Below are 41,027 nucleotides of genomic sequence, written 5' to 3'. Positions count from 1 at the left end.
AAAAGTCGTCGCCAAGGCAGCAGCCAAGCCAGCAGCGAAAAAAGCAGCCGCCAAACCAGCAGCAAAAAAAGCAGCCGCTAAACCAGCAGCCAAGCCAGCAGCTAAAGCTGCCGCCAAGCCAGCAGCTAAAAAAGCTGTCGCCAAAAAACCAGCGGTAAAAGCAGCAGCCAAACCGGCTGCAAAGGCAGCGGCTAAGCCAGCAGCAAAAAAGCCGGTTAAAGCAGCCGCCAAGCCAGCTGCTAAAAAGCCAGTCGCTAAGAAAGCCGCCGCTAAACCGGCAGCCGCTCCAGCCGCTGCACCAGCCGCAGCGCCAGTCGTGGCAGCCGCCGCGAAACCAGCTGTGAAAAAAGCTGCGCCGAAGAAGGCCGCTGCTCCGAAGAAGGAAGCTGTCGCCAAGCCAGCCGCTCCAGCTCCGGCCGCCGCTCCTGCAGCAAAAACCGTGTTGGCACCGGCCGCAGCATGGCCGTTCCCAACCAGCACCCGTCCAAGCTAAATAAATAGCTTGGCTGCCTGCTGAGGCAACCGGCCGCTGTGTGAGACAATCACACAGCGGCTTTTTTTTTGGAGGGGACTCGTGCTTAGTATTCTCGTGTTGATTGTCGACGCCATCGCCACCCTGTTGGGCGGGGCTTTGCTGTTGCGTTTCTGGATGCAGGCGATCCGCGTCCGTCCACCGGCATCGGTGGCCCAATTCACGTTCCAGCTGTCGGACTGGCTGGTGCGCCCGCTGCGCCGCATCGTGCCCGGCGTGGGCGGCTACGACTGGGCCAGCCTGATCGGCGCCTTCCTGATCGTGCTGCTGGCCACCTCGGTGATGTACCTGGCCGGCTGGACCACGCCGCTGGTGCTGCTGATGGCATGCCAGCGTTTCCTGCAGTGGATTTTGTACGGCTTCATGGCCCTGCTGGTGGTCGAGGCCATCTTCAGCTGGGTGAACCCGCATGCGCCGCTGGCGCCGTTCGTGCGCGCGCTCAACGAGCCGCTGCTGCGGCCCATCCGCCGCGTGGTGCCGCTGGTCGGCAACCTGGACCTGTCGCTGCTGGTGGCGCTGATCCTGCTGCAGATCGCGCTGCTGGTGCTGGGCATGCTGTTCAGCGGACGCTGATCCAGCTCCTGAGATAAAAAAACCCCGTCGGCCTGAACGCGCTCAAGATCGCGCTCAGTGCAGACGGGGTTTTTTTGCGCCGTGCGGCTTAGTAGCGGTAGCCGAACGCGGCCTCGAAGCGGTCGGCGATCTCGGCTGCGGTCGGATTGTGGTTCTGCGCGCCCTTGCTGGCGATCTTGATCGCGCCCAGCAGGCTGGCCAGGCGGCCGGTGGTCTCCCACTTCCAGCCGTTGGTGATGCCGAACAGCAGGCCGGCGCGGTAGGCGTCGCCGCAGCCGGTCGGGTCCACCGCCTCGGCCACCGGCACGGCCGGGATCTCGATGCGCTGGCCGCCGGTGTAAATCTCCGAGCCGTTCTCGCCGCGCGTGACGATCAGCGCTTCCAGGCGGCTGGCGATGTCCGGCACGGTCAGGCCGGTGCGGTCCATCAGCAGTTCGATCTCGTAGTCGTTGGTGGTGACGTAGGTGGCCTTGTCGATGAAGGCGATCAGCTCGTCGCCGTTGAACATCGGCAGCTGCTGGCCCGGATCGAAGATGAACGGGATCTGCAGCCTGGCCAGGTCGGCCGCGTGCTTCTGCATGCCCAGGTGGCCGTCCGGCGAGATGATGGCGATCGCGGCCGGGCCGGCCTTGGCGATGTCGTTCTCGTGCGCGTACGACATGGCGCCCGGGTGGAAGGCGTTGATCTGGTTGTTGTCCTCGTCGGCGGTGACGAAGCACTGGGCGTTGTAGGCTTCCGGCTTGATCAGGATGTTGTCGGTGGACAGGCCCAGCTTGCGGAAGCGCTCCATGTAGGCGGCGTTGTCCTGGCCCATGACGCCGACGATGCGCGGGTCGCCGCCCAGCAGCTTGAGGTTGTAGGCGATGTTGGGCGCGCAGCCGCCGAACTCGGTGCGCATGGTCGGCGCCAGGAAGGAGACGTTGACCTTGTGCAGCTGGTCGGCCAGCAGGATGCTGTCGAAGCGGCCGGGGAATTGCAGGATGGTGTCGATCGCGATCGAACCGCAAATCAGGGAAGTGTGGGTCATGATAGGTCTTTAAGGATAGAAGACTGCGATGTGATAGCCGGATGCTTTCAGCTGGCTTAGTTCGAAATACAGTTTGACCGATTGTTCGGTGTGCGGCGCGAAGCCCTTGTCCAGCGCCACGTCCGGGCCCAGGTATTCGCGCGGCGTGAACACGCGGCGCAGCACGGCCTTGTCGCTGGCGTCGTCCAGCACCAGTTCGATGTGCGGCCACGCTTGCGCGGTGCTGCCCTGGTTGCGCAGCTGGGTGGTGAACGAGAAGGTGGTGTCGCTCAGGGTTTGCAGCTCGCCCTGCTCGATGCCGAGGTCGTCGATCTGCGCCGGCAGCTCGATCTTGCAGCCGAGCGCGTTGCAGGCGGCCGTCAGCGCCGGCTTGAGCGGCGGCAGCGCGGCGGCGATCTGGTTGCGGAAGGTGGTCAGGCCCTGCGCGGCCAGGCCCGCCACCAGCAGTAGCGAGCCCAGGCTCATGGCCACGGTCGCGGCCTTGCCGAACTTCTGGCGGCGGCGCTCGCGCTTGATGAAGCCGGGTTCTTCGGCTTCGGTCGTGTCGTCGGTTTCGCTTGCCCCGTCGGCCGCCGGCTCGCCCAGCAGGTGCGCGTGGGCGCGGGCGGACTGCGCTTCGGCCAGGCCGGCCGACGACAGCTGCACCAGCGCCTCTTCGTCGACCTCCTCGAGTTCATTGAAGCGTTCGGCCAGGCTGGGGGCCGGGGCGATGGCGGCGGCCGGCGTGTCGTCCAGCGTCGGCTCGCGGCGCGCGTCGGCGGCGATGGACGTGAAGGTGTCGTCGCCGGGCGCCGGCTCGGCTTCGCTCGGCGCGGCGATGCTCTGTTCCATCACGGCCAGCTCGGCGGCCAGCGCGGCTTCCAGTTCCTCGTCCGACATCGCTTCGATGCTGAGCGCGTCTTCGAACGGCTCGGCGTCGGTTTCCGGTTCGGCGGCCGATGATGTGTCGATGGCGTCGACCTTCCACTGCGGTTCGGCGGCGGTGGCCGGTTCGGGCTCGGTTACGGGCTCGGGTTCGAATGCGGATGTGAGCTCAGGTGCGGGCTCTGGTTCCAGCTCGGGGGCAGGCTCGGGCTCAACGTCGACATCGAGGTCGAGATCCAGCGCTTCCTCCACGGCGGGCGGCAGGCTGGCAGGCTCGGCTGGCAGCGCGAGCGCGGTGGCAGCGATCGGCTCGTCGTCAAAGCGTTGGCCGTCGGGCTCGGATTCGTCGCCGTTGTGCTGGCCGTCGGGCTCGGGTCCGTCGCCGTTGCGCTGGTCATCCGGCTCGGGTTCGACGCTGTAGCGCCGGCCATCAGGCTCGGGCTCGGCCGCGTGCGCCTCGGCCTCGGCCGTGTCGAGCGCGGCGTCCAGTTCCAGCGTGTAGATCGGTTCGGCGGTGTCGCCGCCCAGCACTTCGGCGGCGCGGGTATCGAGCGCGGCCATCTTCTGGTCGAAGGGCGTGGGTTCAGGCAGCGGGGCGGGGGAGGGGACAGGCGCGGCGGCTGGTGCGGCAAGCGGCTCCAGCAGGGCCGCGTTGCCATCGAAGACTTCGTTGCAGGAGCCACAGCGCACTATGCCCCCACGTAATTTCAACTGGTCATGGGCGACCCGAAATATCGTGTTGCAATGGGGGCATTTGGTGGCGAGCGCCATTGCTGTGGTTAGCGCGCCGCTGGAACCACGTCGCTGCCGAGGCGGCCATGCAGGGCCACCCAGCCGTCCTGCTCGGCCCAGACGCCCAGCTTGATGAACGGCGCGTACGCGGCCGCCACTTCCTCGGCCTGGCGCGCCAGCACGCCCGACAGGATCAGCGCGCCGCCGTCGGCCACGCGGCCCGACAGCATCGGCGCCATCAGCTTGAGCGGGCTCGACAGGATGTTGGCGACCACGATGTCGAAACGCTGGGTCGCGTGCTTGGACTGCGCGAAGCTGTCCGGCAGGAAGTACTCGATCTCGCACTTGTTGCGCTGCGCGTTGTCGGCCGCCGACTCGATCGCCTGCGGATCGATGTCCACGCCGACCACTTCGCCCGCGCCGACCTTCTTGGCCACCATGGCCAGGATGCCGGAGCCGCAGCCGTAGTCGAGCACGGTCTTGCCCGGCGCCGGGTTCGCCTCCAGCCACTCCATGCACAGCCGGGTGGTCGGATGCGAGCCGGTGCCGAAGGCCAGGCCCGGATCCAGTTCCAGGATCAGGCCGTTGGCGTCCGGCGCCTCGTGCCAGCTCGGCACGACCCAGATGTTCTTGCCGATGTGGATGGGCGCGAACTGCGACTGCGTCAGACGCACCCAGTCCTGCTCCTCCACCTTGCGGGTGGTGAACTTGGGCAGCGTCTCCAGACCGATCTGGCCGGCCGCGGCCGCCACGATCACGGCCTGGTCGTCATCTTCGTTGGTCAGGGCCACCACGCGGCTGTGTTCCCATGCCGCCTCGGCAGGCTCCATGCCCGGCTCGCCGAACAGCGGTTTTTCCGCGTCGGTGCCTTCGTCCGCGTCTTCCACGGACACCGACAGCGCGCCCACGTCCATCAGGGCTTCCGACAGTGCTTCCGCGTGGTCGCGGGCGATTTCGATGACGATTTCAGTCCAGCTCATTATTGTGGCGCCTTGTTACTCAAACTCAGTTTATGCAGGTCCGGCATGTCCGCCAGTTTCTGCTCCAGATAGTGGATGTTGGTGCCGCCCTCGATGAAGCGGGCGTCGACCATCAGCTCGCGGTGCAGCGGGATGTTGGTCGAAATCCCCTCGACCACCATTTCCGACAGCGCGATCTGCATGCGGCGGATCGCCTGCTCGCGGGTGGCGCCGTAGGAGATCACCTTGCCGATCATCGAATCGTAGTGCGGCGGTACATAATAACCCGCGTAGGCGTGCGAGTCGACGCGCACGCCGGGGCCGCCCGGCACGTGCCAGGAGGTGATGCGCCCTGGCGACGGCGTGAACTTGAACGGGTCCTCGGCGTTGATGCGGCACTCGATGGCGTGGCCGGACAGCATCACGTCGCGCTGGCGGAAGCGCAGCTTCTCGCCGGCGGCGATGCGGATCTGCTCCTGCACGATGTCGATGCCGGTGATCATTTCGGTGACCGGGTGTTCCACCTGCACGCGGGTGTTCATCTCGATGAAGTAGAACTCGCCGTTCTCGTACAGGAACTCGAAGGTGCCGGCGCCACGGTAGCCGATCTTGCGGCAGGCCTCGGCGCAACGGTCGCCGATCTTCTCGATCAGCTTGCGCGGGATGCCCGGCGCCGGCGCCTCTTCGATGACCTTCTGGTGGCGGCGCTGCATCGAGCAGTCGCGTTCGCCCAGCCAGACGGCGTTCTTGTGTTCGTCGGCCAGGATCTGGATTTCCACGTGGCGCGGATTTTCCAGATACTTCTCCATATAGACTTCCGGGTTGCCGAAGGCGGTGCCCGCCTCGGTCTTGGTCATGGCCACGGCGTTGATCAGCGCCGCTTCGGTGTGCACCACGCGCATGCCGCGCCCGCCGCCGCCGCCGGCCGCCTTGATGATGACCGGATAGCCGACCTTGCGCGCGATCTGCACGATGGCCTTCGGATCGTCCGGCAGCGCGCCGTCCGAACCGGGCACGCAGGGCACGCCGGCCTTGATCATGGTCTGCTTGGCCGAGACCTTGTCGCCCATCAGGCGGATCGAGTCGGAGCGGGGGCCGATGAAGACGAAGCCGGATTTTTCCACGCGCTCGGCGAAGTCGGCGTTTTCCGACAGGAAGCCGTAGCCGGGGTGGATCGCTTCGGCGTCCGTCACTTCGGCGGCGCTGATGATGGCGGGCATGTTCAGGTAGCTGAGCGTCGAAGGCGCGGGACCGATGCACACCGATTCATCCGCCAACTTCACGTATTTGGCGTCTTTGTCTGCTTCCGAGTGGACCACAACCGTTTTGATGCCCATTTCGCGGCAAGCGCGCTGGATACGGAGGGCAATTTCGCCGCGGTTGGCGATGAGGATTTTTTCAAACATGATAGGTTCGCGTATGTCTGTGAGCACCGGCGGGCCGGTAACGTCAGGTAGAGGAGGGAATGCGGACCAAGCCGGCGCGCCCGTCACCGATGGGGAGGGCGCAGGCCGGTCTTAGCCTATCACAAACAGCGGCTGGCCGAACTCGACCGGTTGGCCGTTCTCGACCAGGATCTGGGTGATCGTGCCGGACTTGTCGGCGTCGATTTCATTGAGCAGCTTCATCGCTTCGATGATGCACAGGGTGTCGCCTTCCTTGACGGTGGCGCCCACTTCGACATACGCAGGCGAGCCGGGCGCGGACGAACGGTAGAAGGTGCCGACCATCGGCGACTTGACCACGTGGCCGGTCGGCTCGGCGGCCACTGCTGCGACCGGAGCGGCGGCCGCGGCCGGTGCGGGAGCATGGGCGCCCGGCGCATGCGCCGGGCCGGCGTAGTACTGCGGCATGCCTTGCGGCTGCATCATCACCATCTGGTTTTGCGGCATGGCGGACGACTTGACGATGCGTACTTTGCTCTCGCCTTCGGTCACTTCGAGTTCGGCGATGTCCGATTCTGCGACCAGATCAATCAAGGTCTTCAGCTTGCGTAAATCCATGTAACCCCCAGGAATGTGTCTTTGTTATGTAAGTGTGAGCGGTGCGCCTTGTGGGCGGAACCGCGCGAAATTGCGCGCAGATCGCGTAGATTATCGCCTTTTAAGGACGAAGTCGATGGCAAACCGATATCCTTCGATACCCAGTCCGCAAATAGTACCTATGGCGATCGCGCTAAGAAATGAGTGGTGGCGAAACGTCTCGCGCTGGTAAATATTCGAAATATGCACTTCAACAAACGGTATCGCCACCCCCGCCAAAGCGTCGCGCAAGGCCACGCTGGTGTGGGTCAGGCCGCCCGGGTTGATGACGATGGCGTCCACGCCTTCCGCGCGGGCGGCATGGATGCGGTCGATCAGCGCCCCTTCGTGGTTGCTCTGAAAGCAGGACAAGCTCGCGCCCGCCGCCTGGGCTTGCGCCTGGGCTGCGTGTTCGATGTCGGCCAAAGTGCTAGCGCCGTAGACCTCAGGCTCGCGGCTACCCAGCAAATTCAGGTTGGGGCCGTTGAGCAGTAGGAGGTTTTTTGCCATGGGTTCAGGACCGTTTTCCGCGAAAGTTCCGCATTTTGCCGCCAACTGCCGGCATTGGCAAGAGAAAAAAACTTGTAAAACTATTTACAGAGTTGCCAGGTCCTTGCGCAGCTCGTCAAACTTCAGGCGGCCCAGATAGGTCTTCTTGACCTGGCCGTCGGCGCCGATCAGCACCGTGTACGGAAGCCCGCCGGCGCCGTTGCCGAAGGCGCGCGAGAGGTCGGTGCCGGCCATGCCGGCCACGAAGACTGGATAGGTGATTTTGAACTTGTCGTTAAATTCGGCGATATTTGTTGCCGAATCAATACCAATTCCGATAACTTGCAGCTTCTTACCCTCTTCTCCGGCGGCCAGCGCCGACAGCTCCGGCATCTCCTGCACGCAGGGGCCGCACCACGGGGCCCAGAAATTGACCAGCATGGCCTTGCCTTTATATTGGGCCAGCGGCTGCGCGACGCCTTTCGCGTCCGGCAGGGTCTGCTTATATAAGTCGTTCACCGGGCCGGTGATGCCGGCCGGCTGGGTGGTGGCGATGGGCGATGCCTGGTCTTTTTTATGCGTGCCAACATAGGCGCCGGAGGCGGCGAATAGCAAAGCGACAACGACGTAGGCGGCGAGATGTTTTTGATTCATGATATGGATGGGTCTGGTTTTTCGTGGGTGCTGTTAACTAGTAGGGCGCGCACGGTGGCGAGATCGGCGCGCAGCAATTTGCCGTCGGCGCGGGTCTTGACGGCGCCGCGCAGGTCGTCCAGCTCATATAAAGCAGCGTGCACGCCTTCCTTGTGCCACATGAAGCTCACCGTCTCGACCGAGCCGTGGCGCGGGCCCTTGAAGTGCGGGGTTTCGGAGATGTCGATCTGCAGGTTGCGGTTCAGCAGGAAGATTTCCACCTCCTTGGCGCTGTCGGCGAACAATTGCAGGTGGATGTCGTCGTGCGGGCCGGCCGTGCCGTTCAGCACGGCGCCGGTCAGGTAGGGCTGGAAGGCGGACAGGCCCTCCATGATGTCGACCGCCAGCGTGCGCAGCCGGAACAGGCGCGCCGGCTGGGTGTCGGCATGGAACAGCGACTGGTAGATCCGCACTTCCGCCTCGATCTGGGCGTTGTCCGGCAACAGGTTGAGCGGCGGCTGGGTGTCGCCGAGGATCTGCTTGGCGGCCTTGCGCTTGGCGCTGTTGTAGTCGTGGCCGTCCTGGGCGATCAGGCGCGCGGCGGCCGCGGCGATCTCCGCGCGCAGCAGCAGGACTTCTTCGGTGGCATTGGACGTCATGGACGAGATAATACTCCGAACCGGGAAAAGGGCGTCAGGTCGGGTAAAATCCCGTATTCAATCGTCGTCTTGATCACCATGCATATTCATATACTCGGCATTTGCGGCACCTTCATGGGCGGCCTGGCCGTCCTGGCAAAAGAAGCCGGCCACCGCGTCACCGGCTGCGATGCCAACGTCTATCCCCCGATGAGCACCCAGCTGGAAGCCCAGGGCATAGCACTGATACAGGGCTTCGGCCCGGAGCAGGTGCAGCTCAACCCCGACCTGTACGTGATCGGCAACGTGGTTTCGCGCGGCAATCCGCTGATCGAGGAGATCATGAACCGCGGCCTGCCCTTCGTCTCCGGCCCGCAGTGGATCGGCGACCACATATTAAAAGACAAATGGGTGCTGGCCGTGGCCGGCACGCATGGCAAGACCACCACCTCGGCCATGCTGACCTGGATACTGGAGGACGCCGGCTACGCGCCCGGCTTCCTGATCGGCGGCGTGCCGATGAACTTTGGCGTCTCGGCCCGCATGCAAGGCGACAAGGACTCGATCTTCTTCGTCATCGAGGCCGACGAGTACGACACCGCCTTCTTTGACAAGCGCAGCAAGTTCGTGCACTACCACGCCAAGACCGCCATCCTGAACAACCTTGAATACGATCACGCCGACATCTTCCCCGATCTGGGCGCGATCGAAACCCAATTCCATCACCTGGTGCGCACCGTGCCGGGCATCGGCCGGGTCATCTACAACGCCGACGAAGCCTCGCTGCAGCGCGTGCTCAAGCGCGGCTGCTGGAGCGAGAAGGAAGGCTTCGGCGGCGCCGAGGGCGCCGATTGGGCGATGAAGGAATACGATGACGGCAGCTTCGACGTGATCTTCGGCGGCGAAACGGCCGGCCATGTGCAGTGGTCGCTCACGGGCAAGCACAACCGCGCCAACGCGCTGGCCGCGATCGCCGCCGCCCGCCACGTCGGCGTGCCGGTGGCGCAGGCGGCCAAGTCGCTGGCCACCTTCGAGAACGTCAAGCGCCGTATGGAAGTGCGCGGCGTGGTAAACGATATTACTGTTTATGACGATTTCGCCCACCATCCGACCGCCATCGCCACCACCGTCGGCGGCCTGAGGCAAAAACTCAATAGTGCCGGCCCCGCCAAGGCGGAGACCCGCATCCTGGCCGTGCTGGAGCCGCGCTCCAACACCATGAAGCTGGGCGCCATGAAGGATGCGCTGCCGGGCAGCCTGTCCGACGCCGACCTGGTGTTCGGCTACGGCAGCCAGAAGTCGCTGGGCTGGAGCCTGGGCGACGCGCTGGCGCCGCTGGGCCAGCTCGCCAGCGCCTATGAAGACATCGACGCGCTGGTGGCCGCCATCGTCCAGGCCGCGCGGCCGGGCGACCAGATCCTGGTGATGAGCAACGGCGGCTTCGGCGGCGTGCACAACAAGATACTGGAAGCGCTGGCGCGATGATTCTCTATCTGCACGGATTCCGCTCGTCGCCGAAATCGATGAAGGCGCGCGTGATGGGCGAGCGCATGGCGGCGCTGGGCCTGTCGGACCAGTTCATCTGCCCGCAGCTGCCGGCCTCGCCGAAACTGGCGATGGAATTGGCGCTCTCCTTAATAGAAGGCGTGCCGGCCGCCGAGCTGGCCATCGTCGGTTCCTCGCTGGGCGGCTACTACGCCACCTGGCTGGCCGAGCGCATCGGCTGCCCAGTTCGAGCTGTGCTGCTCAATCCGGCCATCGTGCCGCTCAAGGACCTGGACCAGCACGTCGGCGTGACCACGCAATTCCATTCCGACGAGCCGTTCGAGTTCAAGCGGGAATACATCGACGAGTTGCGCGCCCTGGCCGTCAACCCGGTCACGCGCCAGGAGCGCTACTTGCTGATCGCCGCCACCGGCGACGAAGTGCTGGACTATCGCGACATGGTGGCGCACTATGCGGGCGCGCGCCAGATCGTGATCGAGGGCAGCGACCACGGCATTTCCGAGTTCCCCGACTATGTGGAGTCTGTGCTGGAGTTTTGCGGTATCGAGGCGCATCGGTGACGGCGGCAATTCGCGGCGCATCGTTGCGGCAGACGCAATGGCAGCCGCACGTGCTGGCGCTGAACGCGCCGCCGGGCTACCGCCAGTGGCTGACCGCCGACGGTTCGCTGACCGCCAAGCTCAAGGCGCACAGCCGCGCCTTCCGCGTGCAGTGCCTGCACCAGAGCACGGCGCGCTGCCTGAGCGACGAGGCGGCCGCGATCGGCATGCACCGGCCGGGCCGCGTCTGGGAGAGGGAAGTGCTGCTGCGGTGTGATAATACGCCTGCGGTGTTCGCGCACACGGTGGTGCCGATGTCGGCCACGGCGGCGGACTGGCCCTTGTTCAGCGCGCTGGGCGAGCGCTCGCTGGGCACGACCCTGTTCGGCGACCCGCAAGTGCGGCGCGGTGTTTTGGAATTTGCAAGATTGCGGGAAGGGCATCCCCTGGCGCTGCGCGCGCGCCGGGCGCTGGGGCTGGATTGCCCGCAAGAGCACATACTCTACGCGCGGCGCTGTCTATATCGGCGCCGTCAAGGTACCCTGCTGGTGACGGAAGTGTTTTTGCCCTCCGTACTGGAATTGAAACTAATAACAACGAACAGAAGCTAGCAATGAATCTATTTTTCGAAGAATCCGGCGATTTCAAGGTCGGCTCCATGATGTCGCAAGCCGGCGAGGCCTACCAGGTTGAAATGGCCAGCGGCAAGCGCACCAAGGTCAAGATCAAGGACGTGCTGCTGCAGTACGAGAAGCCGTCGCCGACGGATTTGATGGAGCAGGCCAAGGCGGTCGCGGCCGACATCGACCTCGACTTCCTGTGGGAAGTGGCGGGCGAGGAGGAGTTCGGATTCGCCGAGCTCGGCGCCGAGTACTTCGGCCACGCGCCGCTGCCGGCCGAAGCCGCCGGCCTGATCCTGAGCCTGCACTCGGCGCCGATCTACTTCTACAAGAAGGGCCGTGGCCGCTACAAGGCCGCGCCCGAGCAATCGCTGCGCGCGGCCCAGGCCGGCATCGAGAAGAAGAAACAGCAGGCGCTGGTGCAGGCCGCGTACGTCGAGGAGCTCAAGGCCAACAAGCTGCCGGCCTCGATGCAGAACATCGTCACGCAGCTGCTGTTCAAGCCGGACAAGAATTCCATCGAATACAAGGCGCTGGAGGCGGCCTGCAACGAGCTGCACACCAATCCGCAGCGCTTGATGCTGGCGGCCGGCGGCATCGCCTCGCCCAAGGCGCTGCACATGGCCAAGTTCCTGTTCGAGAACTTCCCGCGCGGCGCCGGCTTCCCGGACGTGCCGGTGCCGGTGCCGCCGACCAATCTGCCGCTGGCCAACGTGCAAGCGTTCTCCATCGACGACGTCACCACCACCGAGATCGACGACGCCTTCTCCGTCACCAAACTCGATGACGGCAACGTCAGGATCGGCATCCACATCGCCGCGCCGGGCCTGGGCATACAGCCGGACGACGCGGTCGACAAGATGGCGCGCGCGCGCATGTCCACCGTCTACATGCCCGGCGATAAGATCACCATGCTGCCGGATTCCATCGTCGAAGCGTTCACGCTGGCCGAGGGCAAGACCTGCCCGGCGCTGTCGCTATACGCCACCCTGAACCCGGCCGACTGGTCGGTGCTGGCCACCGAGACCCGCGCCGAGATGGTGCCGATCGCAAACAACCTGCGCCACAACGACCTCGACGACCTGGTCAACGAGGAAACGCTGGCTAGCGGCGCGGGCGACTATCCGCACAAGGAATCGCTGGGCCTGATCTGGAAATGGGCGCAGGTGCTGGAGGCGGCGCGCATGGTCAAGCGCGAAGGCTTCGGCCTGAAGCCGGAACAGAACAACCGCGTGGACTTCAACTTCTACGTCGAGGACGACGTGGTCACGGTCAGCCGCCGCAAGCGCGGCGCGCCGCTGGACAAGATCGTGGCCGAGCTGATGATCTTCGCCAACAGCACCTGGGGCAAGCTGATGCACGACCACGGCGTGCCGGGCATCTACCGCAGCCAGGGCCAGGGCGTGGGCGGCTGGGCCGCCAAGATGCAGGTGCGCATGTTGACCCATGCGGCGCCGCACCAGGGCCTGGGCGTGGACCAGTATGCGTGGAGCACCTCGCCGCTGCGCCGCTATACCGACCTGGTCAACCAGTGGCAGATCCTGGCCTGCGCCGAGCACGGCGTGACCGCGCCGCTGGTGGCGCACTTCAAGCACAAGGACGCCAACCTGTTCGCCATCGTGTCGCAGTTCGACGCGGCGTACGCGGCGTATGGCGACCACCAGTCGAACATGGAACGCTACTGGTGCTTGCGCTGGCTGGGCCAGCAGGAGGCGCGCCAGGTCGAGGCCGTGGTGCTCAAGGACGAGGTGCTGCGCCTGGTCGACATTCCGCTGATCATCCGCCTGCCGGGCATGCCGCAGGTGGCGCGCGGCGCGCAGGTCAAGCTCGACATCCTGCGCTGGGACGAGGTGGACCTGACCATCGAAGCGCGCATCCTGGAAATCCCGACCACCGACACGGTGGCCGCCGATGCCGAGCTGGACTACGAGGACGAGGAAGCGCCGGAGGAGGCGGTCGATGCGCCGGAAGTGGCGGTAGAGGCCGCCGCGGAGGCGCCGGCGGCGGAATAAAACCCGCAGCCCCGCGCTTGCTTTGACGTAAAATCAGCCCTAACTTTTCTACCCCGGCCCCGCGTGAAGTCTTTCCAAGAAAATCGCCTGCTGTACCTCGCCATCGGCTTGTCGCTGATGGCGCATGGCGCCTTGCTCGCGGTGCACTTTGTCGCGCCCAGGCCGGCGCCGGTGCAGGCCACCGATCCGGGGCTGGAAGTCATCCTGGTCAACGCCAAGCACAGCAAGGCGCCGCTGAAGGCCGACGCGCTGGCCCAGGCCAACCTGGACGGCGGCGGCACCGTCGACAAGGGCCGCTCCAAGTCGCCCATGCCCGACATGCGCAAGATGGAAACGGGCGACAGCATCAAGGCCGCCAAGCGCCGCATCGCCGAGCTGGAGGAGCAGCAAAGAAACCTGCTGACGCAGGCGTCCAAGCTGACGCCGTTCACCGCGCCGCCGGTGACGGAAAAGACCAAGCCCGATCCGCTGTCGACCGGCGCCGATCTGATGGAGTCGAGCAAGGCCATCGCCCGCCGCGCCGCCGAGATCAGCGAGACCATCGAGGACCAGAACAAGCGTCCGAAGAAGACCTTCATCACGCCGAGCACGCGCGGGGTGGGCTACGCGATGTACTACAAAGCGATCCAGAAGCGCATCGAAGACATCGGCACGCTGAACTTCCCGCAGCAGAACGGCCGCAAGCTGTACGGCCAGCTGGTGCTGTCGATCCCGGTGTTCCAGGACGGGACGATCTACGAGAAGGATGGCGGCATCAAGGTCGACCGCAGCTCCGGCAACCCGGCGCTGGACGACGCGGCCATGAACATCGTGCGGCGCGCCGCGCCGTTCGGCAAGTTCCCGCCCAACATGCTGTCGAGCGACAAGGACGATCTGTGGGTGATCGTCACGACATTCAAATTCACCCGCGAAGACAAACTACAAGCCGACCTGAGCGGCGGAGGACGTTGATGGACCGCTACTGCGTATTCGGCAATCCGATTGCCCATAGCAAATCGCCCGAGATCCACGCCGCGTTCGCGGCCCAGACGGGGCAGCAACTGATCTATGAAAAACGGCTGGCGCCGGTGGACGGCTTCGCCGCCGCCGTGCACGCCTTCATTGCCGAGGGCGGCCTTGGGGCCAACGTCACCGTTCCCTTCAAGCTGGACGCGGTGAAGGTGGCGCAGGCGCTGACCATCCGCGCGCGCGCGGCCGGCGCCGTCAACACGCTGCACTTCACCGAGGACGGCATCGTTGGCGACAACACCGACGGCGCGGGACTGGTGGCCGACATCGTCAACAACGCCGGCGTGCCCATCACCGGCAAGCGCGTATTGCTGCTGGGCGCGGGCGGCGCGGCGCGCGGCGTGGTGCTGCCAATACTGGAGCATCGCCCGGCGCAGCTGGTCATCGCCAACCGCACCGTGGCCACGGCCGAGGCGCTGGCGGAACAGTTCGCCGCGCTGGGCGGCGAGGGTGTGGTGTCGGCCTGCGGTTACAGCGACATCGAGGGCGCGTTCGACATCGTCATCAACGCCACCTCGGCCAGCCTGAGCGCGGAGCTGCCGCCGGTGTCGCCATCGGTGTTCGCGCCGGGCGCGCTTGCTTTGGACATGATGTACGGAGCCTCCCCCACGGTATTCTTGCAGTTCGCCGGCCAGCACGGCGCACGTTTGCGTGACGGCCTGGGCATGCTGGTCGAGCAGGCCGCCGAGGCGTTCAGCCTGTGGCGCGGCGTGCAGCCGGCCACGGCCGACGTGCTGCAAACGCTGCGGGCCAAACTGTGAGCGCGGCCAAAGCGGGCAAATGGCGCTGGGTGAAGTGGGTCTTCATCCTGCCGGTGCTGCTGTTCCTGGTGGTGCAGCTGTACTTCTTCCTGCAGATCTGGTGGTGGGTCGACCATAACCCGTCGATGACCAGCTTCATGCGCGAGCAGCAGTCGGCGCTGCGCGAGAAGAACCCCAACGCCAACATCCAGCAGGTGTGGGTACCGTACAACCGCATCTCGACCAACCTCAAGCGCGCCATCATCGCCTCCGAGGACGCCAACTTCTCCGAGCACGAGGGCGTCGACTGGGACGCGCTGCAAAAGGCCTACGAGAAGAACAACAAGAAACACAAGGTGGTGTCGGGCGGATCGACCATCACCCAGCAGCTGGCCAAGAATCTGTTCCTGTCGGGCTCGCGCAGCTATGTGCGCAAGGGCCAGGAACTGATCATCACCTACATGCTGGAAACCTTGATGGACAAGGAACGCATCTTCGAGATCTACCTGAACGTGGTGGAGTTCGGCACCGGCACCTTTGGCGCCGAGGCGGCAGCGCGGCATTATTATGGCGTCAGCGCGGCCAACCTGGGCGCGGCCCAGGCGGCCAAGCTGGCGGTGATGCTGCCCAATCCGCGCTTCTTCGATAAGCACCGCGATTCGGGCTATCTGGCGCGGCGCACCGGCGTGATCCTGCGCCGCATGGGATCGGCGGAACTACCCTAGGAGGCAGCGATGTTGCACAAGCAGCGTGGACTCGGTTTGATACAGGTGGCCATCATCATGGCTTCGTTGGCGGCGATCGCGATGGCGTTGCTGATGTCGGCCCGCCACGAGCGCAACTTCTTCGCCGAAGGGCTGGGCAAGCTGACCGACAAGGCGCCGGCTTCGGCCTCCGCCTCGGCTTCGGCGGTGCTTGCCGTGCCGGCGGCGCCGGCCGGCGTGCTGCGCAAGTGCGTCATCGACGGCAAGACCGTGCTGTCGGACGTCGACTGCAAGGACGGCAAAGTGGTCAAGGCCATCGACACGCGCGGCATCGAAGCGCCCAAAGTGCCCAAGCCGGACCCGGTGGACGCGGCCCCGCAGTCGGCCACCGACAAAATGATAGAAAAAGCGACCCGCTAGGCTGAAATAGCGCATGGCAGGCTGGCCTCGGCGGGGGCTTTGCGGGTACACTTGCGCTGTTTCCAGAAGGCTCACGTACCCATGATTAATGTTTTCGTTCTCCAGAATGGCCGGCTCAACCAGGTTCCCATCGACAGTCGCGAAGACCTGGAAAAGGTCGAGCCTGTTTGGGTCGATCTGACCGACCCGACGGACGACGAACGCGCATGGGTCAAGGCCATCTACGGCGTGACCTTGCCGGGCGAGGACGAGGTCAAGGACATCGAGGCGTCGGCCCGCTACTACGAGGCGGAGAACGGCGACCTGCACCTGCGCACCGACTTCTTGCTGGAGGAAGAGGACGGCCCGTCGCGCATCGTTACGGTGGCCTTCATCCTGGCGCGCAAGATGCTGTTCTCGGTGCACACCGACGACCTGCCGGTGTTCCGCCTGGTGCGCATGCGCGCGCGCTCGCGGCCGGGCTCGATCGCCGACTACATGGACGTGCTGCTGGACCTGTACGCGACCGACGCCGAATACTCGGCCGACGCGCTGGAGGGCATCTATCAGAAGCTGGAAGAGGTGAGTGGACGGGTGCTGCAGGAAGAGTTCACCGACCAGGACGCGGCCGCCGCGCTGAACGCCATCGCGCACGAGGAGGACTTGAACGGCCGCATCCGCCGCAACATGATGGACACGCGGCGCGCGGTCAGCTTCCTGATGCGCGGGCGGCTGTTGAATTCGGAGCAGTTCGAGGAAGCGCGCCAGATTCTGCGGGATATCGAATCGCTGGACGGCCACACGTCCTTCTTGTTCGACAAGATCAACTTCCTGATGGACGCCACGGTCGGCTTCATCAACATCAACCAGAACAAGATCATCAAGATCTTCTCGGTGGCCAGCGTGGCCTTCCTGCCGCCGACCCTGATCGCCTCGATCTACGGCATGAACTTCAAGTGGCTGCCGGAGCTGGAATGGCAGCTGGGCTACCCGTTTGCCATCGTGCTGATGATCACCAGCGCCATCGCCCCGTTCTGGTACTTCCGCCGCCGTGGGTGGTTGAAGTAAGCGCGCTGAATTGCAAAATCCCCTATCCCGGAGTTGACATTATAGATATTAAATAATAAATATCTATATAATAAGATTTCGAATGATCCAAGCCTGGATCATTGGTTCAATCTCTGGAGAATACTCATGCAAAAAGTTCTTGCCGCGCTCGCCTTGGCGACGCCGCTCCTGTCGTATGCAGCAATCCCTGATGTTCACACGAGTACGCTCGATCTCACCTCGATCTATGACGTTCCCGACTCGAGCTGGCCCAACAACCCGGTCACGTTGCACGTCTTGAGCAACCAAGGCGGTGCTGTCACGGTGACGACGGATAAATGGCAAACGGTGCACAATGATGAGGCGGGTGATACCTTGCCAACCGTGAGCGAATATCGGCTCTCGATGATGCTCACGCCCGCCGCAGGCTATGTCATTACCGGTTACTCCATCTCGGCATCCGTGTCGGGCATCCTGAAAGTCCCGGTAAAGCCGCCTGAAGCGAACAGTAGCTGGGTGCCAGGCAGCGCTAATAATAGGGCCACCATTTATCTGCCGGATGGAAAAGGCGGCACGGTCGTCAAAGAAATCAACGATGTCACCGCTTCCACCTTGTTTGAGTCGAGCGTCCAGGGCCTGTCGATCGACCATGCCACCAGGCTCGATTTCGGCACCTTCGCCGGGGCGTATGCAACCTACGGGCGCTGGTGGGACTGGGGGGAAATGGGTGACGAACACAGGATTGCAGGGTATTCCAAGATCATTATGAGTAATCCGTCGCTGACCATTTACACCGCGCTGGCCCCTGTGCCGGAACCGGAGACCTGGGGCATGCTGCTCGCTGGTATCGCCTTGCTGGGCGTTGCGAAGCGTCGCAGCAAACGCTGAGGACGCCAAGGGGTTGGCGATTGCGCAACCCCCCTTATGGATTACACCGGCTGCGGGCTGAATTCCAGCGAGAGGGTGCTGAAGTAGGGCGCGGTGATCCATTTCTCGTTCAGCGACAGCGCGCGGTCGTACAGCGCCGCCTTGATGTCGATGCCGACCTTGCTGAAGTCGAACGGCTGCTTGTCGCGCGCCGTGCAGGCCGAGGCGGCGCCGGCCAGGAAGGCTGCCTCGTCGAACGCGCCCGACCACAGCTGCGCCTGCAGCCCTTCGACGATCGCTTCCGCCTGCACCGCCTCGGTCTCCACATCCTTGTTGGCCGCGTCATGCACCGACTCCAGCACGAACTGCGCGTCGGCGCCGCGCGCCAGCAGGCTGAGGAAACCGTGCCGCAGCGGCAGCGCCGATTCCACCACGTAGTGCAGCAGATCGTGCGGCAAGATGCCCTGGCGCGGCATCACCGTGTCCGTGCAGCTGCCGTTGTTGCGCACGAAACGCAGCACGTCGTATTTGTCGGTCTTGGAACGTTTTTCAGCGATCAATTTCATAACGCGTAATGTTATTTCGATAGTCACATTATTATGCCCGTAACAAAGGGCACAAATAGTCACCAACTTTCACGCTTGTAATATATTCACTTCCGTTATCCTTTAGAATGGCGGCCTGTGTCACTCTCCGGTCACTCGCCTCGGTTATTCTGGCCGAAGAAAGCCCCAAATAATGAGCAAAAAACGGCAATTTTTCCCCCGCCAGGTGGTCGAAGCCGGCGGTAACCGCTGGGACTGGGCACTGCTGCCCATCGTACTGTCGATCTTTGTCCTGATCGCCTACGGCAGCCAGCAAATGGTGCGCCCGTACGAGGTCGGCCAGGCGTTGCCGTTGTCGCTGGACCCGAGCTACCTGCCTTACTACCTGCTGCGCACCACGCTGCGCATGTTCATCGCGCTGGGCGCGTCGGTGGTGTTCGCCTGCGTGTTCGCCGCGCTCACCACCAAATACCGGCTGGCCGAAAAAATCCTGGTGCCGATGCTCGACATCCTGCAGTCCATCCCCATCCTCGGCTTCCTGTCGATCACCGTCACCGCCTTCATCGCGCTGTTCCCCGGCAGCCTGCTGGGCGTGGAGTGCGCGGCCATCTTCGCCATCTTCACCTCGCAGGCCTGGAACATGGCCTTCTCCGCCTACCAGGGCTTCCGCACCGTGCCGGCCGAACTGTCGGAGGCCGCGCGCGTGTTCCAGCTCTCGGGCTGGCAGCGCTTCTGGCGCCTGGAGCTGCCGTTCGCCATGCCCGGCCTGTTGTGGAACATGATGATGTCGATGTCCGGCGGCTGGTTCTTCGTGGTGGCGTCGGAGGCGATCTCGGTCTCTGGCCAGGACATCAAGCTGCCCGGCATCGGCTCCTACATCGCCATGGCCATCGCCCAGAGCGACATGGGCGCCATCGGCTGGGCCATCGGCGCCATGCTGGTCGGGGTACTGATGTACGACCAGCTGTTCTTCCGCCCCCTGCTGGCCTGGGCCGACAAGTTCCGCTTCGAGGAGACCGGCAGCGACACCGCCCAGCAATCGTGGCTGCTCACCTGGCTGCGCCGCACCGAGCGCACGCAGGCCATCGTCGAATGGTTCGGCAATATGCTGTCGCGCTCCATCGCGCTGTTCCGCCTCGGGCACGACGGCACCTCGATCCGCGCCCGCCGCGACCAGCCGTCGCTGGTGCCGCAGCGCGTGTGGGACGCGGTGATCGCCGCCGTGGTGTTCTACGCCTTGTGGAGCCTGGGCCACTTCATCCGCACGGAAGTCGGCTGGGCCGAGGTGGGGCATGTGTTCGTGCTCGGCCTGTACACGCTGGCGCGCGTGGTCCTGCTGCTGGCATTGGCCTCGCTGGTGTGGGTGCCGGTCGGCGTGTGGATCGGCATGAACCCGCGCTGGGCCTCGCGCACGCAGGCGGTGGCGCAGTTCCTGGCGGCCTTCCCGACCAATCTGGTGTTCCCGGTGGCGGTGGTGCTGATCGTGCGCTACCATCTGAACCCGGACATCTGGCTGTCGCCGCTGATGATCCTGGGGACGCAGTGGTATCTGCTGTTCAACGTGATCGCCGGCGCCTCCACCATCCCCACCGAGCTGCGGCACGCCGCCAAGAACTTCGGCCTGACCGGCTGGCTCAAATGGCGGCGCTACCTGCTGCCGGCGATCTTCCCCAGCTTCGTCACCGGCGCCATCACCGCCACCGGCGGCTCGTGGAACGCCGCCATCGTGGCCGAATGCGTCAGCTGGGGTTCGACCACGCTGCGGGCGCACGGCATCGGCAGCTACATCCAGGAGATGACCACCGCCGGCGACTTCCCGCGCATCGCGCTGGGCATCGGCATCATGTGCATCTTCGTCATGGGCTTCAACCATTTCGTGTGGCGCCGCCTGTACACCATGGCCGAGAGCCGGCTGCATTTCTAGTATTGAGATCGAATTATGAGCACTCCTATCGTCGAATTGAAATCGGTCGGCAAGCACTTCCGCGGCGCCGACGGCTCCGCGCGCGCGGTGCTGGAAGGCGTGGACTTCACGCTGCACGAGGGCGAGATCGTCGCGCTGCTGGGCCAATCGGGCTCCGGCAAGTCGACCATGCTGCGCATCATGGCGGGGCTGATCCAGGCCGACGACGGCCAGGTGCTGTATCGCGGCATGCCGCTGTACGGCACGGCGCGCGGTATCCGCATGGTGTTCCAGTCGTTCGCGCTGTTCCCGTGGCTGACGGTGCAGAAGAACGTGGAGCTGGGGCTGGAGGCGCAGGGCATGCCGGCCGAGGAACGCGCCGAGCGCGCCGAGAAGGTGATCGACCTGATAGGCCTGTCCGGCTTCGAGGGCGCGCTGCCGCGCGAGCTGTCGGGCGGCATGCGCCAGCGCGTCGGCATCGCCCGCGCGCTGGTGATGGAGCCGGAAGTGCTGCTGATGGACGAGGCGTTTTCCGCGCTGGACGTGCTGACCGGTGAGCGCCTGCGCGAAGAGATTTTGGAGTTGTGGCAGTCCGGCCGGATTCCGACCAAGGCGATCCTGGTGGTGTCGCACAACATCGAGGAAGCGGTGATGATGGCCGACCGCGTGCTGATCTTCGCCAGCGATCCTGGCCGGGTGCGCGCCGAGCTGCCGATATCGCTGCCGCAGCCGCGCAAGGCCGAGGGGCCGGAGGTGCGCCAGCTGATCGACAAGGTGTACGAGCTGATGACCGCCGGCGCCGGCCGCCGTGGTTTGATCAGCGAGAAGGAGGTCAAGCTGCAGCTGGGCGACCGCCTGCCGCAGGCCGACATCGCGCACATGGAGGGTATCGTGGAGCTGCTGTCGGAGGAGCCGTTCTCCGGCCGCGCCGACCTGCCGCAGCTGGCCGAAGAGACGGAGCTGACCGACGCCGAGCTGCTGGAGGTGTTGAACGGTTTGATCCTGCTGGGCTTTGCCTACCTGACCAACGGCGACATCCTGCTGACCGACTTGGGCGGCCGCTACGCGGCGGCCAACAACACCGAGCGGCAGGAGATCTTCGGCAGGCAGCTGCTGGAGCATGTGCCGCTGATCGCCTACATCTGCCATGGCTTGGAGCAGGACAAGTCGGGCGACCTGCCGGAGGACCTGTTCCTCAAGCTGCTGCGCTTCACGCTCAGCGAAGAGGAGGCCGAGCGCGCGCTGCGGGTGGCCATCGAGTGGGGCCGCTACGGCGACCTGTTCGAGTACAACTTCAACACCGGCGTGATCCAGTCCTCCGAAGAGGACGAGGAAGACGAAGCTTAGGCCGCGAGTTTCTTGAACACGCGCGCGGCGGCGGCGATGGTTTCGTCGATCACCGCGTCGCTGTGCTGCGCCGACACGAAGCCCGCCTCGAACGCGGCCGGCGCGAAGTACACGCCTTCGTCCAGCATCGCGTGGAAGAACACATTGAAGCGCGCGCGGTCGCCGGCCATCATCTCGGCGTAGTTGTTCGGCGGCGTCTCGCTGAAATACAGGCCGAACATGCCGCCGATCGAATCGGCGCAGAACACGATGCCCGCGTCCTGCGCCGCCTTGGTCAGACCCGCCGCCAGGCGCGCCGCCGTCGCGCTCAGCTTCTCGTAGAAGCCCGGCTCCTGGATGATCTTCAGCGTGGTCATGCCCGCCGCCACCGCCACCGGATTGCCCGACAGCGTGCCGGCCTGGTAGACCGCGCCCAACGGCGCCATCTTGCTCATCAACTCGGCGCTGCCGCCGAAGGCCGCCACCGGCAGGCCGCCGCCGATCACCTTGCCCAGCGCCGTCAGGTCCGGCTTGATGCCGTACAGCTGCTGCGCGCCGCCCAGCGCCACGCGGAAGCCGCACATCACCTCGTCGAAGATCAGCACCGCGCCGTGCTTGGTGCACAGCGCGCGCATCGCCTGCAGGAAGGCCTCGGAAGCCTTGATCAGGTTCATATTGCCGGCCACCGGCTCGACGATCACACAGGCGATGTCGTCGCCGTATTCGGCGAAGGCCTGCTCCAGCTGCGCCACGTTGTTATAGTCCAGCACCAGCGTGTGCTTGACGAAGTCCTCCGGCACGCCGGCCGACGTCGGATTGCCGAAGGTGAGCAGGCCGCTGCCGGCCTTCACCAGCAGCGAATCGGCGTGGCCGTGGTAGCAGCCTTCGAACTTGATGATCTTGTCGCGGCCTGTGGCGCCGCGCGCCAGGCGCAGCGCGCTCATGGTCGCCTCGGTGCCCGACGAGACCAGGCGCACCTGTTCGATCGACGGCACCAGGCGGCAGATTTCCTCGGCCATCAGGATCTCGCCCTCGGTCGGCGCGCCGAACGACAGGCCGCGCGCGGCCGCCTCCTGCACCGCCTTCACCACCACCGGATGCGCGTGGCCGACGATGGCCGGACCCCAGGAGCCGATGTAGTCGATGTAGCGCTTGTCGTCCGCGTCCCAGAAGTACGGGCCTTCGGCGCGGGTGATGAAGCGCGGCGTGCCGCCCACCGAGCGGAAGGCGCGCACCGGCGAGTTGACGCCGCCGGGCGTGGTTTTCTGGGCGCGTTCGAACAGCTGGTCGTTTTTTGAGATCGTGGTCATGATGGCATCTTCAGTATCAAGTTGGTAAAGCCTGGTGCAGCTGGAAAAAACGGTTCGGGATGAACTTGCCCATGCCGTAGCGCTGCGCGTGGGCCAGCGCGCCGACGGTGTACTCCTGCGCCGACGCCGTCGCCTCGGGCACGTCGGCGCCGCGCGCCATGAAGGCGGTGATCGCCGCCGACAGCGTGCCGCCGGCACCCAGGAAGGGGCCCGGCATGTGCTGCCAGGCGTCGTGGCTGATCATGCCGTCGGCGCCGAACAGGGTGTTGGCCAGCGTGTTCGGCGCGGCCGTCTCGCCCTGCGGCGTGCCGGCCTGGGTGCCGGTGACGAGCACGAATTCGCAGCCCAAAGCCAGCAGGTGCTCGACGTCCGATTCCATGGTGTCGTCGGCGCCTTCGCGCCAGGTCTCGGCCAGCCGGCCCAGCTCCACCTGCGACAGCATCAGCAGCGTGGCCTGCGGCACCAGCAGCTGGCGCAGGGCGGTCAGCAGCTCCTCGGCCTCGTCGGCGTCGGCCGGATCGGGCAGGCGGGAGCTGAACGGATCGAGGATCAGCGGCGCGTCCGGATAGTCTGACAGGATCTCGGCGATGGCCGCCACCTGCTCGACGTTGGTCAGCGCGCCGACCTTGAAGGCGGCCATGGTCATGTCCTCCAGGACCACGCGGGCCTGGTCCGAGACCCAGTCGGGATCGATGTCCTGCGCGTCTTCGACGCGGGCGCTGTCGCCGATCAGCAACGCGGTGGTCACCGCCAGCCCGGTGCAGGAGAGGGCGGAAAATACCGCGAGGTCGGCCTGGACGCCGATCGCTCCGGCCGGATCGGCAGCGCCGAAGCTTAATATGAGAGGAGAAGTTTGGTTTTGCACGGCGGGTAGATTAAGATACCTAATTCAGCATTTTACTTGATTGAAGGGTGGCAGAACGTGAGTAGCAATGAAACAACGCAGGAGTTCCAGACCTGGATGTGCCTGATCTGTGGCTGGATCTATGACGAACAAGCCGGTTTGCCGGACGAGGGCATCGCCCCCGGCACCCGCTGGGCCGACGTGCCGATGAACTGGAGCTGCCCGGAATGCGGCGCCCGCAAGGACGATTTCGAGATGGTAGCCATCTGATTCCCCGCGCCGGACGCCTGGCGCGGAGCTAGTATCGCGCCAACCGCCGCCGGCCTATGCTATGGTGTAGCCACCACTCCAGCGAACCGATTATGACGACGACCACGCCGCATGCTAATGCCCTGAAAATCATGGTGATCGACGACAGCAGCACGATCCGTCGTTCGGCCGAGATCTTCCTGACCCAGGCCGGCTACCAGGTGGTGCTGGCCGAGGATGGATTCGACGCGCTGGCCAAGATCAGCGACCACCATCCGGCGCTGATCTTCTGCGACATCCTCATGCCGCGCCTGGACGGCTACCAGACCTGCGCGCTGATCAAGAAGAGCGCCAAATTCCACGCCACGCCGGTGCTGATGCTGTCGTCCAAGGACGGCCTGTTCGACCGCGCGCGCGGCGCCATGGTCGGCTCGGCGGCCTATCTCACCAAACCTTTTACCAAAGACAGCCTGCTGGCCGCGGTGCGCGAGCACACCGGCGGCGCGGGCGTCTCTACACAAGAATAAGCAAGCTTCAGGGGAATACCATGGCCATACACAAAGTTCTGATCGTCGACGATTCGCCCACGGAGCGCTACTACCTGACCGATATCCTGGTCAAGAACGGCTTTTCCGTCTCCACCGCCGAAAGCGGCGAGGAGGCGCTGGCCAAGATCAAGGCGGACAAGCCCGAGTTGATCCTGATGGACGTGGTCATGCCGGGTGCGAACGGCTTCCAGGTGACCCGCGCGATCTCGCGCGATCCCGATCTGGCGGACGTTCCCGTGATTATCTGCTCCAGCAAGGACCAGGAGACCGACCGGATCTGGGGCATGCGCCAGGGCGCGCGCGAATACCTGGTCAAGCCGGTCGACGCGGCCGAACTGCTGGCCAAGATCGCCGCCATCGCCAGCGGCCACAAATAAGCGATGAGCAGCCAGACGCCCGATACTTCCACCCCGGCCGGCCCGGAACGCCGCAGCCGCCTGCGCCAGTATCAGGTGCAGCTGCTGGAGCGCATGCAGGCCGCCAAAACCGGCGCCGCGGCGGGCGGCCGTGAGCTCGGCGTGCTGATAGGCGGGCGTCTGTGCCTGCTGGACTTGACCCAGATCAGTGAAATCGTGCCGCTGCAGCCGGTTACGCCGGTGCCGCTGGCGCAGGACTGGTACCAGGGACTGGCCAATATCCGCGGCAACCTGACCGGCGTGATCGACCTGGCGCGCTACCAGGGCCAGGCCGCCGGCGACGCGGCGGCGGCGGAACGGCGCCTGATCACCTTCGCCCCCACATTGGGTTTCAACTGCGCGCTGCTGGCCGAGCGCGTTCTGGGCCTGCGCAAGCTGGCCGACATGCAGGTGCTGGAAACGCCGGCCGATGCCGGACCTGAATGGAGCCGTCAGCGCTACACCGACGGCGAGGGCCAGCAATGGACCCGCATCGATCTGGCGCAGCTGGTGCGCGAAGCGCGTTTTCTGCAGGTTGGTTTGTAAGGACGGCATACTGGGGTAGATCGCAACTAATCCGAAGAGGGTGTAATGGCTTTCAAGATGGGGTTTTTCTCGCGTGGCGAGCGCAAGGCCGCGCAGGACATGGCAGCGAATTCGGAATTTGGCGAAGCAGGCGATTCGCAGTTTTTGCACACCGGCGTCGTGGCGGCGCCGATGCCGATGCCGTCGCCCGCGCCCGCAGGCGCCGCCGGTAGCGACAGCACCGCCGCCGTCGCGGACAGCGCCGCGCCGCTGCGCCTGCGCGACGCGCTGGGCCGCCGTGGCGGAGCGCCGGTGGCGGCGCCCGAGCCGGGCGCCGGCTTCAAGCTGCCGCTGATCGGCCACCTGCCGGCGCAGCGCCAGCTGAGCATCCTGTCGACCGCGCTGGCGGTCAGCCTGGCGCTGAGCGCCTTGTTCGTCGCCCTCAACACCATCCACAGCGCCAACCGCTCCACCCAGACCCAGGTCGCCAGCGACGCGCTGATGCACTCGCAGCGCATCGGCAAGGCGGCGCCGAACGCGGTGCAGGGCAGCGCGGAAGGCTTCCGCCAGCTGGAGGAAAGCCGCAAGGATCTGAACAACGACTTCGCGCTGATGACGCGCGGCGGCCGCTATCAGGGCCGCGAGATCGGCGAGCCGATCGCCGCGCTGGCGCCCGTCGTGGCGGCGGCCCGCAAGCAATGGGGGCCGTCCGATATCGCGGCCGGCACCATCCTGCTGCTGAAGGCGGACCTGAGCGGCGTCGATAAGACGCTCAAGAAGATCAACGACATGTCGCCGGCGCTGCTCAACCGCACCGAGGACATCACCGCGCTGAAGGTGCAGCGCGGCGGCTCGGCGCGCGAGATCGCGGCGCTGGGCAAGCTGACCATGCTCACGCAGCGTATGAGCCGCAGCGCCGGCGAGTTCCTCACCGCCGGCGGCATCACGTCGGAAACGGCGTTCCAGCTGGGCCGCGACACCACCGTGTTCCGCAACACCATCGACGGCTTCCTCAACGGCAGCGCGCCGCTCGGACTGGCGGCCGTGCGCGAACCGGACCTGCGCGACAAGTTCACCGCGCTGAAATCCGATTTCGAGGAATACCAGAAGCTGGTGACGGCCATCCTCGACAAGCTGGATAAGTTCAACGCCGCCAAGAGCGCCGAACAGCTGATCTTCAACGACAACGAAGCCCTGCGCCAGCGCCTGTCGGTGCTGCAGCAGGCCTACCGCGAGGACCAGGATTCGCTGGGCATGACCTTCTGGCTGATGGTGGCCGGCGGCATGCTCACGCTGGTCTCGGCGGCGGCCATCGGCCGCGTGCTGCTGGTCGATTCCTACAACCGCACGCGTGGCGCCGACCGCCGCCGCCAGGAAGCGGAATCCATGCGCCAGCAGTCGCAGCGCAAGGAGGAAGAGGCGAAGGCCATGAATGACCAGAACCAGGCGGCGATTCTGCGCCTGATGAACGAGCTGCAGGAAGTGGCGGACGGCGACTTGACGGTGCAGGCCACGGTGTCCGAGGACATCACCGGCGCCATCGCCGACTCGGTCAACTACACGGTGGAAGAGCTGCGCGGCCTGGTGGGCCGCGTGACCGCCACCGCCGAGCAGGTGACCAAGGCGTCCACCCACGCGCAGAGCATCTCCAGCGACCTGCTGCTGGCGTCGCAGCAGCAGTCGCGCGAGATCCAGGACGCGTCGGCCACGGTGGTCAAGATGGCCAACGAGATCACCGACGTCTCGCGTTCGGCCAGCGAATCGGCCGACGTGGCGCGCCAGTCGGTGGCGGCGGCGCAGCAGGGCGCGACGGCGGTGGAGAACGCCATCAAGGGCATGCACGAGATCCGCGAGCAGATCCAGGACACGTCCAAGCGCATCAAGCGCCTGGGCGAATCGTCGCAGGAGATCGGCGAGATCACCGAGCTGATTTCCGACATCACCGAGCAGACCAACGTGCTGGCGCTGAACGCGGCGATCCAGGCCGCGTCGGCCGGCGAGGCGGGGCGCGGCTTCTCGGTGGTGGCGGAGGAGGTGCAGCGCCTGGCCGAACGCTCGGCGGAGGCGGCCAAGCAGATCGGCGCGCTGGTGCGTACCATCCAGACCGACACACACGACGCCGTGGCCGCGATGGAAAAGTCGACCCAGGGCGTGGTCGAAGGCGCGCGCCTGTCCGACGCGGCCGGCGCGGCGCTGAACGACATCTCGCAGGTGTCGAACCGCCTGGCCGAGCTGATCTCCGGCATCTCGATGGCGACCGGCCAGCAGGCCACGTCGGCGTCCGGCGTGGCGCAGAACATCCAACACATTTTGACGGTGACCGAGCAGACGCAGGACGGTACCCAGCAAACCGCACAATCGATTCATAAGCTGTCAGTGCTGGCGCAGGAATTGAAAAACTCGGTGGCGCGATTCCGTATCGCGTCCTGAACCGCCCAACATTGAAAGGCCGAGGCAAGCATGACCACAACTGATTTTCCGAATCCGCCGCAACCGCAGTTCGATACCGGCCCTCTGTCCTGGGTGATGGTGGAAATCCGCGAGTCGCTGGCACGCTCGAAGACCGCCCTGTTCGAGGCGGGCGGCCGGGCGCCGGAGGATCAGGCGACCCAGCTGCAGCATGCCCGCTCGCACCTGCACCAGGCGCACGGCGCGCTGATGATGGTGGACGTGGACGGCGTCGGCCTGATGACGCAGGTGGCCGAGGAGGCGCTGGACCGCTTCAAGGCCGGCACGCTCAAATGCAGCACCGACCATGCGCAGACGCTGGCGGAGCTGTATCAGGCGCTGGTGGAGTATCTGCAGGAACTGCTGGAAGGCGCGCCGTCGCAACCGGTCAAGCTGTTCCCCTACTACCGCGCGGTGCAGGAGATGATGGGCGCGGAGCGCATCCATCCGGCGGACCTGTTCTATCCCGATTTGTCGCGGGCTGTGACGCCGCCGCCGGCCGGCGAGGCCGCGGCGGCGGACTACACGGCGTTCCGCCAGCGCTTCGAGAAATCGCTGCTGCCCTACCTGAAGAGCACCGAGGCGGCGCAGCAGCAGGAGCATGCGGCCGCGCTGCTGGAGGCCGTGAAGCTGGTCGCCGCCGCCCAGCAGGACGCCAGGGCGCGCACCTTCTGGCTGGCGATGCAGGGCTTCGCAGAACTGGTGGCCAACGGCGAGCTGGCGGGCGGCTTGTACGTCAAGCAGCTGTTCGGTTTGATCAATCTGCAGATCCGCCGCTTGAGCCAGGGCGCAGCCGCGCAGCCGGATGCGATGCTGCGCGACGCGCTGTTCTTCATCGCCGCAGTTCCGGCATCGGCATCGGAGACGGTGCTGGAACTGCGCCGCGTGTTCGCGCTCGACGGCCAGGTGCCGGCCGATTATGAGCGCCGCCGCTACGGCCAGATCGACCTCGATGCGCTGGAGCGCTCCAAGGCTGGCATGGCGCGGGCCAAGGCGAGCTGGGACCGGCTCGCGGGCGCGGAGATCGATCCGGCGCTGGACGCGGCCTTCGGCAGCGCGCTGGCCGAGGTGGCGGAGGCTTGCGACCAGCTGGATCTGCCGGCGTTGAGCATCCTGCTGCGGCAGCTGGCCGGCGTGGCGCACACCGCCATCTCGGCCGGCCGCAGCGAGGAGCTGGCGCTGGAGATGGCGACCGCGCTGCTGTTTGCGGAACATGGACTGGAACAGATCCGCCATCTGCCCGGCGACTTCGCTGCGCACGCGGACACGATAGGCGCGCGCCTGCTGGCGCTGGTGACCGGCGACACGCCGCCGGAACCGGCGCAGTGGCAGAACGGCCTGGCGCAGCAGATGCGGCAGGACGACACGGTCGTCGCGCTGGCGATGGAAATGAAGGCCGGCCTGCGCCAGGTGGAGAAGGTGCTCGACGAGTATTACGTCGATCCGTCGAAGCGGCCGTCGCTGACGGAGCTGGACCCGGTGCTGCATCAGCTGGCGGGCGCGCTTTCCATCCTCGACCAGGAGGACGCGACGCGGGCGGCGCAGCATGTGAAGGCCGCCGTGCAGGCGCTGGCGGCCGGCGAGGGCGATCCGTCGCTGGAGCCGAAGGCGCTGGACGACATCGCGCAGAACGTCGGCGCGCTGGGCTTCTTTGTCGACATGCTGGCGCAGAATGCTGCCGGTGCGCGCGAGCGTTTCGCGTTCGACGCGGCGCATGGCACCTTCCGTTCGGTGCCGTTCAAGAAGATGGCCGGCTCCGAGTCGATACCGGTGCTGGAGGAGCAGGTACCCGCGCCGGCGCCGGTGGCGATGCCGGAGCAACCGCCGGCGCCTGCCAGCAGCGATGCGGCGGTGGAGGCCGAGCTGCTGGACATCTTCATCACCGAGGCCAGCGAAGTGCTGCAGTTTGTCGACGCCACGCTGGCCAAGCCACGCGCGGAGTCGGGCAATGAGGAAAACCTGACCATGCTGCGGCGCTCCTTCCATACGCTCAAGGGCAGCGGCAGGATGGTGGGTCTGAGCCAGTTCGCCGACGCGGCGCACGCCATTGAGCGTGTGATGAATGTGTGGCTGGCGGAGGCGCGGCCTGCCACGGACGCGCTGTTCGACTTGCTGAACGAGGCGGCGCGCCAGATGGGCGCGTGGGTGGCGGAATTGGCGGCGGCCGGTGTCTCGGCGCGCAACGCGGATGCGCTGGCCGCAGCGGCGGCGCGCGTGCAGGATGGCGGCGAGTTCGCGATCGACGACGCGGTGCCGCTAATGCCGTCGCCGCCGCCATCGCCGGTGCCGGAAGCCGAGGCGGAGGAGCCTGCGGTCGAAGCGGCTGAAGAGCTGCAGGCGAAGGCGCCGCCGCCGCCGCCGGCGATTGTCTCCAACGGCAATGTCATCGACTTCCCGACCATCACGCCGGCGGTGCCGCGCGACGACAACGTCAAGCATATCGGCGGGCTGGAGATCCCTCTGCCGCTGTACAACATCTACCTGCACGAGACGGACGAACTGGTTCGCCTGCTCACGCAGGACTTCGGCGAATGGCGGCACGAGCCGCGCCGTCCGGTGCATGCGGAGGCGCTGCAGGCGTCGCACACGCTGGCCGGGACGTCGGGCACGGTGGGCTTCAAGGCCTTGCGGGAACTGGCGCTGGCGCTGGAGTCCACGCTGCAGGCGCTGCTGCCGCCGGCGCCGCATCTCGACCAGGTGCAGCATGATTTGCTGGACTTTACGATGGAGCGCATCCGCCAGATGCTGCAGAGTTTTGCGGCCGGCGACATGCCGGCGGCGCAACCGGAGCTGATCGCCGCGCTGCACGAGCTGCGGTCGGAGCTGGAGGCCACGCCGCCAGCGGCCAGCAACGATATTGAGGCCCGCCTGGACGATCTGGTTGCGGAGACGATGCACGACATCACGTCCGCGCCGGTGGAGTCGGCGATGGAGAGCTTGTTCCGCGAGACGTTCGAAGCACTCAGCGGCAGCGTGCCGGAATCCGATGCGCCGGCGCCGGAAGCCGCGCCGAAGAAGATGGAAGCGCGGGCCGACGACAGCATCGACGATCTGTTCAACGCCGCGTTTGACGATGCCTTCGCCGAACCGCCGCTCAAGATCGCGGAGCCGCTGGCCTCCGAGCCGGAACCGGAACCGGCGCCCGAGCCGATGGCGCTCGCGCCAGAACCGGAGCCCGAGCTGCCGGCCCCCGCGTCCGAGTCGCCGGCCGTCGCGCCGGAGCCAGAGCCGGCACCGGAGCCGGAACTCATCTCCGACGACGAACCTGTTCTGGAAGCCGAAGTTCTCGAACTTCCGCCGGCCGAACCCGAAATCCTGACCGCCGCACCGGCGATCTTCCACGACGAGTTGGACGCCGACCTGCTGCCGGTCTTCCTGGAAGAAGGCGCGGACCTGCTGCCGCAAGTTGGCGAGGCATTGCGCGCCTGGCACCACAACCCCGCCGACACCGCGCAAGCCCAAAGCCTGCTGCGCCTTCTGCACACCGTGAAGGGCAGCGCCCGCATGGCCGGCGCGATGCGATTGGGCCAGCACGCCCACGAAATCGAAACGCACATTGAAAACATGGTGCACGCCGGTTCCGCCACGCCGCAAGCGTTCGACGAGCTGCTGGCGCACTACGACCACGCGCTGCTGCTGTTCGAGCAGCTCCAGCACCCGGACGCATTGCAGCAAGCCGCCGGCCTCGCCGCCGACGTCTCCAGCCTGGACGCAGGCCAGCCGGCCATCGCCGGCACCGGCGGCATCACGACGGACGCCGTGGAGGGCGCCGAAGCCCCCGCCGCCACAGTGCCCGCGCCAGGCCCGCAGACGCCGGCAGACGACCTGCAATCGAGCGCAAAATCGCCGCTGGTCCGCGTCCGCGCCGACATCCTGGACCGCCTGGTGAACCAGGCCGGTGAAGTATCGATCTCCCGCTCCAAGTTGGAGAACGAAGTCGAAACCCTGCGCGCCTCGCTGTTCGACTTCTCCGAAAACCTCACCCGCCTGCGCCGCCAGTTGCGCGAAGTCGAAATGCAGGCCGAATCGCAGATCGCCTCCCGCATGTCGATCTCCAGCGATCGTGAATTCGACCCGCTTGAATTCGACCGCTTCACGCGCCTGCAGGAGCTGACCCGCATGATGGCGGAAAGCGTCAACGACGTCGCCTCCTTCCACGAAAGCCTGACCCGCAGCGTCGACAACGCCGGCGACGACCTGGTGCTGCAAGCGCGCCTCACGCGCGACCTGCAGCGCGACCTGATGCGCGTGCGGATGGTGCCCTTCGCCAGCGTCTCCGAGCGCCTGTTCCGCGTCGCCCGGCAGAGCGCCAAGGAAGTCGACAAGCGCGTCAACCTGGACATCCGCGGCGGCACGGTGGAAGTCGACCGCAGCGTGCTGGAACGGATGGCCGCGCCGTTCGAACACCTGCTGCGCAACGCCATCGCGCATGGCGTGGAGAGCCGCGCCGCCCGCAGCGCAGCGGGCAAGAACGAAACCGGCGAGTTGCTGGTGCAGGTCACGCAGCAGGGCAATGAAGTCGTCATCGAATTCACCGACGACGGCGCCGGCCTCGATCTGGAGCGCATCCGCGCCAAGGCGATCAGCAACGGCCTGCTGCAGGAAGACGAGGAAGTCACCGACGCCCAGGTCGCCGATCTGATTTTCGAACCCGGCTTCTCCACCGCCGAAGCGCTGACCGAGTTGTCCGGGCGCGGCGTCGGCATGGACGTCGTGCAGTCCGAAGCGCAAGCGCTGGGCGGGCGCGTCGACACCTTCTCCGAACGCGGCAAGGGTACGCGCTTCACCATTCACCTGCCGCTCACGCTGGCCGTCACGCAGGTGGTGCTGCTGGCCGCCGGCGGCAAGACCTACGCGCTGCCGGCCATCCTGGTCGAGCAGGTGCTGCAGATGAAGGATGCCGCGCTGGCCGAAGCGCACCACAACGGCTATGTGCCGCTCCACGGCCAGCACGCCGCGCTGCACTATCTGCCCGCCTTGCTGGGCGACGGAGCGGCGCAACCGCCGGCGCAGCGTTCGGCCCCGGTGATGATGCTCAAGAACGGCAACGAGCGGCTGGCCGTGCGCGTCGATGAGGTGCTGGGCAACCGCGAGGTCGTCATCAAGAACATCGGGCCGCAGCTGGCGCGCATGGTGGGCATCGCCGGCGCGACGGTGCTCGGTTCGGGCGACATCGTCCTGATTTTGAATCCGGTGGCGCTGGCGCAGCATCTGGCGCATCACCCCGAGATGACGCAGCACTACGCGCAGGCGGCGGGCGACAGCCCGGCGTCGCGGCGGCAGGGGCGTTCCATCATGGTGGTCGACGATTCGCTGACAGTACGCCGTGTGACCCAACGGCTGCTGGAGCGCGAAGGCTACAACGTCGTGCTGGCCAAGGACGGCGTCGACGCGCTGGAGCAGCTGCAGGGGGCCAAGCCGGACCTGATGCTGGTCGATATCGAGATGCCGCGCATGGACGGCTTCGACCTGACCCGCAACGTGCGCGGCGACGAGCGCACCAAGGACATCCCCATCATCATGATCACCTCGCGCAGCGCCGACAAGCACCGCAACTACGCGCTGCAACTGGGCGTGAACGCCTATTTCGGAAAACCGTTCCAGGAGCCGGTGCTGCTGGACGCCATCGAGGGACTTTTGAAGCAGTAACCCTGGGGTCGGACTTGACCCCCACCGTGTGAACCGGCATGAAGATCGTACTGGCATCTGCATTGATATTTTTGGGCTGTTTTCTGAATGGGGCGCAGGCCGCCGAGGTGCTCACCGCCTGGACCTATTACGCGGCGCCGCCGTTCTTGACGGACGCCAGGTCCAACGCCGGCCTGGATAAGGACCTGGTGGCGTACCTGAATCATAAGCTGGCCGGAAAATATGAAATCCGGCTGATGTTTGTGCCGCGCGCCCGGCTGGCCTCCATGCTGGACAAGGGCGAAAAGGGCATGGTCTTGTTTGCGCCGTCGGTCGTCTTCGGTGGTCCAGCCGGCGCACAATACCTCTGGACCTCGGCATTGTTCGACGATCGGCAGGATCTGCTGTCGCGTTCCTCGCAGCCGTTCGAATACGATGGCCCGGAATCGCTGTACCAGGTGCGTTTCGGCGCCATGCTGGGCCACGTCTACCCCGCGCTGGCGGATGGCATGGACAGTGGGCGTATCCACGCACATCGCAACAATAACGAGGGGGCGCTGCTAAGCATGCTTTTGATGCGGCGTCTCGACGTGATTACGCTTGCCGATTCCTCCATCCGCTATCTGGTCAAAAACGACGCCAGCATAGACGGGAATATCCATGTCTCAAAACAGAACCTGGGCAGCTATACCCGCCACTTGATGCTCCAGCAAGGCATGGCCAGGGAGCGCAACGACATCGAGGAAGTCGTCGCCAGGATGGACAGCGATCCGGCCTGGCGCGCCGTCCTCAGGGAGTACGGCCTGGACTCGCCTCGAAGACGATAGCGGCGGTATCTTGCCGGCATTTGCAAGTCATTTGTGGGTCCGACAAGATTAACTTTCTCCCTGCGGTTATCGATATCCCATCGATGACGCACCATCTACAGGAAGAAAGCATCATGTCAGTCACCAGCACATATTCATTCATACAAGGGTACTTCAACGGCCTGTTCGTTGGACAGAACGCCGTCAGTGCGATCGATCAACCGTTCACCGAGTCGCCTCCGGGCAGCGCCCACTTCGTGGTCCACCGTCCCAACGGCGAAAACCTGGTCGATCTCGGCCCGCTGATTAACACCAACGCCAACGTCGGCATGGTGGCCCAGCAGCTGATCGCCGCCGGCGCCTCGCTCACCAGCGGCCTGCGCGTGCAGGGCACGCCCTGGATCAGCGTTCCCTATTTTCTGCAGTCGCCGCTCGCGCACAAGCCTTTTGACATGCTAGCCAAGGTCAATTTCGATTTCCATATCGAGACGCCCTGGCCTTGCACCGATATCGACGGCACCATCTCGGTGTTCCTGTTCGTGTTCCTCGACAGCCAGAAGCACCTGCGTGTGACGGTCGACGGCACCTGGTTCTCGTTCGAGGGCGGTTTGTTCTGCGCCGGCCCTGCTTCCAACGCGCTGAAGGCCGCGATGCCGGCGGTGCGCGACCAGGTGAAGAAGCTGCTGCCGCAACTGACGGCGGCCATTGCCAACGTCAAGTTCTCGAATATCTACTTCTTGCCAGGCGACGGAAAAAAAGCCGCCGGCGCCTTCGTACAAAACGCCAGCAGCGATGCGTCGCTCGGCCTGCTCTTAGCTTAAAAGGAAAATGAAAATGGATAAGGATCAAAAACTGGTCAGCGATATCAGCGCACTGCTGCGTGACGCAGGTTACTCCGGTCTGAATGTGCGCAACGGCCCCAATGGCACGCAGCTCAACGCCACCCATGAACGCGGCGGCGTGGTGCTGTACCTGTCGCCGGACATGCAGAAGGCCGGGCGCCGCACCGAAGGCGGCGCGGCGGAAGTGCACACCGAGCGGCTGGACGTGCATCAGGTGCCCGCGATGGAGGGTGTGGATCAGCAGATCCGCGCCAACCCCGAACTGGCCAAGGCCATGGGCATCCCGTCCGCGAATCTGAAGTACATCATGTAGCTCGCTTTGGTCCGGCCTTGCCCGCGTAGTGGGCGGGGCTGGATTGCGCGGCGCCGGCCATCAGCTGCTGCGCCAGCGCTTCGATTTCCGGCGCCACCGGTGCGCCCAGCGCGCTCAATGCCATGCGCTGGTAGCGCCGGTAGACCGCCAGGCCTTCCTCGAAACTGGCGTCGTCCAGGTGGATGCGCATCAGGTCCGTGCTCAAGGCCTTGCAGTACGGGTCCGCCTCCAGCGCGCGTTCCAGCAGCTGCGCGGCGGCTGACGTGTTGCCGGCGCGGGCCAGCAGGCGGCCGGCGTCGCCCAGCGCGCGCGCCAGTTTGCCGCGCCAAAGTTCGCGCCGCGCCAGCAGCCACGGCGCGCTTTCCCCGTGCAGCAATTCTCCCCGGTACAGCGACAGCACCTGCGTGGACGCGGCCAGCAGCGCGGCTTCGTGCGATCCCGCCGCTGAATCGATGGCGCCGGCGGTGCTGCATTGCTGCGTCAGCGCTTGCAGGCGCTCCAGCAGCCGCTCCAGCGCAGCTGTGTCGCTCCAGCACTGCTGCGCGCCCAGCGACAGCGCTCCCTGTTCCAGCACGACGCTGCCCGCGCCCACTGTCGCCCGCAGGCGCGACAGCGTGGTCTCCAGCGCGTGGCGCGCGGTGTCGCCGTCGGCGTCCGGCCATAGCAGCTCGGCGGCGCGGTCCAGCGCGATGCTGGCCGGCGCATGGGCGGCGATCAGCTTCAGGATGTCGAGCTGGCGGTGCTTGGATTTGCCTTGCGAGCGCAGTGGCTCGCCGGCGATGCGCAATTCGAAGCCGCCGAAGGTGCGCACCTGCACCGGCCATGGCCAGTTGTCGCCGGCATCCTCCGGCGGCGCCAGGCGCCAGGCGCGTATCAGCGCGTTGGCCGCATCAGGGACGATGCCGGCCGCCAGCGCGTGCGCGCACAGCGGCTGCAGGATGTGCGGCGTGGCAAAGGTCAGGTAGCTGCCCTGCGCCGCGAAGTGGTACAGCGCGCGGCGCAGCTTCTCCTGCGCCAGCAGCAGCTGCGCCGGTTGCGCGCACTGCAGCTGCTGCAGCGGCTGCGCCTTGCCGTCGGCGCCGGTGATCAGTAGCCAGGCCTCCAGCAGGTCGGCCCAGGTGGCGGCCAGCGGCGAACGGTACTCGGCGGCGTGCCGGCGCAGGATGGCCGTTTCGACGGCGCAGCGTTCGCGGTCCAGCAGCGTCCAGGCGACGCAGCCGGCCGCCTGCGCATAGACTTCATACGGGATGCTGCCGAAGCGCAGGGCCGCCTCGTGCGCCAGGCGCGCGTGTTCCAGCGCACCGTGGCCGTCGCCCCGGCAGCTGGCCAGCCAGGTCTGCGTCAGCTGCAGATGCGCCACCAGGTTGTGGTGCTGCGCGGGCGTCTGCGCGGCGATGTCGGTGGTGGCGGCGGCGGCTTTGTCCAGTTCTCCGCGCAGCAGGCAGGAGGCGGCGTACAGCAGCACGTAATGCGCGTCCATGATGCGGATGCCGCTGCTTTCCGAACTGGCGCGGCAGGCGGCAAAGATGGCGTCGAAGCGGACGTGGTCCATGCCGGACAGCGCGTCGTACAGCTGCACCAGGTGCGACAGGTAGCGCGCATACGATGGCAGCGCGGCCGCTTCCGGCAGCGCGTCCAGCAGCACGCGCACCTTGCGCACGGCGGCGTAGCGGCCGGACTGGTAGTAGTGCTGGCCCAGCATCGCGCCCAGCCGCACCTTCAGCGTCGGATCGGCCGGCTGGCGCAGCACTTCGAGCGCGCGCTGCTCCCACAGGTCCATGTCCTGGTGGCCGGGATCGGTCATGAACAAGCCGCTCCACATGCTGTGCGTCAGATGGGCTTTCAGGCCGGGATCGGGCAGCTGGTCGTAGTCCAGCGCCGGGTCCACGTGCTGCTGCAGGAAGGCGCGCAGCGGCTGCTCGGCGGCGCCGTCGAAGAAGTAGGAGCTGATGATGGCGCTCAGCGCCAGGAAGCGGTGCATCGGCCGGTTCTGCTGCGTGAACGCCTGCAGCGCCTTGAGCAGCGCGGCGCGGGCGCGTGCGGTGTCGCTCATGAAAACGGCGAGGCCCAGCCAGTAGTGGTGCCACGGGCTGCGCTGCGCTTCGGGCAGCGCGTCGATCCAGCGCGCCAGCGTGGTGTGGCGGGCGCTGGCCAGCATCGCCTCGGCGCGCGATTCGATCAGGCCAGCGGCGCGCTCGCACATGCCGTGTTCCAGTGCCAGCTTGACGGCGGCGTCGCCGCTGCCGTCGGCCAGCAGGGTGTCGATGCAGCCGGCGATCCAGGCGTGGCGCTGCGCCTCGTCGGTGCGGGTGGCGGCCCATTTGCGCAGGAAGCCCTGGAACAGCGGATGCAGCGCGTACTGGCGGCCCGGATACTCGTAGATCAGCGCCCCCTGCGCGGCCAGGCGCGCCACGATGTCCGCCGCGTGCGGCGCGCCGGACAGCGCCGCCGCCCACGCGCCGCTGAAGTGCGGCAGCCAGCACACCGCCAGCAGCGTGGCGCGCTCCTCGTCGCTGTAGGCGCTGAACACTTCCTCGGCCAGGTAGCCCACCATCGCTTCCGACAGCACGTCCTCGGCCGCCAGCGCGGCGCCCGGACGGCGCTTGAGCCACGAGGCCACCAGCGCGATGCCGGCCGCCCAGCCGCGCGTGAAGTTGTAGACGCTGTCGGCGACGGTGTCGGCGTGGCCGACGCCCAGCACGTTGAGCAGCACCTCGGTTTCGTCGCGGCTGAAGGCCAGCGCCGCGCTGTCCAGTTCATGCATGTCGCCGTGCGCCAGCAGGCGCGCGCAGGCGGCCGGCGGCAGCGCGCGGCTCAGCACCACGACCTTGCTGGCCGGCGGCAGCTCGGTTGCCAGCGTCTCAAGGAATTGGCGGAAGAAGGGCGCGTCCTGGCAGCGGTGGGCGTCGTCCATGACGATGCGGCTGGCCGGCGCCAGCGCCGCGCCCAATGAACGCGCGTACAGCCGCAGGTAGCCTTGCAGCGCCGGCAGGTGTTCGCGCAGCAGCGGCGGCGGTTGCCAGTCCGGCGCCACGCCGCCGTTGACGATGGCCTGTTCGAAGTAGAGCAGGAAGCTGGCCGGGTCGATGTCGGCTTCGTCCAGCCGCAGCCAGGCCACGGTGGGGCCGGCGGCCTGGCAGAATTCCAGCCCCAGGCTGGTCTTGCCGGAACCGGCCGGCGCGGCGATCCAGGTCAGCGTGGCGGGGGAGTCGAGCACCGTCCGCACGGCGTGCTGACGGCCGATCAGGCGGGCGACGGGACGTGAGGTCTTGGCGAGTGAGGCCATGGTGGCGGTTCCTTGAGGCGGACTGCGCGGGAACCACCAGTTTAATTCTGATTATAAAAAGAACAAATCTTAAATTTCGACAACTATCGTGAAGCAAGGGGCGGAGGGCGACTGAGCTCGACCGCCACCCCTTCGGGCCGCAGTGCGGGGTCAGGCCGGATCGACCTTGTTGGTCAGCGTGAAGTGCGCCTCGGCGTAGTTGTCGCCGTCGACGAACATCCACCAGGTGCCGGTCTTGTTCGGCCCGACGGTGACCGGCGCCAGGTGGCCTTCCTGGTAGTTGTCGCCGTCGGCATAGCCCTCGCCGTAGCAGCGCAGCGTGGCCTTGACCTGGATGACGTCATTGGCCAGCAGGTCCAGCGTCAGGATCAGGCGGCCCATGGCGTCGTCGGCCACCTGGTCGAACACCTTGACCGCGTGGGTGGACGACGGCCCCAGTTGCGCGATGTTGTAGAAATCGCCCACGCTGTGCGGATACGCGGCGGCGGCGAATTCGTAGTCGGTGGTGGCCATCCAGCCGTCGATGGTCAGGCGGCGGAACCAGTGCGGCGGCGGCTGCAGGTCGACCGTCAGGTTGGCGGTCTGGTTGGCCGTCACCGTCGCCGAGGCGCTGCCGCGCAGCTCCTGCTTCTCGGCCGTCACCAGCACGCTGCCCACCGGTACGCCGGTGAGCGTGAAGCTGCCGTCGGCCGCCGTGTGGGTGAACTGGTTCTGCGAAATCTGCACGCTGACGCCGGCCGCCGGCTTGCCCTCGTAATGCACCACGCCGTGCAGCGTGCCGGTCTGCGCCACCTTCTTCCATTGGTAGACGGTCACCTCCTCCCAGCGCGCCGGCCGGTAGATCAGCGGCTCGCAATAGCCGTACAGCGGCGCGTCGAAGAAGCACAGGTTGGCCGGGCTGACGGCGTTGGCGTCGCCGGTGTGGCGCCAGGCGTCGGAGTCCTTGGCGTCGGTGTCGCACCAGTCGGAGGCGAAGGCGTTGAGCATCTGGTTGGCGGTATCGTCGGCGGCGTCGGTGAGCGCGTTGCCGAACCAGCCGGCGCTCTCCAGCACCATCTCGTGGATCTTCGAGTACAGCACCTCGCCGGCGGCGATGCGCTCGTCGGACTGGTAGAGGTACAAGCCGTCCGGCGTGGACGGCGTGATGCCGGCGCCGGCATCCAGGTCGCTCTGTTCCAGCATGCCGCCTTCCATCGGCACGCCGGACTGTTTGATCGACATCCACAGCAGCGACGAGCACACCGTCGGGAAGGTGTTGGCGGCCCACTTGGCGCTGGCCGGCGCCTTGTCGGTCAGGCCGATGGCGGGATTGGTGTAGCAGAAGAAGCGGTAGTGGCTCTTGCCGGCCTGCTGCGCGGCGAAATTGGCGATGCCGTGCAGCGTCTGGCGGATCTCCAGCGTCTCCTTCAGCGGATCGGGCTTGACCACCATGGCCGGCACGATCTCCGGCGCCACGCCGCCCAGGTCCAGCTTCGATTCCATGGTGGCGAAGCCGGAGATCGAATGCTTCTTGCCGGTCTCGGGATCTATCCTGTCCTCGCCGTCGACCGCTTGTTCGACGGTCTGCGTGACCACGCCCGGCCACAGGTATTTGAGCACGTCGGGACGGGCGCCGTCGCCGCCGATGAATTCGATCAGCCGGTCTTCCGACGCGGTGGAGTGGGTGATCTCGTCGTGGTTGCGGGTCATGATGCCGGAGTGCGAATAGCGCTGCGGCGGCGTCACCGTCTGCAGCACGGCGGAGATCAGGCTGCCGTTGCTGGGGTTGAGGATCAAGTCGCCCTTCTTGGCGTTCATGAAGCGCGGCGGCATCTGCATCCAGCGTTTTTCCTGGGTCGGCATGCAGTACATGCCGTCGGGGATGTGGTCCGGCAGGTTCCACGGATTGCACTCCGCGTCCTCGACCGGGAACGGCGGCTCCACGTGCAGGTCCATCGCCGTCAGCGTGTGCAGCGGTTGCAGCGCACTGGCCAGCGCGGCCGGCATGCGGCTCACGCCCACTTGCAGCGTCGAGCCGATGGCGGCCGGCAGCATGCCGTAGCTGCCCAGGCGCGCCACTTCGTCCGACGTGATCGCGGCAGGGTTGGCGACCAGCTGGCGGCTGGCCAGGTCGCTCAGCAAGGCCTGCGCGTTGGCGTTGACCAGCAGC

General features: G+C 66.0%; 35 protein-coding genes and 1 pseudogene (1 of these 36 cut by a window edge). 23 read left to right on the top strand and 13 right to left on the bottom strand.

The annotated features are described in order from the left end of the window. Positions 1–493 (top strand): annotated as a pseudogene (locus AC07WS_RS09430) (transcriptional regulator); the annotation flags it as partial. Between the two features lie 81 nt (positions 494–574). Then, positions 575–1,105 carry a YggT family protein gene (locus AC07WS_RS09425; RefSeq protein ID WP_441307084.1) on the top strand — a complete coding sequence of 177 codons (531 nt, stop codon included), beginning with the start codon at positions 575–577 and terminating at the stop codon, positions 1,103–1,105. Positions 1,106–1,193: 88 nt separating this feature from the next. On the opposite strand, the gene AC07WS_RS09420 is transcribed toward AC07WS_RS09425, so the two are convergent. The 8 genes from AC07WS_RS09420 to AC07WS_RS09385 all read right to left on the bottom strand — a co-directional run bounded on the left by AC07WS_RS09420 (position 1,194) and on the right by AC07WS_RS09385 (position 8,489). Continuing rightward, complete coding sequence (locus AC07WS_RS09420) at positions 1,194–2,132, bottom strand: carbohydrate kinase family protein (protein WP_494728782.1); 939 nt, start codon at positions 2,130–2,132, stop codon at positions 1,194–1,196. Positions 2,133–2,141: 9 nt separating this feature from the next. After that, the gene (locus tag AC07WS_RS09415; protein ID WP_494728781.1) at positions 2,142–3,767 is read right to left on the bottom strand and encodes a DUF3426 domain-containing protein; all 1,626 of its coding nucleotides are present in this window, start codon (positions 3,765–3,767) and stop codon (positions 2,142–2,144) included. Positions 3,768–3,775: 8 nt separating this feature from the next. Next, positions 3,776–4,708 (bottom strand): 50S ribosomal protein L11 methyltransferase, encoded by a 933-nt coding sequence (prmA, locus tag AC07WS_RS09410; RefSeq protein WP_494728780.1) that lies wholly within the window; start codon positions 4,706–4,708, stop codon positions 3,776–3,778. Beyond that, entirely contained in the window at positions 4,708–6,093 is a 1,386-nt protein-coding gene (gene accC, locus AC07WS_RS09405; protein ID WP_161089297.1) for an acetyl-CoA carboxylase biotin carboxylase subunit, read from the bottom strand. Before accC ends, prmA begins: the two co-directional genes overlap by 1 nt. A 111-nt stretch (positions 6,094–6,204) precedes the next feature. Continuing rightward, positions 6,205–6,690, bottom strand: coding sequence for an acetyl-CoA carboxylase biotin carboxyl carrier protein (gene accB / locus AC07WS_RS09400; RefSeq protein ID WP_494728779.1), 486 nt, complete (start codon positions 6,688–6,690; stop codon positions 6,205–6,207). Between the two features lie 90 nt (positions 6,691–6,780). Then, positions 6,781–7,218 (bottom strand): type II 3-dehydroquinate dehydratase, encoded by a 438-nt coding sequence (gene aroQ / locus AC07WS_RS09395; RefSeq protein ID WP_117012069.1) that lies wholly within the window; start codon positions 7,216–7,218, stop codon positions 6,781–6,783. Positions 7,219–7,302: 84 nt separating this feature from the next. Then, positions 7,303–7,851, bottom strand: coding sequence for a TlpA family protein disulfide reductase (locus AC07WS_RS09390; protein WP_494728778.1), 549 nt, complete (start codon positions 7,849–7,851; stop codon positions 7,303–7,305). Then, positions 7,848–8,489 carry a hypothetical protein gene (locus tag AC07WS_RS09385; protein WP_494728777.1) on the bottom strand — a complete coding sequence of 214 codons (642 nt, stop codon included), beginning with the start codon at positions 8,487–8,489 and terminating at the stop codon, positions 7,848–7,850. Before AC07WS_RS09385 ends, AC07WS_RS09390 begins: the two co-directional genes overlap by 4 nt. Before the next feature lie 78 nt (positions 8,490–8,567). Between AC07WS_RS09385 and mpl the strand changes: the two genes are divergently transcribed. From mpl to AC07WS_RS09335, 10 genes are all read left to right on the top strand, one after another. After that, positions 8,568–9,953, top strand: coding sequence for a UDP-N-acetylmuramate:L-alanyl-gamma-D-glutamyl-meso-diaminopimelate ligase (gene mpl, locus AC07WS_RS09380; RefSeq protein WP_494728776.1), 1,386 nt, complete (start codon positions 8,568–8,570; stop codon positions 9,951–9,953). Further along, positions 9,950–10,534, top strand: coding sequence for a YqiA/YcfP family alpha/beta fold hydrolase (locus AC07WS_RS09375; protein ID WP_494728775.1), 585 nt, complete (start codon positions 9,950–9,952; stop codon positions 10,532–10,534). Before mpl ends, AC07WS_RS09375 begins: the two co-directional genes overlap by 4 nt. After that, complete coding sequence (locus AC07WS_RS09370; protein WP_494728774.1) at positions 10,531–11,124, top strand: chorismate--pyruvate lyase family protein; 594 nt, start codon at positions 10,531–10,533, stop codon at positions 11,122–11,124. The genes AC07WS_RS09375 and AC07WS_RS09370 overlap by 4 nt, the downstream gene beginning before the upstream one ends. A gap of 2 nt (positions 11,125–11,126) precedes the next feature. Then, the gene (locus tag AC07WS_RS09365; protein ID WP_494728773.1) at positions 11,127–13,145 is read left to right on the top strand and encodes a ribonuclease catalytic domain-containing protein; all 2,019 of its coding nucleotides are present in this window, start codon (positions 11,127–11,129) and stop codon (positions 13,143–13,145) included. Positions 13,146–13,208: 63 nt separating this feature from the next. Beyond that, complete coding sequence (locus tag AC07WS_RS09360; RefSeq protein ID WP_494728772.1) at positions 13,209–14,096, top strand: TonB family protein; 888 nt, start codon at positions 13,209–13,211, stop codon at positions 14,094–14,096. Continuing rightward, the gene (gene aroE, locus AC07WS_RS09355; protein ID WP_494728771.1) at positions 14,096–14,914 is read left to right on the top strand and encodes a shikimate dehydrogenase; all 819 of its coding nucleotides are present in this window, start codon (positions 14,096–14,098) and stop codon (positions 14,912–14,914) included. Before AC07WS_RS09360 ends, aroE begins: the two co-directional genes overlap by 1 nt. After that, complete coding sequence (gene mtgA, locus AC07WS_RS09350) at positions 14,911–15,618, top strand: monofunctional biosynthetic peptidoglycan transglycosylase (protein WP_494728770.1); 708 nt, start codon at positions 14,911–14,913, stop codon at positions 15,616–15,618. Before aroE ends, mtgA begins: the two co-directional genes overlap by 4 nt. A gap of 9 nt (positions 15,619–15,627) precedes the next feature. Then, positions 15,628–16,017: a DUF4124 domain-containing protein gene (locus tag AC07WS_RS09345; protein ID WP_494728769.1), complete on the top strand. Its 390-nt coding sequence runs from the start codon at positions 15,628–15,630 to the stop codon at positions 16,015–16,017. 81 nt (positions 16,018–16,098) lie between these two features. Next, positions 16,099–17,064, top strand: coding sequence for a magnesium/cobalt transporter CorA (corA, locus tag AC07WS_RS09340; RefSeq protein WP_494728768.1), 966 nt, complete (start codon positions 16,099–16,101; stop codon positions 17,062–17,064). A gap of 126 nt (positions 17,065–17,190) precedes the next feature. After that, complete coding sequence (locus AC07WS_RS09335; protein ID WP_494728767.1) at positions 17,191–17,931, top strand: PEP-CTERM sorting domain-containing protein; 741 nt, start codon at positions 17,191–17,193, stop codon at positions 17,929–17,931. A 41-nt stretch (positions 17,932–17,972) separates the two neighbouring features. On the opposite strand, the gene AC07WS_RS09330 is transcribed toward AC07WS_RS09335, so the two are convergent. Further along, on the bottom strand, positions 17,973–18,476 hold the full coding sequence (locus tag AC07WS_RS09330) for a hypothetical protein (RefSeq protein WP_494728766.1): 504 nt from the start codon (positions 18,474–18,476) through the stop codon (positions 17,973–17,975). Positions 18,477–18,648: 172 nt separating this feature from the next. Here AC07WS_RS09330 and AC07WS_RS09325 point away from each other — a divergent pair, with 172 nt between their 5' ends. Together AC07WS_RS09325 and AC07WS_RS09320 are read left to right on the top strand one after the other, a co-directional pair. After that, the gene (locus tag AC07WS_RS09325) at positions 18,649–20,379 is read left to right on the top strand and encodes an ABC transporter permease (protein WP_494728765.1); all 1,731 of its coding nucleotides are present in this window, start codon (positions 18,649–18,651) and stop codon (positions 20,377–20,379) included. A gap of 15 nt (positions 20,380–20,394) precedes the next feature. Beyond that, positions 20,395–21,705, top strand: a complete 1,311-nt coding sequence (locus tag AC07WS_RS09320) for an ABC transporter ATP-binding protein (protein WP_494728764.1) — start codon at positions 20,395–20,397, stop codon at positions 21,703–21,705. On the opposite strand, the gene hemL is transcribed toward AC07WS_RS09320, so the two are convergent. Next, positions 21,702–22,994 (bottom strand): glutamate-1-semialdehyde 2,1-aminomutase, encoded by a 1,293-nt coding sequence (gene hemL, locus AC07WS_RS09315; RefSeq protein WP_494728763.1) that lies wholly within the window; start codon positions 22,992–22,994, stop codon positions 21,702–21,704. The genes AC07WS_RS09320 and hemL overlap by 4 nt on opposite strands. Before the next feature lie 16 nt (positions 22,995–23,010). Then, a complete protein-coding gene (gene thiD, locus AC07WS_RS09310) occupies positions 23,011–23,859 on the bottom strand; it encodes a bifunctional hydroxymethylpyrimidine kinase/phosphomethylpyrimidine kinase (protein WP_494728762.1) in 849 nt (282 codons plus the stop codon). A gap of 57 nt (positions 23,860–23,916) precedes the next feature. Between thiD and AC07WS_RS09305 the strand changes: the two genes are divergently transcribed. The 9 genes from AC07WS_RS09305 (at position 23,917) to AC07WS_RS09265 (ending at position 35,592) form a co-directional block, all read left to right on the top strand. After that, positions 23,917–24,108, top strand: coding sequence for a rubredoxin (locus tag AC07WS_RS09305; RefSeq protein ID WP_301547057.1), 192 nt, complete (start codon positions 23,917–23,919; stop codon positions 24,106–24,108). 92 nt (positions 24,109–24,200) lie between these two features. Beyond that, the gene (locus AC07WS_RS09300) at positions 24,201–24,614 is read left to right on the top strand and encodes a response regulator (RefSeq protein ID WP_117012052.1); all 414 of its coding nucleotides are present in this window, start codon (positions 24,201–24,203) and stop codon (positions 24,612–24,614) included. 20 nt (positions 24,615–24,634) lie between these two features. After that, on the top strand, positions 24,635–25,012 hold the full coding sequence (locus AC07WS_RS09295; protein WP_494728761.1) for a response regulator: 378 nt from the start codon (positions 24,635–24,637) through the stop codon (positions 25,010–25,012). Positions 25,013–25,015: 3 nt separating this feature from the next. Further along, positions 25,016–25,576, top strand: a complete 561-nt coding sequence (locus AC07WS_RS09290; protein WP_494728760.1) for a chemotaxis protein CheW — start codon at positions 25,016–25,018, stop codon at positions 25,574–25,576. Positions 25,577–25,621: 45 nt separating this feature from the next. Next, on the top strand, positions 25,622–27,985 hold the full coding sequence (locus AC07WS_RS09285; protein ID WP_494728759.1) for a methyl-accepting chemotaxis protein: 2,364 nt from the start codon (positions 25,622–25,624) through the stop codon (positions 27,983–27,985). Positions 27,986–28,015: 30 nt separating this feature from the next. Beyond that, the gene (locus AC07WS_RS09280) at positions 28,016–33,652 is read left to right on the top strand and encodes a hybrid sensor histidine kinase/response regulator (protein ID WP_494728758.1); all 5,637 of its coding nucleotides are present in this window, start codon (positions 28,016–28,018) and stop codon (positions 33,650–33,652) included. Between the two features lie 38 nt (positions 33,653–33,690). Continuing rightward, on the top strand, positions 33,691–34,458 hold the full coding sequence (locus tag AC07WS_RS09275; RefSeq protein WP_494728757.1) for a hypothetical protein: 768 nt from the start codon (positions 33,691–33,693) through the stop codon (positions 34,456–34,458). A gap of 113 nt (positions 34,459–34,571) precedes the next feature. Next, on the top strand, positions 34,572–35,258 hold the full coding sequence (locus AC07WS_RS09270) for a hypothetical protein (protein ID WP_494728756.1): 687 nt from the start codon (positions 34,572–34,574) through the stop codon (positions 35,256–35,258). A 13-nt stretch (positions 35,259–35,271) separates the two neighbouring features. Next, positions 35,272–35,592 (top strand): hypothetical protein, encoded by a 321-nt coding sequence (locus AC07WS_RS09265; protein WP_494728755.1) that lies wholly within the window; start codon positions 35,272–35,274, stop codon positions 35,590–35,592. Here the strand turns inward: AC07WS_RS09265 and AC07WS_RS09260 are convergent. Together AC07WS_RS09260 and AC07WS_RS09255 are read right to left on the bottom strand one after the other, a co-directional pair. Further along, positions 35,585–38,878: an AfsR/SARP family transcriptional regulator gene (locus AC07WS_RS09260; RefSeq protein ID WP_494728754.1), complete on the bottom strand. Its 3,294-nt coding sequence runs from the start codon at positions 38,876–38,878 to the stop codon at positions 35,585–35,587. The two genes, AC07WS_RS09265 and AC07WS_RS09260, sit on opposite strands and share 8 nt — an antisense overlap. A gap of 150 nt (positions 38,879–39,028) precedes the next feature. Then, positions 39,029–41,027, bottom strand: the 3' portion of a protein-coding gene (locus tag AC07WS_RS09255; RefSeq protein ID WP_494728753.1) for a carboxypeptidase-like regulatory domain-containing protein. Its footprint extends 1,118 nt past the window's final position; only the last 1,999 of its 3,117 coding nucleotides appear in the window; the start codon falls outside the window, past its right edge; it ends in the stop codon at positions 39,029–39,031.

Source organism: Duganella sp. GW821-FHT01E12 (assembly GCF_059422325.1).
This window is presented reverse-complemented; position numbering and strand designations above follow the sequence as displayed.

What these genes read in the sequence shown, in the direction of transcription:
- accC (WP_161089297.1), bottom strand. Translation starts at nt 6,093, where the DNA reads ATGTTTGAAAAAATCCTCATCGCCAACCGCGGCGAAATTGCCCTCCGT.
- AC07WS_RS09270 (WP_494728756.1), top strand. Translation starts at nt 34,572, where the DNA reads ATGTCAGTCACCAGCACATATTCATTCATACAAGGGTACTTCAACGGC.
- AC07WS_RS09295 (WP_494728761.1), top strand. Translation starts at nt 24,635, where the DNA reads ATGGCCATACACAAAGTTCTGATCGTCGACGATTCGCCCACGGAGCGC.
- AC07WS_RS09385 (WP_494728777.1), bottom strand. Translation starts at nt 8,489, where the DNA reads ATGACGTCCAATGCCACCGAAGAAGTCCTGCTGCTGCGCGCGGAGATC.
- AC07WS_RS09285 (WP_494728759.1), top strand. Translation starts at nt 25,622, where the DNA reads ATGGCTTTCAAGATGGGGTTTTTCTCGCGTGGCGAGCGCAAGGCCGCG.
- AC07WS_RS09260 (WP_494728754.1), bottom strand. Translation starts at nt 38,878, where the DNA reads ATGGCCTCACTCGCCAAGACCTCACGTCCCGTCGCCCGCCTGATCGGC.
- corA (WP_494728768.1), top strand. Translation starts at nt 16,099, where the DNA reads ATGATTAATGTTTTCGTTCTCCAGAATGGCCGGCTCAACCAGGTTCCC.
- hemL (WP_494728763.1), bottom strand. Translation starts at nt 22,994, where the DNA reads ATGACCACGATCTCAAAAAACGACCAGCTGTTCGAACGCGCCCAGAAA.
- AC07WS_RS09290 (WP_494728760.1), top strand. Translation starts at nt 25,016, where the DNA reads ATGAGCAGCCAGACGCCCGATACTTCCACCCCGGCCGGCCCGGAACGC.
- AC07WS_RS09415 (WP_494728781.1), bottom strand. Translation starts at nt 3,767, where the DNA reads ATGGCGCTCGCCACCAAATGCCCCCATTGCAACACGATATTTCGGGTC.
- AC07WS_RS09325 (WP_494728765.1), top strand. Translation starts at nt 18,649, where the DNA reads ATGAGCAAAAAACGGCAATTTTTCCCCCGCCAGGTGGTCGAAGCCGGC.
- AC07WS_RS09390 (WP_494728778.1), bottom strand. Translation starts at nt 7,851, where the DNA reads ATGAATCAAAAACATCTCGCCGCCTACGTCGTTGTCGCTTTGCTATTC.
- AC07WS_RS09265 (WP_494728755.1), top strand. Translation starts at nt 35,272, where the DNA reads ATGGATAAGGATCAAAAACTGGTCAGCGATATCAGCGCACTGCTGCGT.
- AC07WS_RS09330 (WP_494728766.1), bottom strand. Translation starts at nt 18,476, where the DNA reads ATGAAATTGATCGCTGAAAAACGTTCCAAGACCGACAAATACGACGTG.
- AC07WS_RS09335 (WP_494728767.1), top strand. Translation starts at nt 17,191, where the DNA reads ATGCAAAAAGTTCTTGCCGCGCTCGCCTTGGCGACGCCGCTCCTGTCG.
- prmA (WP_494728780.1), bottom strand. Translation starts at nt 4,708, where the DNA reads ATGAGCTGGACTGAAATCGTCATCGAAATCGCCCGCGACCACGCGGAA.
- AC07WS_RS09365 (WP_494728773.1), top strand. Translation starts at nt 11,127, where the DNA reads ATGAATCTATTTTTCGAAGAATCCGGCGATTTCAAGGTCGGCTCCATG.
- AC07WS_RS09420 (WP_494728782.1), bottom strand. Translation starts at nt 2,132, where the DNA reads ATGACCCACACTTCCCTGATTTGCGGTTCGATCGCGATCGACACCATC.
- aroQ (WP_117012069.1), bottom strand. Translation starts at nt 7,218, where the DNA reads ATGGCAAAAAACCTCCTACTGCTCAACGGCCCCAACCTGAATTTGCTG.
- AC07WS_RS09345 (WP_494728769.1), top strand. Translation starts at nt 15,628, where the DNA reads ATGTTGCACAAGCAGCGTGGACTCGGTTTGATACAGGTGGCCATCATC.
- AC07WS_RS09275 (WP_494728757.1), top strand. Translation starts at nt 33,691, where the DNA reads ATGAAGATCGTACTGGCATCTGCATTGATATTTTTGGGCTGTTTTCTG.
- accB (WP_494728779.1), bottom strand. Translation starts at nt 6,690, where the DNA reads ATGGATTTACGCAAGCTGAAGACCTTGATTGATCTGGTCGCAGAATCG.
- mpl (WP_494728776.1), top strand. Translation starts at nt 8,568, where the DNA reads ATGCATATTCATATACTCGGCATTTGCGGCACCTTCATGGGCGGCCTG.
- AC07WS_RS09280 (WP_494728758.1), top strand. Translation starts at nt 28,016, where the DNA reads ATGACCACAACTGATTTTCCGAATCCGCCGCAACCGCAGTTCGATACC.
- AC07WS_RS09300 (WP_117012052.1), top strand. Translation starts at nt 24,201, where the DNA reads ATGACGACGACCACGCCGCATGCTAATGCCCTGAAAATCATGGTGATC.
- aroE (WP_494728771.1), top strand. Translation starts at nt 14,096, where the DNA reads ATGGACCGCTACTGCGTATTCGGCAATCCGATTGCCCATAGCAAATCG.
- AC07WS_RS09320 (WP_494728764.1), top strand. Translation starts at nt 20,395, where the DNA reads ATGAGCACTCCTATCGTCGAATTGAAATCGGTCGGCAAGCACTTCCGC.
- AC07WS_RS09375 (WP_494728775.1), top strand. Translation starts at nt 9,950, where the DNA reads ATGATTCTCTATCTGCACGGATTCCGCTCGTCGCCGAAATCGATGAAG.